The 51,010-nt window shown below is 43.4% G+C and carries 40 protein-coding genes (1 of these 40 running past the window's edge); 21 read left to right on the top strand and 19 right to left on the bottom strand.

The window, feature by feature from the left end:
* The first annotated feature begins 323 nt into the window (after positions 1-323).
* The 7 genes from D1614_RS21065 to D1614_RS21035 all read left to right on the top strand — a co-directional run bounded on the left by D1614_RS21065 (position 324) and on the right by D1614_RS21035 (position 5,451).
* The gene (locus D1614_RS21065; RefSeq protein WP_206610100.1) at positions 324-890 is read left to right on the top strand and encodes a Crp/Fnr family transcriptional regulator; all 567 of its coding nucleotides are present in this window, start codon (positions 324-326) and stop codon (positions 888-890) included.
* Between the two features lie 53 nt (positions 891-943).
* Entirely contained in the window at positions 944-1,522 is a 579-nt protein-coding gene (locus D1614_RS21060) for an NAD(P)H-dependent oxidoreductase (RefSeq protein WP_119439970.1), read from the top strand.
* 13 nt (positions 1,523-1,535) lie between these two features.
* Positions 1,536-2,114, top strand: coding sequence for an outer membrane beta-barrel protein (locus D1614_RS21055; RefSeq protein ID WP_119439969.1), 579 nt, complete (start codon positions 1,536-1,538; stop codon positions 2,112-2,114).
* 186 nt (positions 2,115-2,300) lie between these two features.
* Complete coding sequence (locus D1614_RS21050; RefSeq protein ID WP_119439968.1) at positions 2,301-2,765, top strand: copper resistance protein NlpE; 465 nt, start codon at positions 2,301-2,303, stop codon at positions 2,763-2,765.
* Between the two features lie 67 nt (positions 2,766-2,832).
* Positions 2,833-3,405 (top strand): LemA family protein, encoded by a 573-nt coding sequence (locus tag D1614_RS21045; protein WP_119439967.1) that lies wholly within the window; start codon positions 2,833-2,835, stop codon positions 3,403-3,405.
* Positions 3,406-4,368: a DUF3137 domain-containing protein gene (locus tag D1614_RS21040; RefSeq protein ID WP_119439966.1), complete on the top strand. Its 963-nt coding sequence runs from the start codon at positions 3,406-3,408 to the stop codon at positions 4,366-4,368.
* Between the two features lie 27 nt (positions 4,369-4,395).
* Positions 4,396-5,451 carry a tetratricopeptide repeat protein gene (locus D1614_RS21035; RefSeq protein WP_119439965.1) on the top strand — a complete coding sequence of 352 codons (1,056 nt, stop codon included), beginning with the start codon at positions 4,396-4,398 and terminating at the stop codon, positions 5,449-5,451.
* Positions 5,452-5,500: 49 nt separating this feature from the next.
* Here the strand turns inward: D1614_RS21035 and uvrA are convergent, their stop codons facing one another.
* The 8 genes from uvrA to D1614_RS20995 form a co-directional block, all read right to left on the bottom strand.
* The gene (gene uvrA / locus D1614_RS21030; protein WP_119439964.1) at positions 5,501-8,371 is read right to left on the bottom strand and encodes an excinuclease ABC subunit UvrA; all 2,871 of its coding nucleotides are present in this window, start codon (positions 8,369-8,371) and stop codon (positions 5,501-5,503) included.
* Positions 8,372-8,422: 51 nt separating this feature from the next.
* Positions 8,423-9,340 (bottom strand): lytic transglycosylase domain-containing protein, encoded by a 918-nt coding sequence (locus tag D1614_RS21025; RefSeq protein WP_119439963.1) that lies wholly within the window; start codon positions 9,338-9,340, stop codon positions 8,423-8,425.
* A gap of 208 nt (positions 9,341-9,548) precedes the next feature.
* Positions 9,549-10,832: an LVIVD repeat-containing protein gene (locus tag D1614_RS21020; RefSeq protein ID WP_119439962.1), complete on the bottom strand. Its 1,284-nt coding sequence runs from the start codon at positions 10,830-10,832 to the stop codon at positions 9,549-9,551.
* A gap of 13 nt (positions 10,833-10,845) precedes the next feature.
* A complete protein-coding gene (locus tag D1614_RS21015) occupies positions 10,846-11,616 on the bottom strand; it encodes a hypothetical protein (protein WP_119439961.1) in 771 nt (256 codons plus the stop codon).
* A 383-nt stretch (positions 11,617-11,999) separates the two neighbouring features.
* Positions 12,000-12,347 carry an SdrD B-like domain-containing protein gene (locus D1614_RS21010; protein WP_147384334.1) on the bottom strand — a complete coding sequence of 116 codons (348 nt, stop codon included), beginning with the start codon at positions 12,345-12,347 and terminating at the stop codon, positions 12,000-12,002.
* Positions 12,348-12,367: 20 nt separating this feature from the next.
* Complete coding sequence (locus D1614_RS21005; protein ID WP_119439959.1) at positions 12,368-14,356, bottom strand: SusD/RagB family nutrient-binding outer membrane lipoprotein; 1,989 nt, start codon at positions 14,354-14,356, stop codon at positions 12,368-12,370.
* Between the two features lie 19 nt (positions 14,357-14,375).
* Complete coding sequence (locus D1614_RS21000; RefSeq protein ID WP_119439958.1) at positions 14,376-17,690, bottom strand: SusC/RagA family TonB-linked outer membrane protein; 3,315 nt, start codon at positions 17,688-17,690, stop codon at positions 14,376-14,378.
* Positions 17,691-18,345: 655 nt separating this feature from the next.
* The gene (locus tag D1614_RS20995) at positions 18,346-19,572 is read right to left on the bottom strand and encodes an ROK family transcriptional regulator (protein WP_119439957.1); all 1,227 of its coding nucleotides are present in this window, start codon (positions 19,570-19,572) and stop codon (positions 18,346-18,348) included.
* A gap of 287 nt (positions 19,573-19,859) precedes the next feature.
* Between D1614_RS20995 and D1614_RS20990 the strand changes: the two genes are divergently transcribed.
* Positions 19,860-21,467 (top strand): sulfatase family protein, encoded by a 1,608-nt coding sequence (locus tag D1614_RS20990; RefSeq protein ID WP_119439956.1) that lies wholly within the window; start codon positions 19,860-19,862, stop codon positions 21,465-21,467.
* Positions 21,468-21,625: 158 nt separating this feature from the next.
* Positions 21,626-23,464, top strand: coding sequence for a BamA/TamA family outer membrane protein (locus D1614_RS20985; protein WP_119439955.1), 1,839 nt, complete (start codon positions 21,626-21,628; stop codon positions 23,462-23,464).
* 4 nt (positions 23,465-23,468) lie between these two features.
* Here D1614_RS20985 and D1614_RS20980 read toward each other — a convergent pair whose 3' ends face one another.
* From D1614_RS20980 to D1614_RS20955, 6 genes are all read right to left on the bottom strand, one after another.
* Positions 23,469-25,157, bottom strand: coding sequence for an MBOAT family O-acyltransferase (locus D1614_RS20980; protein ID WP_206610099.1), 1,689 nt, complete (start codon positions 25,155-25,157; stop codon positions 23,469-23,471).
* 2 nt (positions 25,158-25,159) lie between these two features.
* Positions 25,160-26,524: a GDSL-type esterase/lipase family protein gene (locus tag D1614_RS20975; protein WP_119439954.1), complete on the bottom strand. Its 1,365-nt coding sequence runs from the start codon at positions 26,522-26,524 to the stop codon at positions 25,160-25,162.
* A complete protein-coding gene (locus D1614_RS20970) occupies positions 26,524-27,993 on the bottom strand; it encodes a GDSL-type esterase/lipase family protein (RefSeq protein ID WP_119439953.1) in 1,470 nt (489 codons plus the stop codon). Before D1614_RS20970 ends, D1614_RS20975 begins: the two co-directional genes overlap by 1 nt.
* Positions 27,990-29,501 (bottom strand): LysM peptidoglycan-binding domain-containing protein, encoded by a 1,512-nt coding sequence (locus tag D1614_RS20965; RefSeq protein ID WP_119439952.1) that lies wholly within the window; start codon positions 29,499-29,501, stop codon positions 27,990-27,992. The genes D1614_RS20970 and D1614_RS20965 overlap by 4 nt, the downstream gene beginning before the upstream one ends.
* A gap of 222 nt (positions 29,502-29,723) precedes the next feature.
* Entirely contained in the window at positions 29,724-30,518 is a 795-nt protein-coding gene (locus tag D1614_RS20960; protein WP_119439951.1) for an HNH endonuclease, read from the bottom strand.
* A gap of 209 nt (positions 30,519-30,727) precedes the next feature.
* Positions 30,728-31,018 carry a methyltransferase gene (locus D1614_RS20955; RefSeq protein ID WP_119439950.1) on the bottom strand — a complete coding sequence of 97 codons (291 nt, stop codon included), beginning with the start codon at positions 31,016-31,018 and terminating at the stop codon, positions 30,728-30,730.
* Between the two features lie 422 nt (positions 31,019-31,440).
* Between D1614_RS20955 and D1614_RS20950 the strand changes: the two genes are divergently transcribed.
* On the top strand, positions 31,441-32,883 hold the full coding sequence (locus tag D1614_RS20950) for an SDR family oxidoreductase (RefSeq protein ID WP_119439949.1): 1,443 nt from the start codon (positions 31,441-31,443) through the stop codon (positions 32,881-32,883).
* Between the two features lie 144 nt (positions 32,884-33,027).
* On the opposite strand, the gene D1614_RS20945 is transcribed toward D1614_RS20950, so the two are convergent.
* The 3 genes from D1614_RS20945 to folP form a co-directional block, all read right to left on the bottom strand.
* Entirely contained in the window at positions 33,028-34,434 is a 1,407-nt protein-coding gene (locus D1614_RS20945; RefSeq protein ID WP_162304591.1) for a tetratricopeptide repeat protein, read from the bottom strand.
* Positions 34,435-35,241: 807 nt separating this feature from the next.
* Positions 35,242-36,036, bottom strand: a complete 795-nt coding sequence (gene cdaA / locus D1614_RS20940) for a diadenylate cyclase CdaA (protein ID WP_119439947.1) — start codon at positions 36,034-36,036, stop codon at positions 35,242-35,244.
* On the bottom strand, positions 36,033-36,911 hold the full coding sequence (gene folP / locus D1614_RS20935) for a dihydropteroate synthase (protein ID WP_119439946.1): 879 nt from the start codon (positions 36,909-36,911) through the stop codon (positions 36,033-36,035). The genes cdaA and folP overlap by 4 nt, the downstream gene beginning before the upstream one ends.
* A 193-nt stretch (positions 36,912-37,104) precedes the next feature.
* Between folP and D1614_RS20930 the strand changes: the two genes are divergently transcribed.
* On the top strand, positions 37,105-37,650 hold the full coding sequence (locus tag D1614_RS20930; RefSeq protein ID WP_119439945.1) for a DUF1599 domain-containing protein: 546 nt from the start codon (positions 37,105-37,107) through the stop codon (positions 37,648-37,650).
* A gap of 6 nt (positions 37,651-37,656) precedes the next feature.
* A complete protein-coding gene (locus D1614_RS20925) occupies positions 37,657-38,787 on the top strand; it encodes a BT_3928 family protein (protein WP_119439944.1) in 1,131 nt (376 codons plus the stop codon).
* A gap of 135 nt (positions 38,788-38,922) precedes the next feature.
* Here the strand turns inward: D1614_RS20925 and D1614_RS20920 are convergent, their stop codons facing one another.
* Together D1614_RS20920 and D1614_RS20915 are read right to left on the bottom strand one after the other, a co-directional pair.
* Positions 38,923-39,225 carry a HigA family addiction module antitoxin gene (locus D1614_RS20920; RefSeq protein WP_119439943.1) on the bottom strand — a complete coding sequence of 101 codons (303 nt, stop codon included), beginning with the start codon at positions 39,223-39,225 and terminating at the stop codon, positions 38,923-38,925.
* Between the two features lie 17 nt (positions 39,226-39,242).
* Complete coding sequence (locus D1614_RS20915) at positions 39,243-39,545, bottom strand: type II toxin-antitoxin system RelE/ParE family toxin (protein ID WP_241558146.1); 303 nt, start codon at positions 39,543-39,545, stop codon at positions 39,243-39,245.
* A gap of 190 nt (positions 39,546-39,735) precedes the next feature.
* Between D1614_RS20915 and tpiA the strand changes: the two genes are divergently transcribed.
* The 9 genes from tpiA to D1614_RS20870 form a co-directional block, all read left to right on the top strand.
* Complete coding sequence (gene tpiA / locus D1614_RS20910) at positions 39,736-40,494, top strand: triose-phosphate isomerase (protein ID WP_119439941.1); 759 nt, start codon at positions 39,736-39,738, stop codon at positions 40,492-40,494.
* Positions 40,495-40,757: 263 nt separating this feature from the next.
* A complete protein-coding gene (locus D1614_RS20905; RefSeq protein ID WP_119439940.1) occupies positions 40,758-41,210 on the top strand; it encodes a hypothetical protein in 453 nt (150 codons plus the stop codon).
* 110 nt (positions 41,211-41,320) lie between these two features.
* Entirely contained in the window at positions 41,321-41,542 is a 222-nt protein-coding gene (locus D1614_RS20900) for a hypothetical protein (protein ID WP_119439939.1), read from the top strand.
* 58 nt (positions 41,543-41,600) lie between these two features.
* The gene (locus D1614_RS20895; protein ID WP_119439938.1) at positions 41,601-43,949 is read left to right on the top strand and encodes a T9SS type A sorting domain-containing protein; all 2,349 of its coding nucleotides are present in this window, start codon (positions 41,601-41,603) and stop codon (positions 43,947-43,949) included.
* 70 nt (positions 43,950-44,019) lie between these two features.
* Positions 44,020-46,875 carry a TonB-dependent receptor gene (locus tag D1614_RS20890; protein WP_119439937.1) on the top strand — a complete coding sequence of 952 codons (2,856 nt, stop codon included), beginning with the start codon at positions 44,020-44,022 and terminating at the stop codon, positions 46,873-46,875.
* A gap of 12 nt (positions 46,876-46,887) precedes the next feature.
* Positions 46,888-48,090, top strand: coding sequence for a DUF4876 domain-containing protein (locus D1614_RS20885; RefSeq protein ID WP_119439936.1), 1,203 nt, complete (start codon positions 46,888-46,890; stop codon positions 48,088-48,090).
* Entirely contained in the window at positions 48,090-49,649 is a 1,560-nt protein-coding gene (locus D1614_RS20880; RefSeq protein ID WP_119439935.1) for a DUF6850 family outer membrane beta-barrel protein, read from the top strand. The genes D1614_RS20885 and D1614_RS20880 overlap by 1 nt, the downstream gene beginning before the upstream one ends.
* A gap of 6 nt (positions 49,650-49,655) precedes the next feature.
* On the top strand, positions 49,656-50,546 hold the full coding sequence (locus D1614_RS20875) for an ABC transporter ATP-binding protein (protein WP_119439934.1): 891 nt from the start codon (positions 49,656-49,658) through the stop codon (positions 50,544-50,546).
* A gap of 16 nt (positions 50,547-50,562) precedes the next feature.
* Positions 50,563-51,010 carry the 5' portion of a hypothetical protein gene (locus D1614_RS20870; RefSeq protein ID WP_206610098.1) on the top strand. 209 nt of this gene lie beyond the right edge of the window, so 448 of the gene's 657 nt are visible here — the first part of the coding sequence; it begins with the start codon at positions 50,563-50,565; its stop codon lies off the right edge, out of view.

Below are 51,010 nucleotides of genomic sequence, written 5' to 3'. Positions count from 1 at the left end.
CGCTTGAAGCTTTCATCATAAACTATAAATCCTGACATAAATTTACTTTTTGTGTAAACCTATTTTAGGACAAGACATAAAGTCCCCTACAGGGGATTTAGGGGTGAAAACCCTGGTGGTTACTTACAAATCGTAAGTTCAGTCTAACACAAAAGAACTTTTGGGACAGCTTCGTGCTTTTTCAGTATTATATTCGCTTGCACCCAGACTCAAACCAGCCAAACAAAACGATAAAGCGTTTTAATCTTTATCGAAAAATAAAGCTGAAAAGTCTTTGGGTTCAATTCAAATCCTAATCTTTGCAACACACAAAATGACGGAAAATGATAAAAGAGTACTTCAAATCGTTCAACATACTTAACGCAGAAGACCTGGAATTACTGGAGAGTCTGCTTCAACCCAAGACACTGAAAAAAGGCGACTTTTTTATTAAAGCAGGGTCGGTGTGCAAGGAAGTGGCTTTTGTTTCCTCCGGTTTTTTCCGGTCGTTTTACCTGTCCTCGTCGGGTGAAGAGGTGACTTACTGTTTGATGTTCAACCATTCCTTTATTACGGCTTATTCATCGTTTATTACGCAAACCCCTACCGAAGAAAACATTCAGGCCCTGGCCGATGTCGAAATGATGACACTTTCGAAGAAAGCAGTTGAACAATTGGAAAACACCCGTTCGAACTGGATGAAAATGATGAAGATACTGGCTGAGCGGGAATACATAAACCTAGAGAAAAGGATTTTCCTTTTGCAAAGAGAAAACGCAGAACAACGATACAAAAATTTGCTCGCCAATTATCCGGAATACCTGAAGCTGATTCCGTTGAATTACCTGGCATCGTACCTGGGTATTACCCAACGGCACCTGAGCCGAATACGAAAGTCGGTTACGAATTAGACAAATGTCCTTTCCCGGCAACCCCGCAATGCCTTCTTTTGCTGAAAAAAAGTATGAGTCAGGTATTAATTATTAACGGACACCCCGATAAACAAAGTTTTAATCGTGCACTGGCAGAGGCCTACCAAGCGGGGGCTGCCAAAACAAATACGTCGGTTACCACGCTCAATATTGGCGATCTCGACTTTAATCCCAACCTTCAGTTTGGCTACAGAAAAAGAACAGACCTCGAACCCGACTTGCAAGATGCCCTCGAAAAAATAAAGAAGGCGCAACACATTGTTTGGGTGTTTCCGATGTGGTGGAGTGGATACCCCGCATTGATGAAAGGCTTTATCGACCGGACTTTTTTACCGGGCATCACCTTTCAACCCATAGAAGGGAAGCCACTTCCCAAAAAATTGCTAAAGGGTAAAACTTCCCGGATAATTATCACCTCCGACACTCCGTCGTGGTACGACTACCTGTATTTAAGACGGCCGGCAATTAACCAATTAAAAAAAGGCACGCTGCAATTCTGTGGTATCAGCCCGGTTAAGGTAACCTACATCTCCCCCATCAAAAATTCGAGCGACAAATTCAGGGATAAGTGGCTAAAGAAAGTATCTTTATTGGGTGAAAAACTAAAATAAATCACCTTTAAAAATGAGACACCTTTTAACACTGATTACAATGCTGCTTGTCAGCGCCCAGGCCTTTTCCCAAAATGCCAATGAATTAAAAGTTTATTACGGAATTGCTGACAGCGAACTTCTAAGAAAAGAGAGCCTGGATGGAGCTGCAGGCTACAACAATGACAACACGTATGAGTTTGGTATCAAATACCTGAACAAACTGACTGAGCGGTTTGGTATCGAAACCGGGATAAACTACCTCCACAGCCGGGTAAAAATTACACCGGCCTTTACCGGAACGCAGGTAAACCCTCATTTCGAAAACCTGGACATGTTAACGGTTCCGGTGCTTGCCAACTATACCCTTGGAAAGTATTTTTTTGTGAATGGCGGCCCCTTAATTGATTTTCAACTTTCTGATGCATCTTTTGACTCGCAGTCCGGGATAGGCTACAGCCTCGGTGTAGGCGGGAAATATCATTTTGATCGCTTCCTGATTTTTCTTAACCCCAACTTTAAAAGACATGCCGTAATTCCATTCACCAAAGAAGATTATCAGCAGAAATTAACGGAATGGAACCTTCAACTCGGCATTGGGTACACGTTTTGAAATAAAAGCCAACAAAAGCTTCTTCCCGCTTTATGGGAAAAACAAAGCAACACCTCCTGCGTTGTAAAGCGAGAAAGAAACAGCGTTAGCCAGGATTACCGGTAAAACTGGCAGGTAATTTGCATACTACCGTTCGCCACTTAACATATTTAGAATTTAAATCGCACAATATTATATTAAACACAAATGAGAAAATTTAAGTTTTTAGTTTTAGCTAGTCTCACTTTTATGGCTTCTTCGTGCAACAATGCAAGCTCAAAAAAAGGAACCAGCGAAGAACAGCAAGCTTCTGCCATTACAGTGCAAGTAAACCCGGATCCCGCGCATAACAGCAAAATTTCGTTGGATTGGGCAGGTACTTACGAAGGCGTTTTGCCATGTGCAGACTGCGAAGGGATAAAAACAAGCATTACGTTGAACAGCGACCACACTTTCTCTAAATCTGAAATTTATTTAAAGGGAGAAAAAGAACGTAAATTCGAAACAAAAGGTCAGTTTGAATGGGATGAATCGGGCGGAATCGTGATCCTGGAAAATGAGGACGAAAAACATTCATACCGGGTAGGTGAAAATATTTTGATACATTTGGACATAAACGGTAATGCCATTACCGGTTCGCTGGCTGAACATTATATCTTAAAAAAGAAATAAAACCTTAGACGAAGCTGAAACATACATACTGGATTCGGCAACACTGACAAACATAACAATAATAGACATGAATACGACATTACTTATTTTGATTGCTGCACTGGTGATTTTATCGCTTATTTTCATCAGTATTTACAACGGCCTGATCAGACGCAGAAACGAAGTGGACAATGCTTTTGGCGGAATGGATGTGCAGCTGAAAAAGCGCTACGATTTAATTCCCAACCTGGTAGCCTCGGTAAAAGAATATGCCAAACACGAGAAAGAGCTACTCAACAGGATCACCGAGCTGCGGGCTTCGGCTTTAAAACCTGATTTGTCGGTAGACGAGAAAATCTCTCTTGACAACCAAATATCGGGTGCGATCAAAAACATGCTGATCTCGGTTGAAAATTACCCCGAACTAAAAGCCAACGAGAATTTTATTTTCCTGCAACGCTCGTTAAACGAAGTGGAATCGCAGATTTCCGCCGCCCGCCGGACCTTTAATGCGGTGGTAACCGATTACAACAACGGGATCCAGGTATTTCCAAACAGTATTATTGCGGGAATGATGGGAATGAAACGCAAAGAAGTATTTGTTATCTCAGAAGCCGAAAGAGAAAATGTGGACGTCAGCAAAATGTTTAAGCAGGGGTAGATGAAGTCAGCAGACAGTTTAAAAGAAATTTATCACTCGAAACTCAGTCCCGCTTTACTGTCGCTCGAATCAAAAAGAAAAGAAGTCGTAAAGCGCTTTTTACTTTCCGTATTTATCCTACTGCTTGCTGCTGCGTCTTTTATACTTGGCCAGGGAAATAGCTGGGCCTTTGTTAGCGGTTTCGCCATTGCCATTTTGGCGTTTGTGTCTTTCTGGTCGGCAATTCGAAAACACGATAGCTATAAACAGGCATTTAAGAACAATGTGGTCCGGAAAATTATTGAATGCATAGATCCCGATTGGCAGTACCAGCCCGAGTCGTGCATTAGTACGGACGAATACGTTGAAAGCGGACTGTTCCCCCGGCGCTGGGACCGTTACAACGGCGACGACCTGATTAGCGGCGTGATCGACAAAACCGATTTTCGCCTCTCGGAGTTACACACCCAGTACAAAACAGTGTCGGTCGACAGCAAAGGACGCCGCTCGGAACACTGGCATACCATTTTTAAAGGATTGTTTGTTCACGCCGATTTCAACAAGGAAATCAAGGGCGAAACATTCGTTCTTCCCGATCTGGCCGAAAGACTTTTTGGGAAATGGGGACAAAAACTGCAACGCGATGCTTCGAGAGGACAATTGATAAAACTTGAAAACAACGAGTTTGAAAAGTATTTTGTGGTGTATTCTGACGATCAGGTTGAGGCCCGGTATATTTTAACACCCAAAATAATGGAAGCGATCCTAAATATTCGCAAACGGTTTAATACCGAAATATATCTTTCGTTTGTCGGTTCCAGGGTGTTTGTTGCCATGTCGTTTACAAAAGATTTATTTGAGCCGCGTTTGTACCGGTCGGGTGTACGTTATTCCGACATTGAACAAATGTATTACCAATTCAACACCATTTCGGTGATTATTAACGAGATGAACCTGAATACCAGAATCTGGACAAAAGAATAAATAATCACGAACTAAACAACAATCAATATGAAAACCATTATCACACCTGTTTTTGTTCTGCTTAGTTTAATTGCTTTTGGACAAAACAACGCAATCTCCGATTTGTGGAAGCTTTATGGCGCACGTGATTTTGAATCAGCTATCGAAAAAGCGAAGCCACTTCTTAACAACGATCCCAACAACGCTGATTTAAATTTAATAATCGGCCGGGCTTATGCAGACAAAGCCGACTATCAGAATGCCGTTCCCTATCTTCTTAAAACGACAGAAAACGACACTAATAATTCGTGGCGAAAAGCCTGGGCATATAACTACCTCGGAACTTGCTATTTTATGTTGCAAAAATATGAGGAAGCTGAAAAATATCTAAATGAATGTATAAAGCTTAATGCAACAAAAAACGCTACGAACGACGCATACGGTAAGTCTTTACTTTTTGGATACAATGAGTTCTATAATAGTTGGAAAATTGTTGAAACGGAACATTTTCGCTTTCATTTTCAGAAGATGAATGATGAAGATATTGCGATATATACTTCGGTAAGAGAAAAAGCTTTTACCAAAATAAACGGCTTTTTTAATAGCGCCTTACCCAAAAAGATTGACTTTTTTGTTTGGGAATCAAGAGACGATGCGAAAAGTGTTCTGAAAGCCAATTTAGGTTTTGCAAAGCCTGAATTTTCCATTGTACATTCTCACTACCAACAAACAAAAGGACATGAAATGACGCATGTTATTTCGAACTATTCAACCACCATGCTGGCGAAAACGGGGCTGATTAACGAAGGAACAGCAGTATGTTTCGATCAGACGACCCATGATAAAGAAAAAATCGTAAAAGGCTGGCTAAAAGCAAACAGTAAAAAAGTAGCCATCAAAGAAATCTGGTCAAATTGGGGAGCCTACCCAACAGAACTGACTTATCCGCTATCGGGTTTATTTGTTAAAGCTTTGATTGAAAAATTCGGCCAGGAAAAATTTATTGCATTTTTTGGTGATCAAAGCTATGAACATGCAAAGACAGTATTCGGAGACGAACTCGACAAATTCATAAATACATTTGAAGGGAAAATAAACTCTTAAACAAAATCAAGCATCCGGGATCAAGTATCGAGTATCCAGGATCAAGAATCTAGATGCCCAATTCCTGTTTCAGAAATTTAGCGGTGTGCGATTCTTTGTTTAAGGCTACTTCTTCGGGTGTTCCGGTACAAAGGATCCGTCCACCGTGTTTTCCGCCTTCCGGGCCAAGATCAATGATGTGGTCGGCCACTTTTATCACATCCAGATTGTGCTCGATCACAATCACCGTGTTTCCCTTTTCCACCAGCTTGTTCAGCACTTCGAGCAACACACGGATGTCTTCGAAATGCAGCCCGGTTGTGGGTTCATCAAGAATGTACAATGTTTTCCCGGTGTCGCGTTTGGCCAGTTCGGAAGCCAGTTTTACGCGCTGCGATTCACCTCCCGAAAGCGTGGTGGACGACTGCCCCAGTGTGATGTAGCCCAGTCCCACTTCTTTCAGAGTCTCCAGTTTGGTCGAAATCGACGGAATGTTTTCAAAAAACTCCACGCCCTGGTTGATCGTCATATCCAGTACATCGCTGATCGATTTTCCCTTGTAACGTACTTCCAGTGTTTCGCGGTTGTAGCGTTTACCGTTGCACTTATCGCAATGCACATACACATCGGGCAGGAAATTCATTTCGATAAGTTTAAGCCCCCCACCCTGGCACTCTTCACAACGGCCGCCTTTTACGTTAAACGAAAAACGTCCCGGTTTGTAGCCCCTGATTTTTGACTCAGGCAACTGAGCAAACAGGTTCCGGATATCCGAAAAAACATTGGTGTAAGTAACCGGGTTGGAGCGCGGTGTACGTCCGATCGGCGACTGATCTACGCGAATCACTTTGTCAATCAGTTTCAGCCCTTCCACTTTTTTGTACGCCAGCGGATCTTTCACACTTTTGTAAAAATGCTGACTTAAAATGGGCTGCAAGGTTTCGTTGATCAGGGTCGACTTCCCGCTTCCGGAGACACCGGTCACACAAATAAATTTTCCGAGCGGAATTTCCAAATCCACATTTTGAAGGTTATTTCCTGAACATCCAAATACCTTTAGTTTGTCTGATTTTCCGTTTCGCCGCTCAGCCGGAATTTCAATCTTCCGGCGGTCGTTCAGGTAATCAGCGGTCAGTGTTTTGGCTTTCAGCACATCCTGCGGTTTCCCGGCAGCTACAATTTCGCCACCGTGTCGTCCGGCCATCGGCCCCATATCAATCAGGTGGTCGGCGTGCATCATGGTATCTTTGTCGTGTTCCACCACAATCACCGAATTCCCGCTGTCGCGCAGTTGTTCGAGCGCCTGGATCAGTTTCAGGTTATCGCGGTGATGCAGCCCGATACTGGGCTCGTCGAGAATGTACAAGACATTTACCAGCTGCGAGCCAATTTGCGTAGCCAGGCGAATACGTTGCGATTCTCCTCCCGAGAGACTTTGTGCGGTGCGGTCGAGCGACAGGTAATTCAATCCCACGCCCAGCATAAATCCGAGGCGGTCGCGAATTTCCTTGATCACTTCGGTACCGATCATCCGCTGGCGTTCGGTCACCCGGTCTTCCAAACCATCAAGCCAGGTTCCGAGTTCGTCCAGATCCATCTGCGCCAATTCCGAAATATTTTTCCCGTCAATTCTAAAGTGCAGCGACTCTTTTTTCAATCTCCGCCCGTGACACTCGGGACATTCGATTTTCTTCACAAACTGGTTGGCCCACTTTTGAGCCGTTTTCGAAGTATTTTCTTCGCGTTGCCCGTCGATGTACTTGATCACCCCTTCGTAGGTCATCATGTAATTCAGACTGTTTCCCAGCGGTGTATTTTTTAGCTGAATGCGTTCGTTCGATCCATATAAAACAGCATCGATCCCTTCTTCCGAAATGTCTTTCATCGGCGTTTTCAGATCGAAATCAAACTTCTCTCCCAAGGCTTCGATCTGCCAGAAAATAAGCGAGTTCTTGTAGGCTCCCAACGGAGCAATTCCACCTTTTCCGATACTTAGGTTTTTGTCTGGAATCACCTTGTCCATATCAATCTCGGTAATCCGGCCTAGCCCGTTGCATTTCGGACAAGCCCCCTGAGGCGAGTTAAATGAAAAGTTATGCGGTGCCGGCTCGGCATACGAAATCCCGGTGGTGGGACACATCAGCAAGCGGCTGTAATATTTAGCTTCGTTGGTATCGTTGTTAAGAATCATTAGTACTCCGTGGCCGTGTTTCAAGGCGGTCTGGATACTTTCTTTCAAGCGTTTTGTGGAAGCTTCGTCCACTACCAGTTTGTCGATCAGAATCTCGATAAAGTGGTTTTTATAACGGTCTACCTTGTGATTGTGGCGAATCTCTGTCAACTCGCCATCCACGCGGGCGGTAAGAAAACCTTTGCGCAAAATCGACTCAAACAACTCGCGGTAATGTCCTTTTCGTCCTTTTACCACCGGAGCCAGAATGTGAATGCGCTTGCCCGCAAAATCGGTTTTTATCAGCTGAATGATCTTCTCTTCGGTGTACTTCACCATTTTCTCGCCCGTGTTGTACGAATAGGCTTCACCGGCGCGGGCATAGAGCAAACGCAAAAAGTCGTACACCTCGGTAACCGTTCCCACCGTTGAACGCGGGTTGCGGGTGGTCACTTTCTGCTCGATGGAAATAACCGGGCTCAATCCCGTGATCTTGTCCACATCGGGGCGCTCCATGTTTCCGAGAAACGAACGGGCGTAAGCTGAAAACGTTTCAATGTAGCGGCGCTGGCCTTCGGCATAAATGGTATCGAATGCAAGCGACGATTTACCACTTCCGCTCAAGCCGGTAATCACGGTGAGTTTATTGCGCGGGATTTCAACGTCCACATTCTTCAGGTTGTGAACCCGCGCACCGTGTACAATAATTTTATCTTCCGATTCAAGCTCAGCTAACTGAACTTCGGTATTTGCATTTACTTTTTCGGTCATTTTCTTCTCAAATCTTCGCCGGTTTGTTATTTCCGGATGGAACAACAAACTCTACAACTGGGGTATTTCTACCCAATATCTTTTTTTGCCGGAGTAGGTCAATGTATTTTCCCGCAGCCAGGGATTAAAATCCTTGAATACCTTGTAACTCAAGCCTTGTTCTTTTGCATAGTCGGCAAAATTGGCAACCGAGCCGGTAATTTCAACCTGCTTAGTCGGAATCACCGGATATTTGTCTTTGTCGGCCACATAGAAATTGTATTTCTCCGGATTTTCGAGGATCAGTTTCAGCGCCATAATACGATAAACATAACGTGCGGTTTCGGTCGTAATCAGCAGGTCGTAATAATCATCCTGCCGCTGAATGTCCATTTGTCGCTGAACACCTGTCATTCCGCGATTATACGATGCTGCCACCAGGGTCCAGCTGCCAAACTTTTCGTAGGCATCCTTCAGGTAATCGCAGGCGGCACGTGTAGCTTTTTCGATGTGGTAGCGTTCGTCCACCTCGCTGTTTACTTCCAAACCGTAATCGCTGGCGGTTCCTTTCATAAACTGCCAGAAACCGGCAGCACTGGCAGGAGAAATGGCACGCGGATTAAAGCCACTTTCGGCCACCGCCAGGTATTTAAAATCGTCGTGAATTCCTTCTTCTTTCAAAATGGGTTCAATGATCGGAAAATAACGGGGTGCCAGTTTGATTAAGCGGATCGTTTGCGAATGAAAATAGGCGTTGGAAAGCAATTCGCGGTCGAGTGCCTCTTTCACATAGAAACGATCGAGTGGCAAAGATTCTCCGGCAAAGCTTGCCTTTTCGGGAATTTCCACCGCTTCGAAACGTACTTCTCTTTTAGAGGCATCCTTGGGTTCTTCGGGGCGTGCCGATCCCAACAGCATCAAAATCAGAACTACATTCCCCACCAACAATACAGGTACTGACACCTTCCACCACTTCTTGTTCTTCGTCATGTTATTGCTCCTCGTTTTATTACCGGCACATTTGAGTATCAAAAAAATAGTGTTCGCAAACGCACCGAAAATGAATGTTCAAAAATACATTATTACCCTTGCTAAACAATGAAAAAGGCCTGACTGTTTGTCAAGCCTTAAAATATATTTCTTTTTAGCTCAGGAATAAAACCAATATTCGAGAGAAAACTTTTTTGTTTGCTGAATATCAATCGTTCGTATCAACCGGAATAAAACTTATTTGCTGAATATCCTGGAGGTCGGAATAATCATAGAGATAAAAACCGTCCTCGCCAATCATAAACAGGTAGTCGTTCAACGGAATCACATCGTACGCATTGATATTGGGGAATGTGGCAATCTGGTTTTCGGAGATGTGAATTTTATCACTTGCATCGTACACTTTCAAACCCGCCTCGCCGTCGCAAACAAAGAGAATCTCGTCGTCGATTCCCAGCCCGTAGGGGCCTTCCATCGGGTAGGAAGCAATCAGCGTGTTGTCCACATAATCATCCGACAGTTGAAGTACATCGAGCCGGTTTACGGCACCGCCACAAGTGTTTCCACCGCGCAGGGTAATGTACGCGTAGCCATCGGCCACCACCACCGGGTCGCAACTGGTAGTATGCCAGAAAGAGCTCAGATATTTAGGCACGGTGGGCACTTCCAGACTAAAAACCCGCATTCCGGATTGCATTCCGAAAAACATGTGATCGTCGTAAATAAACATCGTTTCCACATCCCAGCCCACACCTTGCTGGCCAATTTCTTTGGGTTGCTGATCATTGCTTACATCAAAAATATGCAGCATGGCACGGTCTACCGTATACAAGTAGGTGTTGTACAGCCCAAAGCGTGCCATCGATCCACCTACTCCGAAAGTACTGCCCTGCGGCACAGCGCCACCTCCGTTGGCCATGTCGGACATAAAGAAATTGTCTCTGTTCGAGAAAAAATACACCGGGTAATAATGATATTCCATCTTCTGGCGAACACGGGTAATTTCCCAGTCTATCACCACTCCCTTTTCTTCGTCAATGTCGGCCAGCCGGTAGTTTTCGTCGTATTTCGGCAAGGTGTAAGGGAAAACATCTTCAACGCGGTTTACTTCTTTGGGATTATCAATATCACTGATATCGATGGCCACCAAATCAATATAACTATCGGCGTAAAGCGTGTTGTTTTTGATCGCAATATCCACGTTCCCCGGAATTTCAATAAAACCGAGGTTTTCAGGATTAGCAGGATTTGTCATATCCAGAATATGAATTCCTTCAAACATTTCGTTCACAAACAAAAGGTTGTCTTTGAAATAGATCTTTCCGGGAACTTCCAGGGTGCGCGATTCGGTAACTTTTACCGCCGATCTAAGTTCTTCGTAAGTTAGATAAACCGGCGCATTGGCCGTAAACTCTTCGGTGTACTCATCTTTACAGGCCCAAACCGATAGCAGTAAAATAACGAGGCCGGTTATATTTTGTATTGTTTTCATCAGTTTTTAATTTTTAGTTGAAGATGATGCCCAGTTTAACTGTTAAGCGGTTGTAATCGATGTCGAGTTCGTAGTCACTTTCACCCGAATAATTCAGGCGGTGATACTGGTAGCCTACGGCAAAGTTCATCCCAAATGTGGGCGAAAACATATGCTGATAGCCCAATCCGGGATTGATAAGAAAGCCGCCTTTACTGTCGAGGGGCTCCGAATTCATGTTTCCGGGCCGGGGCCAGATGCTTATCCAGTCGGGCACAATATCGTAATACACGGCGTTCGACTCCTCGATCGCCACCTGGTATCCTGTTTTCAGGAAAAAGTAGGGCGATGAAGAGTTATCGTGTAGTTTATACTCCAGGTTGGCAAAAACCGGAAGAAAAGACTCCTTCAGAAATTCGATTCCGGTTCCGACTCCCACTGAAAAACGGGGAACAATTTGGTAGTTTACTGAGCCGCTCATGCTAAAAGGTGCATTCTGGCTATTATCGGCATTACCAACCAAAACACCTAATTCAACGCGGTAAAAGAACTTTGAATCCGGCATGGTCTGGTTAAAACTTTGGGTAACGCCCACTCGCTTTCCAGAAATAGTATCAATCTCGTTCCGATCAAATACCCAGAGATTTCCGGCAGTAAATACACTAACATTTTTCTGATCGGGAGAATAGGAATATTTTCCTTTTAGAATCGTCCCGTTTTTCAAGTAGATGTACCCTTTTTCAGCTTGCGGAAAAGCTGTAAGCGTTACGAAAAACGTAAACAGCAACAAACACAATTTTTTCATGAGTTTAAAATTTCAGGTTATCAAAGTCATCATGTAAAAAACCGAACCTAGTAAATGAGAACGAAATCGAAGATTTGCGTACTCGCTGTTAAAGTTTGGTTTGGGGATAGATGCAAGAAATCATGCAAAGGTTGCGTAGGAAAGAGTAATTGTTTGGGATATTAATATTTCCGGGATCTGGGGAATGAAAAAAGCCAGCGTCCCCAAAGGCCGCTGGCTTTACATTCAGACAAAAGTCTTCTTTAACCAAACTAACTATTGAAAGCAGGAACCGAGAACTAAGTCCTACTTCGACTCAATCAACAAACGGTTCGTTTGAAGGTCTGGGTTTATATGAACAAGAAGGGGAAGCTCATTTGAGCTTCCCCTCTATTTATAAGAATCTAATTCCTTTTTGTTAATGTTAGCGATACGGGCCTTTCGATATCCCCGCCAACATAAACCTGATACTGAACGTTTCCGGTATCGTAAGTATCTCCGTTGATAACAACAGTGGCACCTACAAAATAATTACCGGATTCAAGCCCTGTAAAAATAAAGTCTCCATTTGTATCTGTAGTCGTTGTTTTATAAACGCTGGTAGGCGAATCGTATAGTTTTACTGTAATATTGGCCATTTGCGCTTCAACACCGCTACCTTCAACTTTCGTTGTCCCGATTATTGTACCATCCTCTTCGCTACAAGCTGCAAATAAGAATACGCACAACAGTATATAAATAATCTTCTTCATATCGTAATCAATTTGTTTTATTATTCTAATACGTTTTTCCACTTTTCAGTTCTTCCGGTAAACCACATTGGAAGATCGTAGTTGTCATGTCCACTTATCTGAGCCCATGCTTCAGGATCTGATGCCTGAACACTTGCAGGATAAGTATTACGTTCTTTCCATCGGTACAACTCCAGTGTATTGCTCGGGTTATCACCTAAATATTTAATTAAACGACGTGCTGCGGTAAAACAGTACTCGTAATTCAATACGTTGTAGTTCATATGCAACTGAACATAAATTGCATAAACTTTCTCCTGGTCCGAAAGCAAATCAAAGCGTTGTGCTGCTTTTTCAGCAAACATTGATGCATCGTAGCGTTCATCCGGTCTATCATTTATCCTGGAGTCTGACATTGAAATAGGAAATCCGGGAACCGTACTTTTGGTATTCTTATTATTTACATTCAGGTCGTACCAAAAATCGCTGGATAATTCAATTGCTTTTTTATAATGTTCTCTTGCACTCATTGGTGTAGCTCCAAAACCACGAACAGCAGCTTCAGCAAAATTCAACTGAACTTCTGCTGCATTCAGAGTAGGATAACGTAAATTCGAGTTATAGATAGCCCTCATGTTGTATTCACTGGTCATTACACCTGCTTTTCCAAGTACCCAACCTGAATCATCATTGTTGGCAACTCTTTCGCGAAGTTTTTTACGCAAAAACTCATCCCTTTCTGAAAGAGGCACTAAAACATTGTTAACATAGAGTCTGATTTCATCCTCACCATCACCATCCGGGTTGGTAATTTTGAACACGTCAATGCTTTCGTCTGTCATACAAGGATCGTCGATGTAATAGCCTCTTACCACTTTACTCAAATAGCTGTTCGGATCGTTACCGTTATCCCATTTGTTATCATTTCCAAAATAATAACCTCTGAAATCAGGCGATATCATATAAGCTACCCGTGGGTCAACATCACCATTTTTCAAGCCCTCTTTATTGGCACCAACATTATCTGCCGAATAATACTTCAATCCATTCCCTGCATCTTTCTCTTCAGGAACAAGGTTCATTATATCAGTGAATTTCTTAGGAACTCTCAATGTATAAGGATTCTCTCTAAAGGCACGTGTAATACCGAGTTCTGATTGTAATCTGGCCGGATCAACAATAGCCAAATCCGCGATTCCGGCAACATCAGTATGAGTATCAAAAATAGGCTTACCCTGTAATTCGGAAAGAACCGTGCTAGTGAGTTCAGGTAGCTGCTCACTAACGGTCATCGCCCAACGTAATCTCAACGAGTTAGCATATTTACGCCATTGGTCAATATTCCCGTTAAAAAGAACATCCTGGGCCGAGAACAAAGTTTCTTCGGTACTCGAAAGCTCTAAAGTTGAAAGGTATTCTTCAATTTCTTTCACTTCCTGCAGAATTATAGGATAAATTTCACTTTGCCCCTTGTATACTGCTTTATCTCCATCCAATGCTCCTGCTGAGCCAGTAGCTATATACGGAACTTCGTCATATAAATCGGTAGCTCTTTGATAAACATAAGCCTTCAACAAATGCAACAATCTTATGTAAAGTTCATCGAGTGTTGATGGGCTTTCCATATTGTTGTACTCTCTTTGTCCCCAAAGAATACCAACAATCCATTGGCTGTTTGCGTTGTTAAAAACGGTATTATTGAATGAACCGGTTCCCCAGTCATTTTCAACATCCATAAGAGCATAAGAGAAGCCATATTCAGCTATTGTAAAAGGCGTTTGCACACCTGATCCCAGAATACGTTGCCCCGATCTCTGGATATGGTATTGTGTTCCATAGTCTCCGCGAAGAAAGTATCCTCTGGTAAGCTGTGAAGTAAAATAACCCGAGAGTACACTTACCCCTGATGCATCTGCAGCCTGTTTCGAAAAACCATCAGGATTCTGAAACAGTTCCTCCAACTTATCCTGGCAACCTACCGTTAAGAACAGTGCCAAAACAATTGCTACTATTTTATTATAATATTTCATAGTTAATCTTCTTTAAGAATTAAAATTTAACTTTTACAGCAAGTCCCATAGATCTTTGAGCAGGCAAAGCTGTTGATGCAACAGATGCTGAACTCCATGAAGTTCCAACTGTAGATTCCGGAATTGTATTCGGCGCTGCCTTGTATAAATAAGCTACGTTATTAACAAAACCCATTAAACTTAATTCTGATAGTCTAACCAGACTGGAAAGTTTTTTAGGTACAGTGTATTCTATAGCAATATTCCTCAATGCGACATAATCATTTTTGAATATTCTGTCTTCCGGGAAGAAACCGTTTGCAAAATAAGACTGATAATAATAATCTTCAGCAGCTACGACTTTGTTGTTTGCCGTTCCGTTGGTATAAACACCGTCGAGCAAAACTCCATCCCAATAGGATGCACCACCGTTAGGATTCCCTCCAGGAGCTTTATATAAGTTTCCACTTCCATCCTGGGCCATGTAATATTGCACACCACCACTTGCCTGATCTCTGTAAGGTAAACTTTCCTTCAGCACACCAGCTGCCAACATATAGGTCTCTGTATGAGAAATAAATGTTGAACCAAATGAATAGTCGATGTTTGCAATAAAACGAAGGCTCTTATAGTTGAATGAAGAAAATACACCTCCGATCAAATCAGGAAGAACCTTACCAACCATCTTGTTGCTTTTGGTATCATACGCATAGTTATTACCTGAAGCATCTACGATTCGTTTACCGTTATTAGGATCATTCTCATCAGATGGATTAATGTAATAATTCCATCCTTTTTGCTGATAAATCAATCCATACTCGCCACCAACTTCAGCAATCGCATTCAAGCCGGCATTATTCCAAAGAGTCATGCGGGTCAATTCGCCGTCAAGCTTTACAATCTTTGTTTTGCTGCCTGAGAAAGTCAGGTTCACATCCCAAGAGAAGTCTCTTGCCTTCACCGGTTTTGTTTTAAGCATTAATTCCCAGCCTTTGTTAGAAACATTTCCTGCATTCATTCTAACACTGCTAACTCCCATACCTGCCGGAGCGGCAACCTGCATAATCTGGTCGTAGGTATTTGAATTATAATATGAGAAGTCAATTCCTAACCTGCTGTCGAATAAATAGGTTTCCAAACCAACTTCAAACTCACGCTTTTTCTCTGGCTTCAGGTTTGGAATACCATTTTCGTCCATAGGAGGAAGATCATTGGGAGGTGTCAAAACAAATCCGGCACCCGAAGCGGTAACACCATAGTTTACGTTACCAAAGTAACGCGGGCCAGGACGACCTACATCTGCCCAGGAAACTCTGAGTTTGCCAAAATCAATCCATTCCGGCAGCCTAAGAGATTCTGAAGCAATCCATGTTGCGCTAACTCCCGGATAAAAGTATGAGTTATTGGCAGGAGGCAGGATAGACGACCAGTCATTTCTGCCCTGTACTTCAATAAAAATCTGATCAGCATAAGCAAACTGAACCGATCCCATCATACTGTACATAATATCTTCACCATTCTGAAACTGGTAAGTAGGCTGGGCCCCTGAAGGCATGTTTGCGTATGAAAAGAAATTAGGAATAACGAAACCGCCGATTTGTCTTGCTCCTTTTCTATCAAGATAACTGTGAGACACAACACCACCAACAAAACCTGACAGGTTAAAACGCTCGTCAACAATATCCGAGTTGAAATTCAGTAATGCCTGACCATATGTTTTTCTGATATCTCTTACAACATCCTGATACACGTTTCCACTGGCAGGCCCAATTAGGCTCGGGTCAGTAAGTTTTCCTCTATACTGACTTCTTTCAGTGGTTACATCTGCCCCTCCCATTATCGTTGCACTGAATATTTTATTCAATGTTATATCAATATTTAACGACTGAATATTGTGCAAACGTGTAAATTCGTCTTCATTCTGAGTTTGATCCCATAAATAGTTGACAACCGCACGTCTTCCAGAAGAGAAAGATTCAGTAAATGCCGGATTTGCAAAATAATTATAACCATCAGGCGTCACCATCCATTCATTCAGCAAGTCTACATCAATATCATAACTATAGGCACCTAAAGAAGAGGTTATACCCTGAGCTCCCATTGTTGTACTTGTAACAGCATTCATATTCTTCGAGAAGAACAAGTTACCTGAATATGAAATGTTGATGTAATCATTCATTTTATAGGAGGCGTTCAAACTGAATGTATTTTTATCATACGAACCAGCCAGCGTTGTTGGAGAAAGATCTGTATTGGTATACGAAAAACGCATTGAACCTTTTTCTCCACCAGAGCTAATAGCCACGTTAGTAATGTACTGATGTCCTGTCCTGTACATTTTATCATAAACGCTCTCGCTTTGCGCCACCCATGGTCTTTGGGTGCCGTCCCACCAATCCAAAGTAACACTTGGGTCAAATTTTGGACCGAATGCCTGACCTCTGTTATCAATAGTCCTCACACCGTCAACAAGATAAAACCCCTGGTCATCAGTAACAGTTGTACTTGGAGACCGACCGGTTCCGTACTGGTTTTGAATTTCGGGCAAAAATGCCACATTGTCCCATGTAGTTGTAAATGAAGCAGAGACTCCCAGGTCTTTTCCTTTGGCACCACTTTTTGTTGTGATCAAAACAACACCGTTTGCACCTGCGCTACCATAAAGTACCGAAGCTTTCGCTCCTTTTAAAATTTCGAATGATGCAATGTCATCCGGGTTAATATCGTTGATACCTGTTCCATAGTCACGGCCGTTGGCATTGTCTGCACCCAATCCTGTATTTTGGTCATGGATTGGAATACCATCAACTACAATCAAAGGACGTGTTGTTGAGTTGGAGTCGAACGATACAGCATTACGGATATTGATTTTCATACCTCCCGTTGGCCCTGTTGCTGTTGATGCAACTTGTACACCAGCTGCCGAACCATACAATGACTGAAGCGCATTCACCGGAGTTCCGGTAGCAAGAATACGTTCGTTATCAACTTTAGAAACAGCATATCCTAACGCTTTTGCTTCTCTTCGGATACCTAACGCTGTAACAACAACCTCATCAACGCCAATTGCATCCGTTACCAAGGTAACATTAATAACAGAACGTCCATTCAGACTTTCTTCTATTGTTTTCATTCCTACAAATGAAAATACAATTAGAGCATCTGCTTTAACCGTAATTGTATAATTACCATCTGCATCGGTAATTGTCCCATTTACAGTCCCTTTTTCCATCACGGACACCCCAGGAATCCCGAGGCCTTCTTCATCAGTAACTATACCCGTTACTGTTTGCTGTGCATAAACGCTGCCTATAAGCGCAAAACACAATGCAACAAGCAAAATAATTTTTCTCATAAAGAATAAATTTTAGTTGTTAAATAGAAAATAAATCCAAGTGTATCTATTGTGGTAGTTTGGTAAGAGGATTCGATGATTATCAAATTCTTCTGTAGCCCTCATCAAGTTCGTTTTTAGTTTTCGCAAGTTCAATTTTCTCTATCCGCACTATTATAAAAATCTGGAACTCTATTTTTGGATAGCGCAAAGTAAAATTAACTATTTATTTTAATTTTATTGAATAATTTGTAAAATATTTTAAAATCATTCCATGAATAGAAAAATACTGGGCATGTAAAATATTCTGAATTAATTACTTTTCAATCATTTAATTATTCTTAATAATATTGTCGAACAATTATGCATTGCTAATTAAATTCAAAAACCCCTACGAAACTAAATACGATACGTTCTCAAAACAGTTACCTAAGCATTTCTAAATCCACTAAATTAGACGCAAGCATAAAACAGACTGAAAGTAACAGAGAAGGAACTCCCTCGCGATGGACAAATAAGTCGAAGCCCGATAGAGCTAATAACCCATTAATTATAAATCAAGCTAATAAGAAATAAGGGACAAAATTTCCGGACATCACTCAGATTCAGTTTGGGGAATAATTTGATAAAGGCGCCGATCAATACAACCAGTGATGAAACTATTTTTTACACCTGCCTATACAAGCATATTGCTAAACAGCTTTTGATACAACATAGCTGTGGTACCCAGTAGGCCAGAGCGTTCCCAGTTTTCGGAAATAACAATTTGTATATTTCCGGAGATTTGCTCCAGACAGTGCCTGTTAACCGACTGCTGAATGGGAGTCAGCACATACTGATTGGCTTCTGATACCGCGCCACCCAAAACTATAATGTCGGGGTTTAGCAATTGAATTGCATTTGACAAGGCTTTTCCAAGTGCAAGACCGACAGAGTTCAGCAGAAAAATAGAAAATTCATCTCCTTGCCTGGCTGCCTGAATAATATCTTCAACACCAATCTCTTCTTCGCGGCCTTTAAACTTAGCCGTCAACTGAGATACTTTTCCTTCGCGCACACCCTCCTGAGCCTGCCGGATTAAAACATAGACGGAAGTAACAGTTTCCAAACATCCTCTTTTTCCACAGATACAAAGGTCGCCGTCTTCCTCGTATTTTGTATGAGAAAGCTCCCCGGCAAAACCAGTCGCTCCGTTGTAAAGCTTGCCGTCCATGATCATCCCCATGCCAAGCCCCCAATTCCAATTGATGATCAAGGCATTTTGATGCCCCTTGGCCTGTCCGAAAACAAATTCGCCGTATGCCTGCATACGGGCGTCGTTGTTTACATAAACCAGCTTATGAAACCTTGCTTTTATTCTGTCGGCTACATTCTGAAGCTTTTTATCTTTAATGGTATAATTAATCCCATTTACTTCATCGATCAATCCCGGCATTGATATTCCAACACCAAAAATCCGTTGGGTGTCGATGTTATAATCCTTTGCAATTTTATCGACTTCATCCGCAATTTTTTCAATCAGATCCTTATCATCAATAGATGCTTTGAATTTCACCATTGGTGCCACCAACTTATTGTGCGAATCAAATACCCCCACCTTGCCGGTATACCTGCCCAACTCGCAGGCCATAACCAAAATTGAATCTTGTTTTAGTCCAAACATAGCAGGTCGACGCCCACCTTTTGACTCACCGGTCCCCTTGAACTCAACAAATTCTTTTTGACTTAGCTCTTTTAAAAGCGATAAAGAAGTAGGTACACTCACTCCAATACGCTTCCCTATTTCAGTAGCGGAAAGTGTATCCTCACGGTATAAAAGATCTAAGATTTTCTTCTTACGACGGTAATTTTTTAATTCATTCCCGCTAAGTTTCACTTCACTAATGTTGTCGACAAGAATCATAGCCTGGTTATCAAGTTAGCTAACTTATTTTATTTGAGGCACAATTTAAATAAATTTTTAATCAAAACCCATGTGTTTGATAAAATTTTTTACAAAGATTGCCTATTTGCAAAAATATTCATTTCCGGCAGATTTTCCTTCAATCTTAACAAATTTTACAGGAAATTCACATTATTTGAATCAATTCTACAATTAAACACCTCTAAACTTATTGTAATAGTAATTTGGGCCACTTGGCTTCTTTTTGTAAACTTACACAAAATTCAATCGTAAATAAATTACATTCGATGAAACTGAAGCAACTAACACTTTTATCCCTTATTTCATTACTATTCTTCTTCTGGAATTGCTCAACACCTGAAAAGAAACAAGCTCAAAAGCCGAATATTCTTTTTATCATGAGTGATGACCATGCCTACCAGGCAATCAGCGCCTATGGCTTTGGGCTAAACGAAACCCCGAACATTGACCGGATTGCCGAAGAAGGGGCCATTTTTACCCGCGCCTGCGTAACCAATTCAATTTGCGCTCCCAGCCGGGCCGTGATGCTGACCGGCAAGCATAGTTTTGTGAACGGTAAAGTTGATAACGTGCAGCCCTTCGACTGGAACCAGGATAACTTCCCCAAACTGTTGCAGGCCAATGGGTACCAAACTGCAATGATTGGTAAAATTCATATCGACGGGCTACCTTTGGGCTTCGACTATTCAATGGTATTACCGGGACAGGGCCAATACTACAACCCCGATTTCCTGATTAACGGAGAAAGGAAAAGACTGGAAGGCTATGTAACTGAGATCATAACCGATTCGGCACTCGATTGGCTAAAAAACAAACGCGATGCTTCCCAACCGTTTTGCATGCTATATCACCAAAAAGCTCCTCACCGGAACTGGCTTCCGGCTCCAAAATATGTGAACCTGTACGATGACAAAACTTTTGACCTTCCGGAAAGCTTTTTTGATGATTACGAAGGAAGAGGCACTGCGGCAAAAGAACAGGAAATGGAAGTTAACCGCCACATGATGTGGGGACACGACTTTAAGCTTATTGTCGACCCGAACGGTGACTCCACTGGTTTCATGAACGACCTTAATCGCATGAACGAAGAACAACGGGCCAACTGGATGGCAGCCTATGAAAACGAAAACCAGGAATTCCTTACCAATATGCCAGAGGGCGTTGAACTGGCCAAATGGAAATACAACCGTTACATAAAAGATTACCTGAGTTGCATTAAATCAGTTGACGACGGCGTTGGGGAACTGCTCGACTACCTCGACCAGTCGGGGTTGGCTGAAAACACGATTGTGGTTTATACTTCCGACCAGGGATTCTACCTTGGAGAGCATGGGTGGTTCGATAAACGTTTTATGTACGAAGAATCATTCCGCACTCCGCTGCTGGTGCGTTATCCAAAAGAGATAAAGGCCGGTACGGAAATCAACAAACTGGTTCAAAATCTTGACTTTGCTCCTACTTTCCTTGATTATGCCGGCATCAACATTCCGGAAGATATGCAGGGCTTGTCGTTCCGTGAACTGGTTGGAGGAAAAACCTCGGAATGGAGAGATGCTGTTTATTACACTTACTACGAATATCCGTCGGTGCACATGGTAAAACGCCATTATGGAATTGCCACCGAACGCTACAAACTCATTCATTTTTATTACGACATTGATGAGTGGGAAATGTACGATCTCGAAAGCGATCCAAATGAAATGAGAAATGTGTACGACGACCCTAATTATGCCGAAGTAAGAAAAGAGCTTCATGAAAGGCTCGATGAAATGCGCAGCAGTTATGGCGACAGCGACGAAAATGACCAAAAGTACCTGAAAGCCTATCTCGACCACCGGGAAAAAGCAAGACAAAGGGCAGCCAATAACAAATAGAGAGCTACAACAAAGAATATAAGCTCCCCAGTAACGGAAGATTTTCGGAATTGCATTAACGAAATTTAACAGCGAATATTAGGCCTTACAAATAAATTACCTAATTTTTCGCTTTAATAAAACCTGATTACCAATGCTGATCGTACCGGGTTTTTGCTATGAAGAATGCACTGTACATATTGCCGTTACTGGGGATCCTTATTTTGGGGATCAGGCCTGCCTGTGCCCAGATAATAATGCCCGATACGGTACTTCTGCAAAAAAGCCTGAAACAGCAAGTTTTCTACGACAGCCTTGAGTACAGAGCCAACCAACGAAAATTTACCAGCTGGCTGTACGATGTCCTGATCACACCCCGCCGGCCTTATGTTGACAAAAAGGCGCTGGCTTTGGATTATTACAATCCGTATGAAGGAAAAATTATTGCCAGCATTTCAATTGTGCCACTGGATGTTTTTGGTCCCACCTGTACCGACACCACAAGAAAAGCAGACAGCTGGATCGAAAGAACGGCTAACGCCATCCATACCAAATCAAATCTTAAGACCATACAAAAACAGTTGATCATTAAGGTTGGCGACGTACTGGATGCAGAAGAAATGTACGAGAACGAAAGGCTTATTCGTCAGCTACCTTACATAAAAGATGCCCTGTTCCTGGTAGAGCAAGACAGCCTCTATTCGGGCTTTGTCAACATCACCCTGGTTACAAAAGACAGGTTTTCGTTTGGTGTTTCGGGCGGCGTTAGCGGCTCACAATCCGGCGACATACGTATTTACAACAAGAACATTTTTGGTATTGGGCACGAGGTATCGGTAAAATTTGTCGGGCATATTAGCAAAGAACCTTACCTGGGGCTGGAAACCTTTTACAAGATCAATAACATCGGAGGTAAATTCCTCGATCTCCAACTGGGGTATTTAAATACCTTCAGACAAGAAGGTTTTGTGTTTGACCTTAACAAACCACTCTTAACCAACGAGATAAAATGGGGCTACGGCGTTCATACAACCCGGTTGTTCAGGACCGACCGCATTATTGAAGACGGCCAGTTGATAATGGAAGAACCTTTAAACGAGTCTTATCACAGCTTTTGGGCTGGCCGTGCCTTTAACCTGAAAGACAACCAGGACCACCTTACCCAACTCACAGTAACCACAGGAATTCATGGCTTGCATTTTTTCGAAAACCCAGTGGTGGAGCCCGACTTAAAGCCCTTTTTTGCCAACCGAACCGTTTACATGGCAGGCCTTGTCCTCTCTCAGAGAAGATACATTCAGGACCAGTTAATCTATAGCTATGGAATTACTGAGGACATTCCGGAAGGATTCAAAAACGAGATTCTGTATGGCTACGAAGCCAACGAATTCGGAGACCGGCATTATTTTCAGTTTTCATCTTCCAACGGAAACCTGCTGCTAAGCCAGAAAGGCTACCTGTACCTTTCAACCGGCTTTGGCGGTTACCTGAAAGACGACCGGATGGAAGAATGCATGATCAGGGGCGGGCTTCAGTTTATTTCGAAATTATCGACCGCCGGAAAAAAAAGAGTCCGCTCTTTCCTGAACGTTGATTACACCCTTGGAATCAAGCGGTTTGAAATTGAAAATCTCACTTTACGGGGAGACGAACACATCCGGGGTTTTAATAGCAGAGCTGCCACCGGCAAGCAAAGATTGACACTTAAGCTGGAGCATGTCGTTTTTTTGCCGCATCAGTTTTATAAATTCAACATGGCACTATTTGGCTTTGCCGACCTGGGCATTATTGGCTCCAACCAAAACCTCATTTTCAGGGAAAACTACTATTCGGGAATTGGGCTCGGACTAAGATTGCACAACGAAAACCTTGTTTTTGAAACCTTCCGCTTGCGACTTGCTTTCTATCCTTTCCATCCGAAAGATGTTGGCTTTTTGGGCTTCATTCTCGACGAACAATCCAAACAAAGATTCAATTCGTTTGATCCTTCCAAGCCGATCCCCATGCGGTTTGAATAGTTTCCTAAAACTGGAAATAAATAAAGGGTTGCATATCCGAAGAAATAGACTGATAAACCACCACCACCGTAACAGCTGCCAAAACCACCTGCACCCAAAGCGGCGAAGCCACAAACCAGTCTTTAATCCGTTCTTTCCAGCGATCACTTAACCAGTGAATCACAAAACCAAACAGCATTACCAGGAACACCCATTTGTAGGCTACCAACACTTTGGGAACCAGCGACAGATCCATGGCGGTACCAATCTGGTGCAACATTCCGTTTACCACTTCCATCGATTCAGACCTAAAAAACACACGGGTGAACGTGATGAAACAGAAAGTCACTGTTATTTTCCAGATATTCACCCAAGCGTTGCTGTATTTTTCCCACGGACTGATTTTCCGCCAGGCTTTGTACACCACCAGTCCAATTCCGTTCAAACCACCCCAGATGATAAACTGCCACGAAGCGCCGTGCCACAATCCGCCCAGCAACATGGTCAGCATCAGGTTGATTTTTGTGTCGATACTTCGCCTTATTTGAGGTGAAAATTTTGCCAGAAGAGCCAAAACAATCACAACGCCTGCCAAAATCGGAACCAGGATCAGTTTACCCGCCAGCAAAACGATGATAGCCAGAATCACTCCCAAACTTATATAGCTAAACGTTGAACCGCCCCTGTTTCCGCCAATCGGAATATACAGGTAATCTTTCAGCCACGATGAAAGCGACATGTGCCAGCGCTGCCAGAATTCCCCCACGTTCTTGGCTTTGTAAGGCGAATTAAAGTTTTGCGGCAAACGATAGCCCATCAATAAAGCCACCCCAATGGCAATATCAGTATAACCCGAAAAATCGACATACACCTGGAGCGAATAGCCAAACAAAGCCATCAGGTTTTCAAATCCCGAATAGGTAATGGGATCTGAAAACACGCGATCAACAAAATTCACGGCAATAAAATCACCGATAAATATCTTCTTCACCAGTCCTTTCAAAATCATAAAAATGGCCCAGCCAAATTCGGCCCTTGTCAGGTGAAAATCTTCGTATATCTGTTTGATAAAACCGGAAGCACGCACAATGGGCCCTGCCACCAGCTGCGGAAAAAAGGAGACATAAAAACCAAAATCGATCAGGTTTTTCACCGGCTCGGTTTCCCTCCGGTACACATCTACCGAGTAACTGATGGTTTGAAAGGTGAAAAACGAAATTCCCACCGGCAACAGAATCTGGTTTACGTTGAAATGCGTTCCGGTTGCTTCGTTGGCCCACAGCGCCAGATGGTTGATCACCTGCCAATTGGTGCCCAGCATCACATTTAGACTGTCGACAAAAAAGTAAGCGTATTTAAAATAAGCCAGCAAACTCAGGTTGATCACCACACTGGCCGCAAGTAGCAATTTCCTAACAAATTCGTTTTGCGAGCGGCAAATGCTCTTGCCAATAAAATAGTCGACCAGCGTACTAAACAGCAGTATAAAAAAGAAGAAACCGCTGGATTTGTAATAAAAGAACAAACTCACAAAAAACAGGTAGCCCGCCCTTATGCTACGGTTTTTATTCCTGTAAACCAGTGAGTAGCCCAGTAATACCACCGCAAAAAACGCCCAGAAAAAGAAGCGGGTAAAAATCAGCGGTGCGGTTTCGTTGTACAGAAAAATACTCCGCAAGGCTTCCGCTATGTCTATTTGTTGAAGTAAGTCCAAAGTCAGTGATTTAAATTATCAGTTGTTTCTGTTTTGCCGGCTCCCAAACGATCTACATAAACCTCTTTGCGCGCGCCAAGGTAATGTTCAAAATCCTGCATGATGGCATTGAAAAACAAGTCGCCTATCAGCAGATAGCCCTCTCGGGTAAAATGAATTTTATCGCTTTGTGCCAACTGGTTCTTCTGCCACAGAACGATCGAGTTGAGTCCCCCCATCACCGAGAACATATCCCATACGCCTGCGTTGTATTTCGCGGCCATCCGGAACATGCTTTCGCGCACTTTTTCACCGTTTTTATTCACATAACGCCGGTATAAATAGCTGTCGTTATTGGTGGTAAAAACAATGGCAGCATCCGGTGCCGCCCGTTTAATTTCATCTACCAGCTGATCGTAATGATCTTCAAAACGATCCTGCGAAAACCGCCTTCCGTACGCATCGTTGATACCAATTCCGAGTATCACCAGGTCGGGCTTCAACGCTGCCAGTTGCTTTTCAAAAAGCTGGCAGCGCAAATAGGCTGGCACGTGCGCACCGTTCACCCCAATGCTGTGGTACATGATTCCGTTGGCTGCCGATTCGGTAGTAATTCCAAACAAGGTAAAACTTCCGGTGGAGCCGCTTTTGCGTGTCAGACTCAGCGTTAAACTGTCAACATAAGTGTTCAGCGAAAAATCCAGGTACCCGTCGCCCACAGAAACAGTATCCAGTATCGCCGGATCAACCGACAACTCGTAATTCTTTCCCTTATTTTCGAAATAAACCCTGAATTGATTGAAACGATAATCCAGCGTATTTTCTTTTTCAAGTAAAATGGTTAACTCTGCTTTGGAGGAGTTCGTTGTTGCCGACATCCCTCCCACTCCGAGCGTTCCGCTTTTTCGGCTTTCCACATTTCGGAAACTCTGCCAGCTACCGGTATGGCGGATGTAATAGCCAAAAGGCGAATTGGTGCGCGAAATCCGGTAGGGAAACATGTAACCCCAGCCGGCATTCATTTCTCCGTTGAGGGTTTGAAAACGGTTCCGCATCTGCCCCGAAAAAGTACCCGCCTGAATATGCGAGCCCCCGATATGAACAATATTTATCCGACCTTCACCCGTAGTTATTTGTTTTTCCAGCTTTGAATAGAAGCGATCGATCGAAGTACGTTTCCCCGGAAAATGCATTTCATTCAGATCGTACCGAATAAAATTGTACGGGTTTACGCGGTAGAAATAAGCCTCCTCCTGTGCAACAGCCGCCCATTGAGAAACAATGAAAAGCGCGATAAAAAAGCAAACAGCTTTTACACTTTTCTTCAGACTCTGAACTCTGAACCCTAAACTCTGAACTCTGACCCCTGAACTCCAAACTCCTCTCATCAAATCTCCTCCTCCAGGTAATTATTGAATTCAAAAATCAAAGCATTGTAAAACATATTGGCTACCAGCCTTGCTCCTTTGGGCGAGAAATGCACATAATCGGGGCGGGCCAGTTCGGGAACGGCATTCACCCACGACGGCATACTGTTGTGGCCGCCCATTGCACGGTACATATCCCAGTAGGCGGCGTCATTGGCAAGCGTTACCTTTTTGAGCGCCTCGACCACCTTGGGCAAATGTTCGTAAGTAACGTAACGGTCTTTTTCTTTGGTTGACATATCGCTGGGCCCGATCACAATAATCGCTGCTTCGGGGCACAGTTCCTGTATCCGTTTGATCTGGTTTCCAAACCAGCGTGCATAGCGATCGATCGCCTTCACATCCTTGATGTATGGCATTACGTTTCCGCCAAACTGCAGGATAAACAGGCGGGGATCGAGGTCGCTGTACATTTTCAGGTCGTGTTCAAAATTAGTGCGGGTAAAAATGGTACCCGAGCTTCCACGCAACGCGATGTTATCCATGATTACACCCGATCGCGAAGCCAGTTCAATTCCGTAAATATCAGGACTGTCGTAACCGGCAAAACGCAGGGTTATACTGCTGGTGGAATCCGGAAGCTCGCTTTCCACCACGCCGTAGCCCAGATTGGCAGGCAAGGTTTTGGTTAAAACCGTGTCACCGCGGGCAATAACTGTAAGCGCCACCGGGCTTTTGGCGTTGCCGTAGAAAAAACGCATGTGTTCGTATTCCCGTGTTTTCACATACGAAATATCCGACTTCGAAACATTCATTTCGGCTTCGTACCAGATCGAATCGCGGAAAGGCACAGAATCGGGAACCAAAGGTGCATAGCGCGAAAAAGCCCCCATTACGCCGTAATTGTTATGCGTGACCATCGTGTCTACATTTCCATAGATCGGGTAACGTTTCCAGTTACCGGTATTCTCTTGTTTGGCGCTGAAAACATAGTCGTAGGGCTGAAGTGCCGGGCGCAAACCAACCCCTGTTCCGCCAAAACGAACCTGTAATTTATTTCGTACAAACGAAGTAATCCGGTCTCCCTCAATCTGGCTGTCGCCGTAATGCATGATCCGAACCAGCGAATCGTTTTGAAGATGCCCGAAGAATTTTTCCAGGTTCTTTCGCCCCTCGTGGTTCATTTCCAGTTTCCGGATCGACTTCACCAACTCATCGTAATCGGCACCATGCACCACTTCGGTAGTGGTTTCTCCGGCCATGGTGGTGTCCATTTCAATTTCCACCACCGAATCAATTTCAAACTGATGGCTTACCAGGTCCGAAATATCGGCGTACTCCTCCTGTTTGCTTAGTAACATATCCTCAAAAGTGGGCATGTGGAAAGTAAAACTCCCCACTTTCACTCCCGCTTCCGGAGTGATCCACATGGTTCCGGCCAGGAGCACAAACACGCCAAGTGTAAAAAAAAGTGTCTTTATGGGTTTCATTCGCTTACGTATATGGTTAGTTTTTGTCCGATCTGGATTTTTCGCGCATCGTCAATACCGTTCCAGTAAAGAATGGCTTCGGGTGTTACGCCACCGTATTTTTTGGCAATTACATAAGGCGACTCGCCGCTTTTTACCACATGCTCCACCTTATGCGCCGAAGCAGGTATCTCCCAGGTCTTTTGCTGACTGGCTGTAGCTGCCCCCTGCCCTGCTTTTCCGGAAGGCTGTTTTTGCAGGCTCCGGTAATAATCCGCTTCGTTCTCGTCTACAAAAATCGCCAGCTGTTGTCCCGCCTGAATTTTCCGTTCGTTGTAAATATTGTTCCAGTATTTCAGGTCTTCCACCTGCACGTTGTAATCCTCGGCAATGTAGCCCAACACATCGCCGCGCTGAAGGGTGTATTTGATTTTTACTTTCCCTTCTATTTCCAGGTCTTTTACTTTTTCGCCAATGTATTGCCGCGTAGGCGCCGGTGCATATTCCACTTTTTGTGCCACCACCTCAAACAGTGTTGAGTCGTAAGCATTAAAAACGGAATCCTGCCAAAGAATATAATTTTCTTTCATACCTCCGGGAAGCAGCAAGGCTTCGTTTTTATCGCCCGGGATAATCGAGTACCGAAACTGCGGATTCAACTTCTGAAGACTTTGTAACGGAATATTCATCACCTGCGACACCTGCTGCAAATGCATTTTTTGCCGTACCCAAACCGTATCGATTGTCAGAAAAACCGGTGTAATGCCCGATTTATACCTGTTTTGAAAAACCGCCAGCGCCTGCCAGGCAGCAAGTGTTTGCGAAACCGGTGCAGGCAAAAGCGCCAGAACTTTTTCTACCGAAATACTGTCGCCGCAGCGTGTAAGGGCATTTCTGAGAGCAGTATTTCCTGCTAAAAACGCGAGTATTCCCCACTCCGGCGTTCCAAAAACCTGTGTACTGTTTTTGATTTCGGCCACGGCAGCACGAGTTGCCTCTTCTGCTTTCAGGCGTTCGTCTACCAAACGGTTAATTTCCAAGCCATTCAACACCCCCTGAAAATGGGTCAACTGCCAGAGTCCGGCCTTTTTATCGTTTCCAGCCGCAGCTGTGTTCATCATCGACAAGGCCATGGGCAGGTAGTTCAACTCAGCAGGCAATCCGGCTGCCTGAATTTGCTTCTCCAGCAACGGTTCGTAACAAGCAAAAGCTCGAAGTACGTTTTGTTTACCGGAAAGCGGCAATCCATCAAAAAAGTGGTAGAAAGAAGTAAAGCCAGGAAGTTCATCCGGAAAAACCGTCCATTTCAGGTTTTGAAAATCTGCGGACAACGCATTGCCTGAGTCGGTATAATTGAAAGACGAACTGTCAGAAACGATCATCGCCTTACTCCAGGCGTCCAGTTCAGCAAGGTGATTTTGTACACTCACCTGGAAAAGGCTGTCCTGCGCCTGGGCGGAATACGAAAAACCGGCGAAAATCGCAGAAAGCAAAAGAATGAGTACGGTATTTTTACATGGCTGGCTCAATTCGGGATACTAAATTATTTAAGCTGCAAAAATATCATTTCAATGCAGAATGAAAACCGGTGAGCCCGAAAAAAGGATTTTATTTGGGAAAAAGACCCGGCCTATTGGTCCTAGCTTGAGTTTCCTCCATGTCTTTTCAAAATCTTTAAAATCCATTGTGCTCTTGTCTTATCCGCGTCATTTCAGAATATTTCGAGTAGGCGCCTCAAGCCAAATACTATTTTATCGCAAGTTAGGTAGCATTATTTTATTAATCATTTTCTTTAACTCCGCTACGTTCAGCTCTTTCCCATTAATCTGTCTATGTAGCATTGAATGACAATTTGGGCAAACCGGTATCAAGTCCTTTTTATAGTTAATCTTATAATTTGAACCAATCTCATGAATAGGAATTAAGTGATGGATATGTATAAAATCTTCACCTATTTCCCCATACATCTCCTTAAAATTTAATCCACAAATTTGGCAATTCAGGCCATGGTATCTAATCGCATTTTCTCTAGCTTTTGAACTTCTCTCATACTTATTTACCAAAATTCTTTTTTGGGCTCCTTCATAATCTAACATATCTTCAGATATCATATCAGGAAAATAGTCACTCTGGTAGTTATCTGTAAAATATTTCTCGATGTAGCTTAGCAAGTCTCCCTCTTTAATTTTGACGGGCCCCTGGGGAGCGGCTTTCAGCCCATTTGCTTTTAAATTATCAAGTTTCATATAATTATTTGAGATTTGCTCTACCAATCTCAAAGTCATATACTTTCCTCCCTTTGATTTTTGATACTCTTCCTTATCATACCAATACTCTTCGTCATCTCTTATTTGTTCAAAATCTAAATCAATTCTCTCTACTTTACATTTATATTGAAGCATCATTAGCGGCCTGGTACAATAAATGTAAACAGTATCTCCGACCTCATATTTTGTATTTCCTTGTCTCCAATCTATAAAACCATAATGCTCAAATGAACTAGAATGGTCATACATTTTTGAATTTGCTGAAATTATCCAATTCATAGCTAAGATTTATTTATAATAAAATATTGCCTGTGAGTTTCCGGCCAGTGAAAACTTACCACTACCGGGGAAACGGGTATCCGGGTTTAGTTTTGTTCATAATTGAATCTATTTCAGGAGCCGGTGATTTATTTTTTAGTTTTCCGAAGATAACAAGAAAAACGTTTTTTAAAAGCTGCAAAAATACATTCCTCAGTATTGTTTTCTTCTTACCTGCTACCCCTGGCCCGGCGGGCAATCTCAAGCTCCCTTGATTCTATTTTATGGTAGAAATAATAGATCAGAAAACTCAAATAACAATTTCCGGCACCGCAGTCAACAAAAACCAGTTTTCGTTTGCGGGATGTATTTCGTAGTTCGGCGTGAACGATTTCAAGGTAGGCTATAATTTGCTCTATTTTCACCTGCTTGTCGGGGGATGAATTTGCGAACCTGTCCTGAAGTTTTAACAAATAGAAAAGATGGTTCAGTTCTTCCCTGGTATTTTTATCAATAAGCATTTTCGTGTTGTATTCACGAAGCAATCTGTTAAAATAAATTTTATGAGGACATACTGAAAATAAGAAGTAGAGCTAATAAAATCTAAATACAACAAACTGCTTCCGTTAATGAAAGTTTGAATTTTAAAAGGCACTTACATGCGCCTTAAAGCAGCGTTTATATTGTAATCAGATTTTGCGTTCCCAAGCCGCCTTTAGCGTATGGGTTGAATTCTCAGCATTGCTTTTTTATGTTCGGCCGTAAAGATATAAAAAACGGAGAGCCTGCCTAAATAAATTCAGATGTTGTGCACGCTCTTCAATAAAATGAAAATTCAGCCGGCGGGAAATCCCGATTTGTAGTATCTTACTAAAGCATTTCAGCAGCAAAACGGAAAACCTTCGGAAACGTTCAGTGGTTTAACTAACATCAGCACCGTGTTATGAAGATACTTTTGACCGGCGTTACCGGGTATGTGGGCAAAAGAGTTCTCCCCGTCCTTATCGACAAAGGACACGAAGTGGTGTGCTGTGTCCGCGAGAAAAGCAGGCTTACGCTTCACAAACCGCTGCTCGAAAAAATCACGATCATCGAAATCGATTTTCTGAACGAGGTGGTTCCCGGCACTCTTCCTGCCGACATTGATGTGGCCTACTACCTGATCCATTCCATGAGCTCTTCAAAAGCAAAGTTTGACGAACTGGAATCGAGCGCTGCCCAAAATTTCAAAAAGCACATTGAGGCGACAACGGCCAAACAGGTGATTTACTTAAGTGGCATCTCGAACCAGGACAGCCTCTCGAAACACCTGCGGTCGAGACGCATGGTGGAAGAGATTTTGCACAGCGACCGTTATGCGCTCACCGTTCTCAGGGCCGGCATCATTGTAGGCTCGGGCAGTGCTTCGTTTGAGATCATCCGCGACATTGTTGAAAAGCTGCCGGTACTGATCACCCCAAAATGGATACTGACAAAATCGCAACCCATTGCCATTCGCGATGTTATCCAGTTTTTGGTGGGGGTTTTGGGCCGAACCGAATGTTACGGAAACAACTACGACATTGGAGGCCCCGAGGTTTTGACCTACAAAGACATGATGCTGCAATATGCCGAAATGAGGAAATTAAAACGCCGCGTTTATACTACTTCCCTCATCTCGCCGCGGGTTTCGTCGTACTGGCTGTATTTTATTACCTCCGTTTCGTTCAGCCTTTCGATAAGCCTGGTCGACAGCATGAAAACCGATGTTACCTGCAAAGACAACCAACTGGCCGAATTGCTGAAAATACAACCCATCACCTACCAAATGGCGCTGAAATATGCCTTCCTCAGAATAAAACAAAACCTGGTACTAAGCAGCTGGAAAGATTCCATCATCAGCAGCAGTCTGGGGCTTACCCTTTCCGATTTTATCGAGGTGCCCAACTTTGGCTGTTACAAAGACATTAAAAAACTGAAGGTCGGCAACGTAGACCAGGTAATTCACAACATCTGGCAGATTGGCGGAGGCAAAGGCTATTACTACGCCAACTGGCTGTGGAAAATAAGGGGTTGGTTCGATTTGCTGCTGGGCGGCGTTGGACTGGCAAGGGGAAGAAAGCTGCCCGAAGAAATTGCCACTGGCGAGGCGCTCGATTTCTGGCGGGTACTTTACGCCAGCCGCGAGAAAAAACGTTTGCTCTTGTTTGCTGAAATGAAACTGCCTGGTGAAGCCTGGCTCGAATTTAAAATCGACGAGAACAATGTTTTGCACCAAACCGCCACTTTCCGCCCGCGGGGAATTCTGGGACGGCTTTACTGGATCGCCACCTCCCCTTTCCACTTCTTTATTTTTAACGGAATGATCCGCAACATTGTGAAAACCGGGGAAGAAAAAGCTGCTTAGCCGCAATCAGAAATGTCTTTTACCGGATGCTGGATACTCGATTCTGGATATTGGATATTGGATATTGGACATTCAATCTTTGAACTCTGAACTCTAAACTTCCTCTCCCTTCTCCCCGGTCTGCAATCCTTGTTCTGTTTATAGTCAGTCGGTGTTGGCAACGGCTTGTTCTGCTTCCAGTTTTTCCAGCATTTTTTTGGCAGCGGCAATCTTGATTTTCCGGTTCTTTTCAATCATCTTTTGGGTAATATAGGCTTCAATCCGGTGATGCATGGGCACCAGTATGGCTGCTGCAATTACCATAACGATAAGCGTATAGACGGCAGAGAAGTTAACGACCGGGGCAATCTGACTGGCCAGGTACAGGTTGATAAATTCAAAAACCAGCAAGAGGATAAAGATCCCCAAATAGCTCAGCCACTTTTCACTCACGATAATACTGCGGCTCAACAAAAGAAAAAGCAGGATAAAAATGACAATCACTCCGGCAATGGCAATGTATTGCAGGTTGGTTTTTTGCTTTTGCAAAAGAACTGCCCGTGCTTCCTCTTTTTCCTGCTGCCGGGCCATTTCTTCGAGCGAAAGTGCCTGAATCTTGTTTCTTTTTTCCTGGTTGTACAAGCTGTCTCTGGCAGCAAGACTAATCTCCAGGTAGGCGTAGGCACTGTCGAATACCTGCTGTGTTTTGTAATAGTCGGCCAAAAAAGTACCCGCCAAATGAACCAAATCGGTCAGTCCTTCCTTTTCGGCTTTTGTGTAGGCATAGTTGGCGTAATGCAGCATGGAGTCGGGCAGTTCTTTAAATTTGTAGATCTTTGCCAAGCCCAGCGCAGCCATTAAACTGAAGTTGTCCGGGTTATGCCTGTCGTAAGCATTTTTATAATATTCCAGGGCCATTTGCTGCTCGTCCATTTCAGAATAAATTCCCCCCAAATGAAGCGAGGTAACTCTTTCGCGGTAGATGTCGCGTTCCCGAAGGGCAATGTCATACGACTGCAGCACATAAAAACGGGCAGAATCAAGCTTTGCTTGGGCAAAATAAATCTGGCCGATGTTGGCCAAAGCAACTGCTGCTCCCCGTTTATCGCCAATTTTTTCCTTGATCTCAAGCGTTTGTGAATTGTACTTTAATGCCTCCTGGTAATTGCCCAATACACCGTGTATGTTACCAATGTTGCCGGTGGTATTGCTGATGCCGGTCCAATCATCCACCGATTCGTATTTTTTCAAGGCAACTAATTGCAATTCCAACGCCTTGGGATAATTGCCGGTGGCGTAAAAGGCATTGCTCATTACACTTAAGGCACGGGCTTCTCCACGGATATAATTACTTTTTTGGGCCAGCAGCAGGGCCTCGTTTGCCAGGAGCATCGTAGAATCGGGCTTCGACGTGTGGTACAAAAACCCCAGCCGGTTTAGCTGAATAACACGCAGCGTATCGTCGTGCCGGGTTTGCAGTTGCTGTCTTAAACTGTTTATTTCTTCCTTCTGTGCCCTAAGGCCGGGGCTTACGGCTATTAAAAAGACGACAAGAATCAGCTGTTTAGGCAAGATGCGAAACTTTGGGGAGATTAATTTTAGCATGTTCAATCAGGTATAAAAATGTTAAATGCAACGAGGTTCCTTTTGTAAAGAGCTAGGTTTTAATTTCATAACAACAATAACAAAAGCAATAGGGTTCACCAAACGAGTAAAAATTATGTAAGCCAATGAACATCTGAATGAGAACGATACGCACCTTTTCGCATCGCATGACCTGAGGCTGTTCCGGATGCTCGATGCTGGATGCTGGATACTGGATACTGGATACTGGATGCTGGATGCTGGATATTAGACATTCGATCTCTGAACTCTAAACACTGAACTCTGAACTACAAAGGCTCAAGTGCTTGTTACAACCTGAGACGTTTAAAAACAGTGCATTCCTGCTCCATGAAACCAGCCCCCGGACGGCGGCCATTAGCTGCGACCATGAACTTCCCGGTCTGGCTGTTTACTCTTTAGGAAACTACGTAATTTGATAAAATATCCCAACCATATCTTTAGAAAACTACGCAATTTGATAAAAATTCACCATCAAATCTTTAGAAAACTACGTAGTTTGATAAAATATTTCAGTCAGATCTTTAGGAAACTGCGTAGTTTCATAAAAATTCGCGATCATATCTTTAGGAAACTACGCAATCTGATAAAATATCGTCACCTTATCTTTAGGAAATTACGTATTTTCATAAAGTATATTTCGCTTGTAATATGCTTTTTGCCTCGCGGCATTCTTTTTTGTCGGTTTTAACGCAAGCGCCAACACCTCGTCGGGTAGATGAATTTTATAAAATCGGCGTAGAACAAGTGCGGCCACTAAACCGGCACCTCCTCCTGGAATCTTTGCTCGAGAATTTGAATAAGTGCTTCTTTGGAAATACGGCGTTTGATTTCGCCTTTTTCGGCTACTGAAATGGAACCACGTTCTTCGGAAACAACAATCGACAAGGCATCGGAATTTTCCGACATTCCTACGGCAGCCCGGTGCCGCAGTCCCAGCGCCTTATCCAGCGATTTGGAAGTGAGTGGTAAAATACAGCCGGCCGCCACAATCCGGGTTCCTTTAATGATGATCGCCCCATCGTGAAGCGGAGAGTTTTTAAAAAACAGGGTGCGAATCAGCGACGAAGAAACCTCAGCATTGATCAGTTCTCCGGTATTGATCTGCTCGTTGAGTTCCGAATTTCCGGCGATAATGATCAGCGCGCCTGTTTTGGTTTTCGACATCGACTCGCAGGCATCCACCAGGCTGGCAATCTGCTGGTGATTGATCACCTTTTCCTTCCCAGCCCCAAAAAGTTTGTCAAACGACAAAAGCCGGTTCAGGTTGTACCTGCTTCCGATAATTACCAGGAATTTCCGGATCTCGGGATGAAATACAATAATCAGCGCGAGCACCCCCACCCCGATGAACTGCCCCATGATCGATCCGAGCAATTCCATGTTTAGCGCCTTTACCACCAGCCATAACAGATAAAGCGAAAACAGCCCGACAGCAATATTAAAAGCAACCGTACCTTTTATAAGACGATACAACTGGTAAATTAAAATAGCCACCAGGATGATATCGAGGATATCGAGAAACCGTATGGTAATAAAAGCGGAGATCACTTAATAGATGCTTTAATTTCACAAAAGATTTTTACGGCTTCCACCGCTTCCTTCACATCGTGAACACGAAGTATATCGGCGCCTCCCAGCAAAGCCAGCGTGTTGGCCACACTGGTGCCGTTCAGGGCTGCTTCCGGAGTAATGTCAAGCGCCTTCCAAATCATCGACTTACGACTTAAGCCAACCATTACCGGCAATTGAAATACTTTAAAAGCATCGAGCCGGTTCAGCAATTCGTAATTATGATCCAGCGTTTTTCCAAACCCAAAGCCGGGGTCGATGATCACATCTTTCACGCCTAACTTGGTAAGTTTCTTATACTTTTCAGCAAAATACGACGAAATATCCTTGATAATGTCGGTATATTCCGGGTTATCCTGCATGTCTTTCGGAGTTCCCTGTATGTGCGACAAAATATACGGAACCTGCAGCTGAGCCACTGTTTCAAACATTTTAGAGTCGAGCATACCTCCCGAAATATCATTCACAATGATCGGCCCTATCTCATCCACCACGCGAACAGCCACCCACGAGCGAAAGGTATCGATCGAGATGGGAATATCCGGAAAATTCGCCCGAATAGCCTGGACTGCCGGCAGCAAACGCCCCAACTCAAGTTTGGTCGAAACATTCTCGGCCCCGGGGCGGGTCGACACGGCTCCCACATCAATAATCCCCACTCCTTCGCGGATCATTTCTTCCACTGCCTTAAGCATGGTTGTTTCGTCATCCATTTTCCCGCCATCGTAAAACGAATCGGGCGTGATATTTACAATCCCCATTACAATTGGAATGGAAAGATCAATCTGACTATTTCCTAACTGAATTGAACTGTTACGTTTAAGGAATTTGCCTGCAGACTGTGTAATCAACATAACATTAGTCTCATTTATGTTTAACAAATCATTAAGGACTTATAACAAGCCGTTAACTACAAAAGTAGAATAAAACAAGTCAAATTTGCCATTTTTTCATACTTTTATCTCTTAATTTAGCAATGTGGAAACGATTAATTGGTCTATCTTTCCGCCCTGAATTGAAATCCGGAAAAGCAGCAATAAATTGAACATGGAGAAGACAAACCAGCAATACGATCGGGTTATAGAAATATGCCGAAATTTGTTTAACCAGAAAATGACAGACTATGGCACTGCCTGGCGTATTTTGCGGCCTCAATCCCTGACCGATCAAATTTACATAAAAGCCCAACGCATCCGAAGCATCGAAGAAAAAGGCGTTTCGAAAGTAGGCGAAGGTATTAAGCCTGAATTTATCGGTATCATCAATTACTGCATCATGGGTTTGGTGCAACTCGAACTGGGCCCTTCCGACGAGGAACTTCCCGGAGAACAGACACTTGAACTCTACGATAAATATTTCTTGCTGGCCAAAAAACTGATGATGGACAAAAACCATGATTACGGCGAGGCCTGGCGAAACATGCGCATCAGCTCTTACACCGATCTGATCCTTATGAAAATAAAACGTACCAAGCAGATCGAGGACAATCGGGGAAAAACCCTTGTGTCGGAAGGAATTGACGCCAACTACATGGACATGATCAATTATGCGGTGTTTGCAATGATCAAAATTGAATTCGAAAACGAAGATTAAAAAACTATGGTAAAAATTCTGAAACACCTGGCCCGGATTCTGTTCGGACTTGTTTTTATATTTTCCGGTTTTGTAAAAGGAATCGATCCGCTGGGGTCGACCTATAAATTCACCGATTACTTTCATGCACTGGGGCTTGATGGCCTGGTGTGGGCAGCTTTCCCGCTGGGGATTTTGCTGGCTTTTGCCGAATTTGCCATTGGCGTGGCCTTTCTCTTTAACTGGCGCATGAAGTGGTTCTCGTGGCTGGGCCTGCTTTTTATGGCCTTTTTCACACCGCTTACACTGTGGATCGCGGTTAAAAACCCGGTTACCGATTGTGGCTGCTTTGGCGATGCACTTGTTATCTCGAACTGGGAAACCTTCTACAAAAACCTGTTATTCTCGGCACTGGCCATTATTGCCGTATTCAACCGCCAATGGTACTCAGAGCAGGTAAAAACCAAAATGCCACTGGTACTGAGTTCCCTTACTTTTGTGGTGTATTTCGGCATGGTTTACTATTCGTACAACCACCTGCCGCTGATCGATTTCAGGCCTTACAAAGTAGGTACCCACATTCCGGAGGCCATGAGTGTTCCGGAGGGCGCCCCCCAGGATGAATACGAAAACATTTTCTACTACAAGAATAAAAATACGGGCGAAGTAAAAGAATTCACCGAAGAGAATTACCCCTGGCAGGATACGGCCAACTGGGAATACAACGATATGGTGTCGAACCTGGTTCAAAAAGGATACGAAGCTCCCATTCATAATTTTATGATTGAATCGCCCGAAGGAGAAGACATTACCGACTTTTTTATTTACGACGAAAATTATGTGTTTATGCTCGTTGCCTACGATCTGAGTAAAGCGAACACCCGTTCGCAAGACCGGATCAATACTCTGGCAGATTGGGCACTCACGCAGGGCTATTCGTTTGTTTGTCTCACTTCGTCGCTGCCCGATGAGGTGATGGACTTCGCCGACCAGCACGGTACACCTTACGAGTATTTCAACGTGGACGAAGTGACACTGAAAACCATCATCCGGTCGAACCCGGGTTTGGTAGTGCTGAAAAACGGTACGGTAATCGCCAAATACCACGCCAACGATATTCCGTCGCCCGAAGCATTTCAAAAAGAATTTGAGGAGTAGGTCTGACCATATAACCGTTAAAGACTTAAAGCAGACTACAATATGTAACGACGTGCAGAGAACACAAAGGCAGAATCCCAAATAAAAAGCGAATGATCGATTTAGTTAGAAAACAGAACCTTCGTACACTTTCAACTAAGAAGAATACTGAGGTGCATTCCTTTTTATCTTAATCAAAATTTCCTTTTTATTTTTTTGTACTTCTTCAAGATCATAATCATCTTGTAATCCAAGCCAGAATTTTGCAGTTGTTCCAAAATAAGAAGCCAACCGGAGCGCTGTGTCAGCTGTAATTCTTCTTTTTCCTTTTATAATCGAAGAAATACGGGTCTGTGGAATATCTGTATCTTTCGATAGTTTGTAAGCAGATATTTGTAAAGGCACTAAAAACTCTTCAAGTAAAATTTCGCCTGGGTGAATATTTTCTAATTTATCCATTTCTTGGTTCTCCCTTTTTAATGATAATCGGTTATCTCAACATCATGCGCATTGTTGTCAATCCACCTAAAAACAATTCGCCACTGAACATTAATCCTGATACTGTAAAAATCAGAACCTTGTAACTTCTCCAATCGGTTTGATGGAGGGATTCGTAAATCAGACCAACTTCCCGAGTTATTTAGCATTCTTAGCTTTCTTCGACCAACCTGTTGAACATCAGGAGGCATGCCTTTCACACGTTCTCCATTCCATATCTTTTCCGTATCTTTTGATCCGAACGAAACAATCATACTATCGCACAGTATTACTAACGCCAAAGGTAATTAATTTATTTTAATCTTTCAACTCATCCTGTTCAACGCCAAACACATCGCCCAAAGCTAAATCAAATGAATAAATGGTTAATTGTAAACGCGACAGTCTTGTGATGCAGGCTAATATCGTTTAAGCTGCTAATTTTGTGGGCGTTTTAAGATTGATCTAATCTATTAAATAAATTACCAGAATATGAGACAAAAAATAGTAGCCGGCAACTGGAAATGCAATACGACCCTGCAGGAAGGTATCGAATTGGCAAAAGCAGTAGATGCTGTTGTAGCAAAAGAAGCTGCAAGCGATGTAGTGGTGGTGGTTGGAACTCCTTTCACTCACATTACCAAAGTAGTTGAAACAGTAAATACTGAAAGAATCGGCGTTGCTGCTCAAAACTGTGCAGCCGAAGCCAGCGGTGCTTTCACCGGAGAAGTTTCTGCCGAGATGATTAAATCTACCGGTGCAGAATACGTAATCCTTGGCCACTCAGAACGTCGCGAATACTATGCTGAAACCAGCGAGATTCTGAACAAAAAAGTAGCACTTGCCCTGGCAAACGGTTTAACTCCGATTTACTGCTGTGGCGAAGCACTCGATATCCGCGAAGCCGGCACACACAACGAGTTTGTTGTAAACCAGTTGGAAGAAACTGTTTTCCAGCTTTCTGCTGAAGATTTCAAAAAAATCGTTATTGCTTACGAACCCATCTGGGCAATCGGAACAGGTAAAACTGCTACATCAGACCAGGCGCAGGACATGCACGCAAACATCCGTGCTGCCATCACCGCTAAATTTGGAGAAGAAGTAGCTGAAGGAACCTCTATCTTATACGGTGGAAGCTGCAAGCCAAGCAATGCCAAAGAATTATTCGCCAACAAAGATGTTGACGGCGGGTTGATCGGTGGTGCTTCATTAAAAGCCGAAGACTTTATCGGCATCATCAACGGATTCTAAGAATAAGCTCTTTATTCTTTAACGATATTTTCAAAAACCATGGTTCTGAACTCAACAGAATCGTGGTTTTTTTTTGCTTACGTCAGAATATTTCCCTTGTCTTTTAAGCGAAATTTGCCCTTCAAAGTCACTTTTTTGAAGCTTCGTATCACTTAATTTGTAATTTAGTTGCGGAATGCTGAGTGAATTATATCTAACCAATAATTCAGGAGGGGGCAGAAACCCGCTCTGCAGCAACGTAATTGCTCAATAAATAAGGCAGTATGAAGTATCTGATTGTACTTGCAAGTTTCACGGTAACCCTCTCCTTTTCAAGTTGTAATAATACAGCCAAAAGATCAGAAGAAGTGGCTTCCTATACCTACGAGGAAGAGAAAGTGGAAATGAACAATCAGTTAAAAGCTGCCATTCCGGCCTGGGTAAAAGAGGGAACCATCTGTTACGGGCTGGTCGTACAGATTGACCAGGAAAAGAATCCGGTGAAAGGCAGGCCTGTAAAATCCAAAGTGGTGCAAATAGGCAAAGATGCTGTAAAAATGAAAGCCCTTGAAACGGTTAGCCTGGTCGAATTTGAAAGCTGCTCTAAAATGGGTATCAGCAAAGGCGAAATCTGGGATGAAAAGGAGGGAGATCTGTACCTTAGCAAGGAAGAAGCCATAGAAGCGCTCAAAAAAATGAAAATCTACAAGCTGGCAGAAGGAACAACAGCAAACTAGCGAAATGGCAGGGATGAAACCTCGGAACGCCATGCTGACCTTCGACTAAGGGATGACCACATAACATAATTAACTTGGCTAACACTAAACTCATAAATAAATCAGTCAAAATGAATTTACCTAACATAAACAACGACAACGGAGTGGTGACGGTAAACACAGAACTTGACGAAAGTTTCCGGCAAATTTTTGCGATTACTTATGCAGACTCAATGACGAACATGGTGAATGTGAAACACACGCTTTTAAGCGATTCGTTAAGTGTTATATACTCTACAGACCAAACAAGCAAAGTACTTTGTATGTTTGATATTTCAGCTGAGACTGAATAGGCAAAACAAACCAATAAAGAAAATAAAAATTCAACCATATACATATAGATTGTGAGCTATGAAGATTTTTACTTTACTGTTTTTTATCGCGGGGCTAAGTTTTCTGTCTATGGGGCAAAACCCGGTATTTAACTGGGAGAAAACAGAGCTTAGCGAAAACCTCCTGAAAAGGATGGAAATAAACGGGAATAACGCCATTATTGCGGGTTACGACAATGCCTTCTTTAAATCAACCGACGGAGGAGCAAGCTGGGATACTCTAAATTTGATTCAGCCCGTATTCAATCTTTTTGACATAAGTGTAAAAGGAAATACCGGGTATTCAATTGCCCGATCAAAAATGCTTTACAATGCCAAACACGACGTTTACGCCGATGGCTTTATTATGAAAACAAGCGATGGTGGGACCACCTGGGCCGTAGTGGATGCACCTGTATTTGAACCGGCCAATAACCCGGCTCTAAGCCCAAACGATACACTTTGTTATGCCATCGACTATCAGTCCATCGAAACGGTGAACGACACTGTTGCTTTTTGCGGTGTGAGATGGTTTTCGTACACCAATACCAACCGTGTTATACACAACGGAATTTTCAAAACCCAAGACGGAGGCTCTACCTGGACCAACATAAGTGGGGACATGGGAAGCAACGTAACATCGTGCATCACTTTTTGGGGCGATAACGGGTTTGCCGGAGGAAACAAACATTTATTCAAGTTATCAGCCAGTGCAGATACTGTCATTAACTGCTTTGATAAGTTATCGGACAATGGACAAGGCTTTATCAGTGACATCTCAATGGTCAGTGAAAATGAGATACACCTGGTTACATCCCGTGATAGCGTTTCTTATTCGACGGACGGAGGTATAAATTTCAGCAAATATCCCGGCATAAAAGGAGGACAGGATATCTTCAATGTAAATGACTCAACGATGGTGGTTAGTGGTATCTCCAACAATTCTTTTGTTTCGACCGACTCGGGACAATCGTGGAAAAACCTAAACCTAAGCACGTCCATTTATGAGATTGCCGGTATAATGAGCGATTCACTGATTTTGCTGGCCAATTCGGCCATCTATAAGATTGCGATCAACGACCTTTTATCCGGGAATTATACGTTCTCTTCAGAAACACTCGGAAACGGGAACTTACAAAAAGCATATATTGCCAATGAAAATGAAATGACAGTGGTTGGTTACGAAGCCAACTTCCTGAAAACGACTGATGAAGGGGCAAGCTGGCATTCGGTTGAAATACCCCATATTCCGGCCATGGAGCGTTTCTACGAGAACATTGATTTTAACGGACTAAGTATGGTGGGCGATAAAGGCTATGCAAGCTTTAACAAAATCAGATTTGTAGATTATAAAACCAAAGACGACATCTATTGGTCCGGAGGCATTATTTACACCGAAGACAACTGGGAAACCTGGAACTTTCTCGACGTTTCCAAAATTGGTAAAAATAACCCCGAAGACATAAGCATGAATCCGAACCACACCAATTGCGGTGGAGTTAACACCGGGATGCTGAAATATACTTCAGATGATGTGCTACTGCTATACTGCGACTGGAATGATTACATTGCCGAAAGAGCCGAGCACGGGCGCATATTCAAAACAATGGATGGCGGAAAAAACTGGTTTCCTGTAAGTGACGATTTTTTAAAACTTTCTATCAATAGCTTGCTTGTTCAGGGAGACACAATGTACATTGGAGGGTACAAAACCCTGCAAAAGTCGACCAATGCTGAAATAAAAACAGGTACTTCCATTATTGATTTTACCAACCTCTACCCTATTTTGGACGAAGGAGAAGACGATGCCATGTCGGTTAATTCGGTTTGGGCCGATAAAGACGAGCTTTTTGTGATCACAACAAGCGACAGCTGTTTTATGTCAACCAACGGAGGCTCCTCGTTTTCCGCATTTGGCGAGACAATAGGAAGCAACGATTTTTATCGTTTTGACAATAATTCAGCAATGTTACTCGGAAGCAGCACAAAATCCCGATTCACCAATAACATGACTGACTGGGTTGATTGTTCCCCGGGAGTAAACATTTACACTATAGGCGGCGTGTACAACGATAAAATTTATGCCCTGGCTAAAGGTGATATTTATTCAACCAGCATCGAAGGTCTTGATATTAAAACCTCGGTTCCCTTAACCCAGTTGAGAAAAGGACTAAACGTTTATTATGGTTCACATTCGGTTCAGGTGGTTGCTGACAACGATGAAATTGAAAGATGTACCCTGTATTCCATCAATGGAAAAATGATATCGGTACACCAGCCGAACAACCGTACTTACCGTTTCGACACGCGTAATTACCAACCCGGGATTTACATTGTACACTGTGTTGTTGGAGGAAGAGCCTTTTCCAATAAGGTCATTTTCAAATAAAAATGATATTTCCTGATTCTGAATACCTAAGTACAGGATCAGGAAAACTCAGACTTTATGCATATCAGCTATGTCAGGAAAGCAATTCATACTATCGTTTATTTTTTGGTTCGGCCTTTTTAACCAAGGGAATATTTTTGCCCAGGAGAAGATAGCCGTAAGCGGGAAAATAAGCGATGCAAAAACCGGAGATCCGGTAATGTATGCCAACATTGCTTTTCCGGAACTGGGCATTGGAACTTCTTCCAACGAAAACGGCGAATTCACCCTTCGGAATGTTCCGCCTGGCACCTATAATTTCACCGTAACTTATATTGGCTACCAGGAATACACAGGAAGTATTACGCTCCAAAAAGATGTTGACCTAGAAATCAAATTAAAACAGCAATCGCTTGGATTAAAAGAGGTGGTGGTAACGGCGGAGAACAACACCGGAGTAACGACCTCAACTAAAATCGGAAACGAAGCCATTAACCACGTCCAGGCAACCAGCCTGAACGAAGTAATGCAGCTGATACCGGGAAACCTGGTGGTAAATCCCAACCTGAAAACTCCTGCAAGAATAAGTATCCGTGAAATTGGAACCGACATAAACAGTGCGCTCGGAACAGCCATTGTCGTTGACGGCATCCCATTTTCGAACGACGGAAATATGCAGCAAAGCATCCAGGAAGGTTTCTCGTCGGTGGCCGGAACCGGAATAGACCTCCGGCAAATCGCGGTCGATAACATCGAATCTATAACGGTAGATGTTGGCATCCCGTCGGCCGAACAGGGCAATCTTACTTCGGGAGCAGTTCAAATAAAAACAAAAACGGGCGGCTCACCTTATCGCGTTAAGCTCCAAGCCGACCCACATACCAAACAGGCTTACCTCGGAAAAGGCTATTTGCTTTCCGGTAACCAAGGGGTTATTAACATTGATGCAGGTTATACCGATTCATATGGAGACCTGAACCGCCAAACCGATCGTTTCAAAAGAGTCAACACTTCGGCCAAGTACACCAATACTTTCTTCCGGAATTCCACGCCTTTGAACATCGAATGGAAGATGGATTTTACGAGCTCGCTGGATGGGAAAAAATGGGATCCGGATATGAAAGCCCGTGAAGAACATTTTGCAAAAGACAAAAACCTGAATACCAAGATTTCTGCTTTGTGGTCGGTCAACAAAAGCCTTTTCAAAAGTCTTTCATTCGATTTGGGAGTAAGTAAAACCTGGCAGGAAGGCTACGAAAAAACGCTTGAAACAACTTCGACAGGAGCCAACTTTTTTGTTACCTCTTTGGCCGATGGTGAATTCCCGGTTGAGTACGGCCCTGCTACCTATTACTCGGAAGTGAATTACAACGGACGTCCGTTTGATATTTATTCGAAGCTCAAAGCAAAGTTTTACCACCAAACAGGGCGTTTAAGCAACAATGTTCTGCTTGGAACCGAATGGCGAACCACCGGCAACAACGGAGAAGGACGCATTTTTGATCCCACACATCCTCCGGCAGGAGAAGGAACCCGCCCGCGGCCTTTTACTGATATTCCCTCGTTGCACCAACTTTCTCTTTTTGCAGAAGATAAAATCGATCTGAAACTGGGAAAAACCGTTCTTCACATTATGGCCGGTATTCGCATGGACAACATTCAGCCCAAAAGTTTTCTGAAAACAAATGGCACTTTGGCTGTTGATCCGCGCCTGAATGTAAGCTACACACTCATCAACAGAAATAGTTCGCACACCTTCCGAAATATCACGCTTAGGGCGGGTTACGGACAAACCACCAAAGCTCCTACCCTCCTTCATTTATATCCCGACAAGCATTACAGCGACTACGTCAATTTTAACTACTACCCCGACCTCGCAGTGGTAACCACCAACGTGAAGGAAGACACACGTAATCCGGAACTGAAAGCTTCTACCAGCGAAAAACTGGAAGCGGGAATCGACTTCAGGGTCAACAATGTAAAAGCACGAATTACCGGTTTTTATGAAAAGCAGGAAGGTGGTTTTATCCTGGATCATAACTTTTTCCTGTTAATGTATCGTCAGTACGAACAAATTGCACCGGGACTTCATCCTTATTTTGTGAAAGGCCAAGGAGTTTATTACACTGCCCCGGACACAGAAACGCCGGTAGCAGTCTCCTATGAAATGAATGAGAAATTTTACAGCTACGGTATCTACCGGAATGCACAAAGCCGGAGGAAAAGAGGCATTGAGTACAACATTGATTTTGGCAGGATTGAAGCATTGCACACATCCTTTGTTTTGAACGGCGCCTGGTTACAAACAGAAACGCACAGAACAGATGCACCCTACTGGAACCAGCAACATTACACCACTTATAACAACAACATCAGCACACAGGAATCATTTGTAGTAAAATTCCCCAACAAGTACGGCTATGGAGTTGTTCAGGAGCGGCTTAACTCGAACCTCAGCATTATCACACACATCCCGGAGATAAGGATGCTGGTAACCCTCACAACACAGGCAATATGGTACGAAAAAGACTGGAGAAAACGTTACGATGATTATCAATTATATTCACTCAGCGATCTTCGCGACTACCTCGGACAGCCCAACCTGTTTCAGAACGAGCAAGAAGATGAATATTACTATTATCTGCCGGTAAGTTACCGGAACTACGACGACGTGGAGCACCCCTACCTGGTTGCAGACTTTCAGAATACCCTGGCACAGCAAGCCATCGAAAAAGAAAAACGTTACCGCTTTGCAGCCCGCACTCTTGATCCGCTTTTTGTTTTTAACATCAAAATTTCGAAAGAAATTGCACAACGTTTTAAATTATCCTTTTTTGCCAATAACTTTCTAAACATACGCCCCTGGGAACTTGATAAACGAGAAGGCACTTACCTTCGAAGAAATGCAGAACCTTATTTTGGAGCAGATATACGAATGCAATTTTAACAAACCTAACAAATGAAAAGAATAGTATTTATACTACTGATTGCCTTGATGGTGGCTTGTGAAAAGTACGACGAACCGACAACCTATAGTTTTACGGTAAAAGTATTTTATCCTGAAAACGTTGAAAGCGGAGGCCCTGTTGCCAATACCGATATATTGGTTCGAAACACGCAAACAGGCCGTGAATTTACGTCGACCACCGATCCCAATGGCATTGCCACTTTTGATGTGCGAGGAGGAAGTTATGATCTGGTGATCTCGTTCCAGGAAAAACACCAAATAGAGCTGGATGGCTACCCAAGTATGAAAATGCTTTTGTTCAGCGGGAGCCTCACCGGGCAACAGATTATGGAGAACGGAATTCAGTTAAAAATAAACACCGAATACGTGATTGAATCAGAAGGCTTTGTAATAAAAGAACTCTATTCATCGGGTAGCAGAACTCCGGAAGGAGCTGTTTACAGCGCCGATAAGTTTGTTGAAATTTATAACAATAGTGACAAAGTGCTCTACTCTGACGGATTGTGTTTCGGGGCTGTTCGTTATACCAGAACGTACGAGCCTACTCCCTGGGTAGATGCAAACGGCAATCTTATGCCCCGTATTCCCCTGTGGAGTTTCATCCCCATTGTTCCCGGATCAGGACAGGAACATCCGGTTCAGCCCGGAGAGTCTTTTATCATTGCTTTATCGGGACTGAATCACCGCGACGATCCAAACGGAAACTCAAACTCGGTGGACCTTTCGGGTGCTGCGTGGGAAATGTATGTAGAAAACGGCAAATACGCAGATGCTCCATCGGTCCCCAATCTGCTAATGCAAAGAATCACGGCAGGCACCACCATGCTGATGGATACACGGGGAATGATCTGCATTCTGTTCAGACTGCCTTCTGATGAATATGAAAATATTTTTACAAATCCTGACAACTTTATGACAGAGCCGGGAGGATCAATGAACTGCTTCATGGTTCCATACGGCTGGATCATTGACGGTATTGAAAACCCACAATTAAATGAAACTGTTTACAAGCGCCTACCCAACAGCATTGATGTGGGTTATATTCAAACCAGAGGAGGATACGAAGGGGTATCTATCAGACGAAAAGTAAAAGAAGTGATCAACGGGCGAACCGTGTATCAGGATACCAACAACTCAAGCAACGATTTTCTCACCAACCAGGTGCCAACACCGGGAGTGATCGCACAACAATAATGAAAGAACACCGCAAAATACCGCTCTTTTTTCTGGCTCTGGTGATGAGTTTTCAGACTTTGGCACAGAAGCAGGATTCGTTGCGAAATTCTTTGTCATCAGAAAAAATACTGCTTTTGAATACGCTTTGGTCGGAGTCGGGCAATGCGGCCGGTTTGCAATCTTTCGACATACAGTACCGCTTAGGCACAGCACGTCTTTTGTATCAGCACGAAAACGGCGATTATCATCGCTTTCAGGAAGGGGAAAAACAAAACCAGTATGGATTTCAGACCTACGGTTACCAGAAACTCAACAACTGGAAATTTTACGGGGCGTTTTCGTATTACAGCCAGGAAGAGAAAAAAGTAAAATGGGTAGATGTACTGAATCCTTATGACGACAACCCCTATACTTTGGGAGATGGAACCGGAGGTACCTATCGCAAAGAATTTTTTGACATGCAGGTGCGCGGTGCCTTAAAGTTAAGTTCGCTGATCGATCTGGGCTTTGATGTAAAGTACCAAACAGGAGTTGGAGCCCGCAGAAAAGATCCAAGGCCAACCAACAAAGCAACCGAGTTCGACTTTAAACCGGGGATCGTTTTCAGGCCCGGAAAGTTCATGGCGGGTTTAAACCTTCATCTTCAAACTGCCAAAGAAGACATTTCACTGAAAACGCTCAGCGATTCTACCTATAATTTCTATCATTTCAGAGGAATGGGTGTGTACTCCGCCACCACCGAAATGGACGACCGAAGCAACCAATCCACTCTTTTGGGGGCAGGCCTTCAATTGGGATGGAAAGGAGATCGCTTATCAAACCTCACTGAAATCTCTTTCTTTCAAAAAGAAACCGACATAAAACGCGGCAAACTTTCTCCCATTCAACTGGTGTTGCTCGAGAAATTCCAAACCGAAGCAGCATCCACTTTTATCCTGCGCAACACTAGCGGAAGTATTCATAAACTCAAATTATATTTTACTGATAAACATATTTACGGACACGAGCCCGTAATGGAACCCAAAGCCACGCAGGAAAAATTTCACTGGGAAACCATTGCCAAATACGTTCTGTACTGGCACCGGGAAGATAATTTCGGATTTGATTATTCGTGGTACACGTTTCAAGACAGGGATCACATAAACTGGGGAGTGAAAGCCGGTGCCATGATCACAGGCTCGGAAACCTCCTATTACTTTGTTCCCGAGAAAAACAAACAGAAGCTTAACCAGTATAAAATCAATGCGGCTGTTGAGAAAGAGATTAGCACAAGCGTGGCCGATATTATTCTTTCAGCCAACGGAGCCTACCGAAAAGGATTTAACAGTCGGTTGAACCTGGTTAGCGACCCGGCTTTGCTGGAAACAACGCATACTGAAATGGTACATCACGATTTCGACTATTGGAACAAAGGAATGACGGAGCTGGGTGGAAAAATACAGCTGGCAAGAAGAGTAAAAATGTACGAACACAGAGTACAGCTCTATACAGGTATCGATTATACAAAACGCTTCTCGCAAATGACTGGCGATCCCGAGAAGAACAGTACAAGCATACAAGTAGGAATCAACTTTTAACGAAACATGGCTTCATACGCGATAGAATGCAATAATCTCACCCACTATTACGGGAAAAAAATGGTTTATGAGAACCTGAATTTCCGGGTAGAAGACGGAAGCATACTGGGGCTACTGGGGAAAAACGGAGCGGGCAAAACCACCACCATCAATATTTTGAATGGTTTTTTACAGCCCCGCAGCGGAGAGTGTCTCATCTATGGCGAGAATTCGCAGCACCTTTCGCCATCGAACAAAGCGCGCATCGGGTTTCTGATCGAAGGCCATATTCAGTACACTTTTATGAACATTCACCAGATCGAAAAATTCTATTCCCGTGTGTACCGGCGATGGAATCCGGAGCCGTACTGGGAGTTGATGTCGAAGTTACAAGTTACTCCGCGGCAAAAAATCTCCACCATGTCGTGCGGCCAACGATCGCAGGTGGCGCTCGGTCTGATTTTGGCGCAAGACCCCGATCTGCTGATTCTCGATGACTTCTCGATGGGACTCGATCCCGGTTACCGGCGGCTGTTTATCGATTACCTGCGCGAATATGCCAAAGCCCAAAAGAAAACCATTTTCACCACTTCGCATATTATTCAGGACATGGAGCGCCTGATCGACGATGTGCTGATTATGGATTACAACTGCGTGCTGGCACAACAAAACGTAAACGAGTTTATGCGCTCCTTCAAACAGTTTTACCTCGAAGTGGAAGATCCGTCCATCGACCTGAAAAAAGAAGATTTTGTGGTAAACGTCGAAAAAGTACACAACAAGGTGGAGATTTACACCTACGAATCAGAAGCGTTTGTGAAGAAGTTCCTGGAGAAAAACGGCATTCAACACCGTGCCTTTCAACAGGTGGCAATGGGACTCGAAGACGCCTTTATTGGTTTAACCGGCAAGTATTAGGAATATGTGGAAAGCAATGATATACAAAGAGTGGCTAAAAATCAGGTGGTTTACCCTCCTTTATACCCTGCTGGGCATGTTGGCGGTGGGCTATCTTTTTTTGAAAGTGCAACACGACACCACTTTTAACCAGGCCAATAATTACTGGAATCTTATTCTTTTTAAAGGACTTAAATTTTTCAGCCTACTAAAATTTATCCCCCTGGCAGGTGGTTTATTGGTAGCCGTTGCCCAGTACTTCCCCGAAACAGTGAACAAGCGCATAAAGCTTACATTTCATCTGCCGTTTAACGAGAACAAAGTTCTGCTAAGCATGATGGTTTTTGGCTCGTGTTGCCTGCTGGTGGTGTACCTCATTTTAATAGCACTCTTTTCAGGAATTGCCGCGTTTTATTTCCCTTCCAACATTATTCTTCCGGCACTGGTTTCGCTTATTCCCTGGTTTCTGGCGGGTTTTTCCGCCT

The organism is Maribellus luteus (assembly GCF_003576475.1).
In the GTDB taxonomy this organism is placed as follows: domain Bacteria; phylum Bacteroidota; class Bacteroidia; order Bacteroidales; family Prolixibacteraceae; genus Draconibacterium; species Draconibacterium luteum.
Note: the sequence above shows the minus strand (reverse complement) of the source record. Positions and strands in the feature narration are given on the sequence as shown.

What these genes read in the sequence shown, in the direction of transcription:
- D1614_RS20990 (WP_119439956.1), top strand. Translation starts at nt 19,860, where the DNA reads ATGAAACTGAAGCAACTAACACTTTTATCCCTTATTTCATTACTATTC.
- D1614_RS21060 (WP_119439970.1), top strand. Translation starts at nt 944, where the DNA reads ATGAGTCAGGTATTAATTATTAACGGACACCCCGATAAACAAAGTTTT.
- D1614_RS21015 (WP_119439961.1), bottom strand. Translation starts at nt 11,616, where the DNA reads ATGAAAAAATTGTGTTTGTTGCTGTTTACGTTTTTCGTAACGCTTACA.
- D1614_RS21035 (WP_119439965.1), top strand. Translation starts at nt 4,396, where the DNA reads ATGAAAACCATTATCACACCTGTTTTTGTTCTGCTTAGTTTAATTGCT.
- D1614_RS20960 (WP_119439951.1), bottom strand. Translation starts at nt 30,518, where the DNA reads ATGAATTGGATAATTTCAGCAAATTCAAAAATGTATGACCATTCTAGT.
- D1614_RS20920 (WP_119439943.1), bottom strand. Translation starts at nt 39,225, where the DNA reads ATGGATAAATTAGAAAATATTCACCCAGGCGAAATTTTACTTGAAGAG.
- D1614_RS21010 (WP_147384334.1), bottom strand. Translation starts at nt 12,347, where the DNA reads ATGAAGAAGATTATTTATATACTGTTGTGCGTATTCTTATTTGCAGCT.
- D1614_RS20880 (WP_119439935.1), top strand. Translation starts at nt 48,090, where the DNA reads ATGAAAGAACACCGCAAAATACCGCTCTTTTTTCTGGCTCTGGTGATG.
- D1614_RS20950 (WP_119439949.1), top strand. Translation starts at nt 31,441, where the DNA reads ATGAAGATACTTTTGACCGGCGTTACCGGGTATGTGGGCAAAAGAGTT.
- D1614_RS21020 (WP_119439962.1), bottom strand. Translation starts at nt 10,832, where the DNA reads ATGAAAACAATACAAAATATAACCGGCCTCGTTATTTTACTGCTATCG.
- folP (WP_119439946.1), bottom strand. Translation starts at nt 36,911, where the DNA reads ATGTTGATTACACAGTCTGCAGGCAAATTCCTTAAACGTAACAGTTCA.
- D1614_RS20955 (WP_119439950.1), bottom strand. Translation starts at nt 31,018, where the DNA reads ATGCTTATTGATAAAAATACCAGGGAAGAACTGAACCATCTTTTCTAT.
- D1614_RS20875 (WP_119439934.1), top strand. Translation starts at nt 49,656, where the DNA reads ATGGCTTCATACGCGATAGAATGCAATAATCTCACCCACTATTACGGG.
- D1614_RS21065 (WP_206610100.1), top strand. Translation starts at nt 324, where the DNA reads ATGATAAAAGAGTACTTCAAATCGTTCAACATACTTAACGCAGAAGAC.
- D1614_RS20970 (WP_119439953.1), bottom strand. Translation starts at nt 27,993, where the DNA reads ATGAAACCCATAAAGACACTTTTTTTTACACTTGGCGTGTTTGTGCTC.
- D1614_RS21000 (WP_119439958.1), bottom strand. Translation starts at nt 17,690, where the DNA reads ATGAGAAAAATTATTTTGCTTGTTGCATTGTGTTTTGCGCTTATAGGC.
- D1614_RS20885 (WP_119439936.1), top strand. Translation starts at nt 46,888, where the DNA reads ATGAAAAGAATAGTATTTATACTACTGATTGCCTTGATGGTGGCTTGT.
- D1614_RS20930 (WP_119439945.1), top strand. Translation starts at nt 37,105, where the DNA reads ATGGAGAAGACAAACCAGCAATACGATCGGGTTATAGAAATATGCCGA.
- tpiA (WP_119439941.1), top strand. Translation starts at nt 39,736, where the DNA reads ATGAGACAAAAAATAGTAGCCGGCAACTGGAAATGCAATACGACCCTG.
- D1614_RS20975 (WP_119439954.1), bottom strand. Translation starts at nt 26,524, where the DNA reads ATGAGAGGAGTTTGGAGTTCAGGGGTCAGAGTTCAGAGTTTAGGGTTC.
- D1614_RS21045 (WP_119439967.1), top strand. Translation starts at nt 2,833, where the DNA reads ATGAATACGACATTACTTATTTTGATTGCTGCACTGGTGATTTTATCG.
- D1614_RS20905 (WP_119439940.1), top strand. Translation starts at nt 40,758, where the DNA reads ATGAAGTATCTGATTGTACTTGCAAGTTTCACGGTAACCCTCTCCTTT.
- D1614_RS21025 (WP_119439963.1), bottom strand. Translation starts at nt 9,340, where the DNA reads ATGACGAAGAACAAGAAGTGGTGGAAGGTGTCAGTACCTGTATTGTTG.
- D1614_RS20890 (WP_119439937.1), top strand. Translation starts at nt 44,020, where the DNA reads ATGTCAGGAAAGCAATTCATACTATCGTTTATTTTTTGGTTCGGCCTT.
- D1614_RS20985 (WP_119439955.1), top strand. Translation starts at nt 21,626, where the DNA reads ATGAAGAATGCACTGTACATATTGCCGTTACTGGGGATCCTTATTTTG.
- D1614_RS20895 (WP_119439938.1), top strand. Translation starts at nt 41,601, where the DNA reads ATGAAGATTTTTACTTTACTGTTTTTTATCGCGGGGCTAAGTTTTCTG.
- D1614_RS20995 (WP_119439957.1), bottom strand. Translation starts at nt 19,572, where the DNA reads ATGATTCTTGTCGACAACATTAGTGAAGTGAAACTTAGCGGGAATGAA.
- uvrA (WP_119439964.1), bottom strand. Translation starts at nt 8,371, where the DNA reads ATGACCGAAAAAGTAAATGCAAATACCGAAGTTCAGTTAGCTGAGCTT.
- D1614_RS21040 (WP_119439966.1), top strand. Translation starts at nt 3,406, where the DNA reads ATGAAGTCAGCAGACAGTTTAAAAGAAATTTATCACTCGAAACTCAGT.
- D1614_RS21005 (WP_119439959.1), bottom strand. Translation starts at nt 14,356, where the DNA reads ATGAAATATTATAATAAAATAGTAGCAATTGTTTTGGCACTGTTCTTA.
- D1614_RS20925 (WP_119439944.1), top strand. Translation starts at nt 37,657, where the DNA reads ATGGTAAAAATTCTGAAACACCTGGCCCGGATTCTGTTCGGACTTGTT.
- D1614_RS20900 (WP_119439939.1), top strand. Translation starts at nt 41,321, where the DNA reads ATGAATTTACCTAACATAAACAACGACAACGGAGTGGTGACGGTAAAC.
- D1614_RS21055 (WP_119439969.1), top strand. Translation starts at nt 1,536, where the DNA reads ATGAGACACCTTTTAACACTGATTACAATGCTGCTTGTCAGCGCCCAG.
- D1614_RS21050 (WP_119439968.1), top strand. Translation starts at nt 2,301, where the DNA reads ATGAGAAAATTTAAGTTTTTAGTTTTAGCTAGTCTCACTTTTATGGCT.